This is a genomic window from Gemmatimonadaceae bacterium, from assembly GCA_019637445.1.
In the GTDB taxonomy this organism is placed as follows: Bacteria; Gemmatimonadota; Gemmatimonadetes; order Gemmatimonadales; family Gemmatimonadaceae; genus Pseudogemmatithrix.
The window spans coordinates 1-57,671 of the sequence record JAHBVS010000002.1 but is presented as its reverse complement, the minus strand read 5'-3'; the positions used below and the strand labels follow the sequence as shown (position 1 = coordinate 57,671).

The 57,671-nt window shown below is 68.2% G+C and carries 53 protein-coding genes and 4 tRNA genes (1 of these 57 running past the window's edge); 22 read left to right on the top strand and 35 right to left on the bottom strand.

Annotated features, from left to right (window positions below):
- The 13 genes from KF709_10380 to KF709_10320 all read left to right on the top strand — a co-directional run.
- Positions 1–16 carry the 3' end of a hypothetical protein gene (locus KF709_10380; protein ID MBX3174807.1) on the top strand. It extends 794 nt beyond the left edge of the window, so only the last 16 of its 810 coding nucleotides appear in the window; the start codon falls outside the window, past its left edge; the stop codon is at positions 14–16.
- Positions 13–828 carry an AAA family ATPase gene (locus tag KF709_10375; protein ID MBX3174806.1) on the top strand — a complete coding sequence of 272 codons (816 nt, stop codon included), beginning with the start codon at positions 13–15 and terminating at the stop codon, positions 826–828. Before KF709_10380 ends, KF709_10375 begins: the two co-directional genes overlap by 4 nt.
- A complete protein-coding gene (locus tag KF709_10370) occupies positions 812–1,624 on the top strand; it encodes a FliA/WhiG family RNA polymerase sigma factor (protein ID MBX3174805.1) in 813 nt (270 codons plus the stop codon). The genes KF709_10375 and KF709_10370 overlap by 17 nt, the downstream gene beginning before the upstream one ends.
- Positions 1,624–1,932 (top strand): hypothetical protein, encoded by a 309-nt coding sequence (locus KF709_10365; GenBank protein MBX3174804.1) that lies wholly within the window; start codon positions 1,624–1,626, stop codon positions 1,930–1,932. Before KF709_10370 ends, KF709_10365 begins: the two co-directional genes overlap by 1 nt.
- 131 nt (positions 1,933–2,063) lie before the next feature.
- Positions 2,064–2,777, top strand: a complete 714-nt coding sequence (locus KF709_10360; protein ID MBX3174803.1) for a flagellar hook basal-body protein — start codon at positions 2,064–2,066, stop codon at positions 2,775–2,777.
- Between the two features lie 25 nt (positions 2,778–2,802).
- Positions 2,803–3,591 (top strand): flagellar basal-body rod protein FlgG, encoded by a 789-nt coding sequence (gene flgG / locus KF709_10355; protein ID MBX3174802.1) that lies wholly within the window; start codon positions 2,803–2,805, stop codon positions 3,589–3,591.
- Positions 3,588–4,043, top strand: a complete 456-nt coding sequence (gene flgA / locus KF709_10350) for a flagellar basal body P-ring formation protein FlgA (protein ID MBX3174801.1) — start codon at positions 3,588–3,590, stop codon at positions 4,041–4,043. Before flgG ends, flgA begins: the two co-directional genes overlap by 4 nt.
- Before the next feature lie 6 nt (positions 4,044–4,049).
- Complete coding sequence (locus KF709_10345; GenBank protein ID MBX3174800.1) at positions 4,050–4,646, top strand: flagellar basal body L-ring protein FlgH; 597 nt, start codon at positions 4,050–4,052, stop codon at positions 4,644–4,646.
- A 1-nt stretch (position 4,647) separates the two neighbouring features.
- A complete protein-coding gene (locus KF709_10340; GenBank protein ID MBX3174799.1) occupies positions 4,648–5,697 on the top strand; it encodes a flagellar basal body P-ring protein FlgI in 1,050 nt (349 codons plus the stop codon).
- Positions 5,694–6,020: a rod-binding protein gene (locus KF709_10335; GenBank protein ID MBX3174798.1), complete on the top strand. Its 327-nt coding sequence runs from the start codon at positions 5,694–5,696 to the stop codon at positions 6,018–6,020. Before KF709_10340 ends, KF709_10335 begins: the two co-directional genes overlap by 4 nt.
- Entirely contained in the window at positions 6,017–6,553 is a 537-nt protein-coding gene (locus tag KF709_10330) for a flagellar protein FlgN (protein ID MBX3174797.1), read from the top strand. Before KF709_10335 ends, KF709_10330 begins: the two co-directional genes overlap by 4 nt.
- Complete coding sequence (gene flgK, locus KF709_10325) at positions 6,553–7,965, top strand: flagellar hook-associated protein FlgK (GenBank protein MBX3174796.1); 1,413 nt, start codon at positions 6,553–6,555, stop codon at positions 7,963–7,965. The genes KF709_10330 and flgK overlap by 1 nt, the downstream gene beginning before the upstream one ends.
- A gap of 11 nt (positions 7,966–7,976) precedes the next feature.
- Positions 7,977–8,264 carry a carbon storage regulator gene (locus KF709_10320; protein ID MBX3174795.1) on the top strand — a complete coding sequence of 96 codons (288 nt, stop codon included), beginning with the start codon at positions 7,977–7,979 and terminating at the stop codon, positions 8,262–8,264.
- Here KF709_10320 and KF709_10315 read toward each other — a convergent pair.
- The gene (locus KF709_10315; protein ID MBX3174794.1) at positions 8,212–8,787 is read right to left on the bottom strand and encodes a hypothetical protein; all 576 of its coding nucleotides are present in this window, start codon (positions 8,785–8,787) and stop codon (positions 8,212–8,214) included. The genes KF709_10320 and KF709_10315 overlap by 53 nt on opposite strands.
- A gap of 186 nt (positions 8,788–8,973) precedes the next feature.
- Here KF709_10315 and motA point away from each other — a divergent pair, with 186 nt between their 5' ends.
- Together motA and KF709_10305 are read left to right on the top strand one after the other, a co-directional pair.
- Positions 8,974–9,828 carry a flagellar motor stator protein MotA gene (gene motA, locus KF709_10310; protein MBX3174793.1) on the top strand — a complete coding sequence of 285 codons (855 nt, stop codon included), beginning with the start codon at positions 8,974–8,976 and terminating at the stop codon, positions 9,826–9,828.
- Positions 9,829–9,830: 2 nt separating this feature from the next.
- Complete coding sequence (locus KF709_10305) at positions 9,831–10,652, top strand: OmpA family protein (GenBank protein MBX3174792.1); 822 nt, start codon at positions 9,831–9,833, stop codon at positions 10,650–10,652.
- Here KF709_10305 and KF709_10300 read toward each other — a convergent pair.
- The 11 genes from KF709_10300 to KF709_10250 all read right to left on the bottom strand — a co-directional run bounded on the left by KF709_10300 (position 10,649) and on the right by KF709_10250 (position 24,632).
- Entirely contained in the window at positions 10,649–11,572 is a 924-nt protein-coding gene (locus KF709_10300; protein ID MBX3174791.1) for a class II glutamine amidotransferase, read from the bottom strand. The two genes, KF709_10305 and KF709_10300, sit on opposite strands and share 4 nt — an antisense overlap.
- A gap of 101 nt (positions 11,573–11,673) precedes the next feature.
- Positions 11,674–12,960 carry an HDOD domain-containing protein gene (locus tag KF709_10295; GenBank protein ID MBX3174790.1) on the bottom strand — a complete coding sequence of 429 codons (1,287 nt, stop codon included), beginning with the start codon at positions 12,958–12,960 and terminating at the stop codon, positions 11,674–11,676.
- Between the two features lie 10 nt (positions 12,961–12,970).
- Positions 12,971–13,540, bottom strand: coding sequence for a hypothetical protein (locus KF709_10290; protein MBX3174789.1), 570 nt, complete (start codon positions 13,538–13,540; stop codon positions 12,971–12,973).
- Positions 13,541–13,681: 141 nt separating this feature from the next.
- Positions 13,682–14,536, bottom strand: a complete 855-nt coding sequence (locus tag KF709_10285) for a protein-glutamate O-methyltransferase CheR (protein MBX3174788.1) — start codon at positions 14,534–14,536, stop codon at positions 13,682–13,684.
- Positions 14,533–15,636 (bottom strand): chemotaxis response regulator protein-glutamate methylesterase, encoded by a 1,104-nt coding sequence (locus KF709_10280; GenBank protein MBX3174787.1) that lies wholly within the window; start codon positions 15,634–15,636, stop codon positions 14,533–14,535. The genes KF709_10285 and KF709_10280 overlap by 4 nt, the downstream gene beginning before the upstream one ends.
- Complete coding sequence (locus KF709_10275; protein ID MBX3174786.1) at positions 15,636–16,004, bottom strand: response regulator; 369 nt, start codon at positions 16,002–16,004, stop codon at positions 15,636–15,638. Before KF709_10275 ends, KF709_10280 begins: the two co-directional genes overlap by 1 nt.
- A gap of 7 nt (positions 16,005–16,011) precedes the next feature.
- A complete protein-coding gene (locus tag KF709_10270) occupies positions 16,012–17,673 on the bottom strand; it encodes a methyl-accepting chemotaxis protein (GenBank protein MBX3174785.1) in 1,662 nt (553 codons plus the stop codon).
- An 82-nt stretch (positions 17,674–17,755) separates the two neighbouring features.
- Positions 17,756–18,181, bottom strand: coding sequence for a purine-binding chemotaxis protein CheW (locus KF709_10265; GenBank protein ID MBX3174784.1), 426 nt, complete (start codon positions 18,179–18,181; stop codon positions 17,756–17,758).
- Positions 18,178–20,511 (bottom strand): chemotaxis protein CheW, encoded by a 2,334-nt coding sequence (locus KF709_10260; protein MBX3174783.1) that lies wholly within the window; start codon positions 20,509–20,511, stop codon positions 18,178–18,180. The genes KF709_10265 and KF709_10260 overlap by 4 nt, the downstream gene beginning before the upstream one ends.
- Before the next feature lie 217 nt (positions 20,512–20,728).
- Positions 20,729–22,390: a methyl-accepting chemotaxis protein gene (locus tag KF709_10255; GenBank protein ID MBX3174782.1), complete on the bottom strand. Its 1,662-nt coding sequence runs from the start codon at positions 22,388–22,390 to the stop codon at positions 20,729–20,731.
- 202 nt (positions 22,391–22,592) lie between these two features.
- Positions 22,593–24,632: a response regulator gene (locus KF709_10250; GenBank protein MBX3174781.1), complete on the bottom strand. Its 2,040-nt coding sequence runs from the start codon at positions 24,630–24,632 to the stop codon at positions 22,593–22,595.
- A gap of 69 nt (positions 24,633–24,701) precedes the next feature.
- On the opposite strand from KF709_10250, the gene KF709_10245 reads away from it, so the two are divergent.
- The 3 genes from KF709_10245 to KF709_10235 all read left to right on the top strand — a co-directional run bounded on the left by KF709_10245 (position 24,702) and on the right by KF709_10235 (position 28,039).
- A complete protein-coding gene (locus KF709_10245; GenBank protein ID MBX3174780.1) occupies positions 24,702–26,330 on the top strand; it encodes a response regulator in 1,629 nt (542 codons plus the stop codon).
- Between the two features lie 102 nt (positions 26,331–26,432).
- Positions 26,433–26,819: an energy transducer TonB gene (locus KF709_10240; GenBank protein ID MBX3174779.1), complete on the top strand. Its 387-nt coding sequence runs from the start codon at positions 26,433–26,435 to the stop codon at positions 26,817–26,819.
- 119 nt (positions 26,820–26,938) lie between these two features.
- Positions 26,939–28,039: an SMP-30/gluconolactonase/LRE family protein gene (locus tag KF709_10235; GenBank protein ID MBX3174778.1), complete on the top strand. Its 1,101-nt coding sequence runs from the start codon at positions 26,939–26,941 to the stop codon at positions 28,037–28,039.
- Between the two features lie 48 nt (positions 28,040–28,087).
- Here the strand turns inward: KF709_10235 and KF709_10230 are convergent, their stop codons facing one another.
- A complete protein-coding gene (locus tag KF709_10230) occupies positions 28,088–29,626 on the bottom strand; it encodes an alkaline phosphatase D family protein (GenBank protein ID MBX3174777.1) in 1,539 nt (512 codons plus the stop codon).
- A 95-nt stretch (positions 29,627–29,721) separates the two neighbouring features.
- On the opposite strand from KF709_10230, the gene KF709_10225 reads away from it, so the two are divergent.
- Positions 29,722–30,018 (top strand): antibiotic biosynthesis monooxygenase, encoded by a 297-nt coding sequence (locus KF709_10225; GenBank protein MBX3174776.1) that lies wholly within the window; start codon positions 29,722–29,724, stop codon positions 30,016–30,018.
- A gap of 32 nt (positions 30,019–30,050) precedes the next feature.
- Positions 30,051–30,590, top strand: coding sequence for a DsrE family protein (locus KF709_10220; GenBank protein ID MBX3174775.1), 540 nt, complete (start codon positions 30,051–30,053; stop codon positions 30,588–30,590).
- On the opposite strand, the gene KF709_10215 is transcribed toward KF709_10220, so the two are convergent.
- From KF709_10215 to sdaAB, 21 genes are all read right to left on the bottom strand, one after another.
- On the bottom strand, positions 30,577–31,890 hold the full coding sequence (locus tag KF709_10215) for an MFS transporter (protein ID MBX3174774.1): 1,314 nt from the start codon (positions 31,888–31,890) through the stop codon (positions 30,577–30,579). The genes KF709_10220 and KF709_10215 overlap by 14 nt on opposite strands.
- Before the next feature lie 338 nt (positions 31,891–32,228).
- Positions 32,229–36,548 (bottom strand): DNA-directed RNA polymerase subunit beta', encoded by a 4,320-nt coding sequence (rpoC, locus tag KF709_10210; GenBank protein MBX3174773.1) that lies wholly within the window; start codon positions 36,546–36,548, stop codon positions 32,229–32,231.
- 3 nt (positions 36,549–36,551) lie between these two features.
- Positions 36,552–41,132, bottom strand: a complete 4,581-nt coding sequence (gene rpoB / locus KF709_10205; GenBank protein ID MBX3174772.1) for a DNA-directed RNA polymerase subunit beta — start codon at positions 41,130–41,132, stop codon at positions 36,552–36,554.
- Positions 41,133–41,319: 187 nt separating this feature from the next.
- A complete protein-coding gene (gene rplL, locus KF709_10200; GenBank protein MBX3174771.1) occupies positions 41,320–41,709 on the bottom strand; it encodes a 50S ribosomal protein L7/L12 in 390 nt (129 codons plus the stop codon).
- Between the two features lie 70 nt (positions 41,710–41,779).
- The gene (gene rplJ, locus KF709_10195) at positions 41,780–42,265 is read right to left on the bottom strand and encodes a 50S ribosomal protein L10 (protein ID MBX3174770.1); all 486 of its coding nucleotides are present in this window, start codon (positions 42,263–42,265) and stop codon (positions 41,780–41,782) included.
- Between the two features lie 7 nt (positions 42,266–42,272).
- The gene (gene rplA, locus KF709_10190) at positions 42,273–42,962 is read right to left on the bottom strand and encodes a 50S ribosomal protein L1 (protein MBX3174769.1); all 690 of its coding nucleotides are present in this window, start codon (positions 42,960–42,962) and stop codon (positions 42,273–42,275) included.
- Complete coding sequence (rplK, locus tag KF709_10185; GenBank protein MBX3174768.1) at positions 42,959–43,381, bottom strand: 50S ribosomal protein L11; 423 nt, start codon at positions 43,379–43,381, stop codon at positions 42,959–42,961. Before rplK ends, rplA begins: the two co-directional genes overlap by 4 nt.
- A gap of 250 nt (positions 43,382–43,631) precedes the next feature.
- Complete coding sequence (gene nusG / locus KF709_10180) at positions 43,632–44,177, bottom strand: transcription termination/antitermination factor NusG (protein ID MBX3174767.1); 546 nt, start codon at positions 44,175–44,177, stop codon at positions 43,632–43,634.
- Between the two features lie 3 nt (positions 44,178–44,180).
- Entirely contained in the window at positions 44,181–44,414 is a 234-nt protein-coding gene (gene secE / locus KF709_10175) for a preprotein translocase subunit SecE (protein MBX3174766.1), read from the bottom strand.
- Positions 44,415–44,567, bottom strand: a complete 153-nt coding sequence (gene rpmG, locus KF709_10170) for a 50S ribosomal protein L33 (protein ID MBX3174765.1) — start codon at positions 44,565–44,567, stop codon at positions 44,415–44,417.
- A 309-nt stretch (positions 44,568–44,876) separates the two neighbouring features.
- Positions 44,877–44,949 (bottom strand) — tRNA-Thr (locus KF709_10165).
- Between the two features lie 39 nt (positions 44,950–44,988).
- A tRNA-Gly gene (locus KF709_10160) sits at positions 44,989–45,061 on the bottom strand.
- A gap of 146 nt (positions 45,062–45,207) precedes the next feature.
- Positions 45,208–45,290, bottom strand: a tRNA-Tyr gene (locus tag KF709_10155).
- 38 nt (positions 45,291–45,328) lie between these two features.
- A tRNA-Thr gene (locus KF709_10150) sits at positions 45,329–45,401 on the bottom strand.
- A 154-nt stretch (positions 45,402–45,555) separates the two neighbouring features.
- Positions 45,556–46,965, bottom strand: coding sequence for a cysteine--tRNA ligase (gene cysS, locus KF709_10145; GenBank protein MBX3174764.1), 1,410 nt, complete (start codon positions 46,963–46,965; stop codon positions 45,556–45,558).
- Positions 46,966–46,973: 8 nt separating this feature from the next.
- Complete coding sequence (locus tag KF709_10140) at positions 46,974–47,927, bottom strand: ATP-binding cassette domain-containing protein (protein MBX3174763.1); 954 nt, start codon at positions 47,925–47,927, stop codon at positions 46,974–46,976.
- Between the two features lie 111 nt (positions 47,928–48,038).
- Positions 48,039–48,803 carry a PspA/IM30 family protein gene (locus tag KF709_10135; GenBank protein ID MBX3174762.1) on the bottom strand — a complete coding sequence of 255 codons (765 nt, stop codon included), beginning with the start codon at positions 48,801–48,803 and terminating at the stop codon, positions 48,039–48,041.
- Positions 48,804–48,807: 4 nt separating this feature from the next.
- Positions 48,808–49,212, bottom strand: coding sequence for a hypothetical protein (locus KF709_10130; GenBank protein MBX3174761.1), 405 nt, complete (start codon positions 49,210–49,212; stop codon positions 48,808–48,810).
- 134 nt (positions 49,213–49,346) lie between these two features.
- A complete protein-coding gene (locus KF709_10125) occupies positions 49,347–49,829 on the bottom strand; it encodes a hypothetical protein (protein MBX3174760.1) in 483 nt (160 codons plus the stop codon).
- Between the two features lie 59 nt (positions 49,830–49,888).
- Positions 49,889–50,767 (bottom strand): L-serine ammonia-lyase, iron-sulfur-dependent, subunit alpha, encoded by an 879-nt coding sequence (sdaAA, locus tag KF709_10120; GenBank protein MBX3174759.1) that lies wholly within the window; start codon positions 50,765–50,767, stop codon positions 49,889–49,891.
- Positions 50,767–51,441, bottom strand: coding sequence for an L-serine ammonia-lyase, iron-sulfur-dependent subunit beta (gene sdaAB, locus KF709_10115; protein MBX3174758.1), 675 nt, complete (start codon positions 51,439–51,441; stop codon positions 50,767–50,769). Before sdaAB ends, sdaAA begins: the two co-directional genes overlap by 1 nt.
- Positions 51,442–51,648: 207 nt before the next feature.
- Between sdaAB and KF709_10110 the strand changes: the two genes are divergently transcribed.
- On the top strand, positions 51,649–54,639 hold the full coding sequence (locus KF709_10110; GenBank protein MBX3174757.1) for an amidohydrolase family protein: 2,991 nt from the start codon (positions 51,649–51,651) through the stop codon (positions 54,637–54,639).
- 10 nt (positions 54,640–54,649) lie between these two features.
- Positions 54,650–55,981 carry an amidohydrolase family protein gene (locus KF709_10105; protein ID MBX3174756.1) on the top strand — a complete coding sequence of 444 codons (1,332 nt, stop codon included), beginning with the start codon at positions 54,650–54,652 and terminating at the stop codon, positions 55,979–55,981.
- A 252-nt stretch (positions 55,982–56,233) separates the two neighbouring features.
- On the opposite strand, the gene KF709_10100 is transcribed toward KF709_10105, so the two are convergent.
- Positions 56,234–57,532, bottom strand: a complete 1,299-nt coding sequence (locus tag KF709_10100) for a M20/M25/M40 family metallo-hydrolase (protein MBX3174755.1) — start codon at positions 57,530–57,532, stop codon at positions 56,234–56,236.
- Between the last annotated feature and the right edge of the window lie 139 nt (positions 57,533–57,671).

Below are 57,671 nucleotides of genomic sequence, written 5' to 3'. Positions count from 1 at the left end.
CGCGGAGGCGGCGTGAGCACGCAGGTGGACGGTCTCCGTCGGTTCGTCGGCTCGCGTCCGCGCGATGGCTGGCGTCCCAGCGATGTGCCGGTCGTGGTCGTCGTCGGCACCGCTGGCGGTGTGGGCACCTCCACGGTTGCCGCGCTGCTCGCCGCTGCCACGGCGCAGACGGGCCGCCGCACGTTGCTCGTGGACTGCGACGAGATGGTCGGTGCGCTGCACCGCATCCACAACGTCGGCATCCGCCACGGCATCGCCGCGCTGCTCGATCCCAACGTCGCCGTGAACGATGTGGCCGTGGAGATCTCGTCGGGTTGCACGCTGCTGCCCGGCGGCGAACCGCCCAGCGCGCGCCGCGTGCCCTTCGATCCCACCGCACGTCGTACCGTGCTACGCCGCATCGCGCAGGCCTACCCGGCCTACGACGCTGTGGTCATCGACGCGCGCTCACAGCTCGACGGCATGCTCGCCGCCGCCGAGGCCGGGGTGCGCCGCTTCCTCGTCGTCGGCGGCTGCTCGCCGGCCGGCATCGCCGCGTCGTACGCCGTGCTCAAGACGGCCGAGTCGCGCTGGCCCGGCATCACGGTCGATGTCGTGTTCAACCGCCACAACGCTGACGTCGCCAAGGCTTCCTTCGATCAGATCCACCACGGCGCGCAGCACTTCCTGAATCGCTCGCTGGGATTCGCCGGCACGATCCCGAATGACGCCGAGATCACCGCTGCGCCCGACCAACCGTTCCACCGCTGCGCCTCCACCACCGAACTCGCCATGCAGCAGCTCGCTGCCGCTCTCTTCCCCGAGGTACCCGATGCCGTCCGTGTCTGAACAGCGCACCGAACCCGTGGCCCGGACCACGGCCGCCCCTTCGTTGAGCCTGTGGTCACGTGCCCAGTCCGGCGACGAGCTCGCCCGCAACCAGTTGCTCAACGAGCACCTGGGCCTGGTGCACTACATCGCGCGCCAGCTGGCTCGCGGCCGCAAGGGCGAAATTGAGCTCGACGAGTTGTTGAGCGCGGGTGCCCTCGGCCTGACCGCGGCGGTCGATAGCTTCGACGCCTCGCGCGGCCTGGCCTTCAGCACCTTCGCGGCCCCGCGCATCCGCGGTGCGATTCTCGACGAGCTCCGCCGCCAGGACCACGTGCCGCGCTCGGTGCGTCGCAAGACGCGCGAGATCAAGGCGGCCAGCGAGGCGCTGAACCAGGACGGCGAGGAGATCAGCGACGACGCGATGGCCACGCGCATGGGTGTCGACCTCGACACCTTCCGCCGCTGGCAGCTCGACGTCGAAGGCGTCGTGCACGTCTCGCTCGACAGCGCGCCGCGCAATGGCGACGAAGACGAGGCTGGCCCGACGATGGCCGAGCAGCTTGCCGGCAGCAGCGACGAGGACATCGAGGAAGATGTGAATCGCCGGCAGGAGATCGACGTGCTCGCCGGCGCGCTCACGCACCTGAAGGAGCAGGAGCGTCTGGTGCTCACGCTGTACTTCTACGAAGACCTCAAGCTGCACGAGATCGCCATCGCGCTTGGCGTGTCGGAGTCGCGTGTTTCGCAGATCCGCACGAAGGCACTGGCCAAGCTGCGCACCGAGCTGGCGCCGATGCGCGGGAAGGTCGCGTGATGATCCCCTTCACGGAGTCGCTGGCCATCGTCGGCCTGCTCGTGCTGCTCTTGGTGGCCGGCCGTGCGGGCCGTCCGAACCCGGCGCGTCAGCAGCGCCGCGCCACGCGGGACGCCCGCCGCAACGCCCTTGAGCTCGCCCGGGCCCTCGCCCGCCAGGGCGCGACCACCACAGCCATCGCCCATCAGGCGCGGCTGCCGTATGACGTGGCCACCCTCACCGTGCAGTTGCACCGCGTCCCGATGGTCGGGCAGAAGATGCCGCGAGCGGCAGCCCCTGCCGCCGCTCGGCAAAAGTGGTCGGCCTGAGGCGAATCTAGCACCTAGCTAACTCGTTATACCGCAACGCCTTACGAGAGTCCAGGACTGGCACGGCGCTTGCCTTCTATAGATAGCGACCAGTCACCGAGGATCAGACCGTGGGGACAAGCATCAGGCCAATGGGACTGCCGCACGCGGCAGCCGCCCTCCGAAAGCTCGAGCGCCAGCAGGAGATTGTCGCCAACAACCTGGCGAACGTCTCCACCGCAGGCTTCAAGGCGGAGCGCGCCTTTGCCCACCTGATGGGCAACACGGACTACGTGCAGCTCGGCGCGGCGACCGATCGCCGCCAGGGCTCGATCGCCGTCACCAACAACCCGCTGGACCTGGCGCTTGAGCGCGACGGCTTCTTTGTCGTCCAGACGCCGACCGGCGAGCAGCTCACGCGCGGCGGCAGCTTCCGCCTCGACACCGAGGGCTATCTCGTGGACGCCCGCGGCGCCAAGGTGCTCGGCGAGGATCCGGCCAAGCCCGGCATCAGCGAGCCGGTGAAGTTGCCGGCAAATGCCCAGCGCATCGCGATTGGCCGCGACGGTGCCATCACCGCCGACGGTGTGGGTTTCGGTCGCCTTCGTGTGGAAGGCGTGCCGCCGAATGAATCGCTGCAGCACGCCGGCGACGGCCGCTTCCTCCCCTCCGACAACCGACGGCCGCTGATCAATGCCGAGCGCGCCGTGCGACAGGGCGCGGTGGAAGAGAGCAACGTCTCGCAGATCGAGGCGATGGTCTCGTTGATCGATATCCAGCGTGCGTACACCTCGGCGCAGCGCGCCGTGTCTGCTATCGACGATGCCCGTGCGATTGTCGTCGGCGACCTGGCCCGCCCCCGCTGACGCCTGACCCTTCCAAGGACCGCAGATGAATCCCGCCCTTCGTACCGCCGCCACCGGCATGCTCGCGCAGCAGACGCGCACCGAGGTCATCGCCAACAACCTGGCGAACGTCAACACGACGGCCTTCAAGCGCAGCCGCGCGCACTTCGTGGACCTGCTCTACCAGACGCTGCAGGGCACCACGACGATCGCCGGCACCGACTCCGAGACCCTGCCCGCCGTGCAGGTCGGCCGTGGCACGCGCCTCGCCGGCGTGTTCCGGATGCAGGGCAACGGCCCCATCGAGGCCACGCAGCGCTCGCTGGACATCGCCATCGAAGGCGATGGCTTCCTGCAGGTGCAGATGGAGAACGGGCTCACCGGCTACACGCGCGATGGCGCGCTGCAGATCTCCGACCAGGGCGTGCTCGTTAACTCCCTCGGCCACACGATCGTCCCCGGCATCCGCGTGCCCGACGATGCGAACAACATCTCCATCTCGCGCAACGGCATCGTGACCGTGACGCGGCCGGGCGACGCGCGGCCGCAGGAGATCGGGCGCTTCGAGCTGGCGCGCTTCGCGAACCCCTCCGGCCTCGAGTCGCTGGGCGAGAACCTCTACGTCACCACGCCGGCCTCCGGCGAGCCGATCGTCGGATTCGCGGGTGAGGACGGCATCGGCCGCCTGCTCCAGGGCCATCTCGAGGGCAGCAACGTCGAGATCGTGCAGGAGATGGTGGACATGATCGCCGCGATGCGCGCGTACGAGATCAATGCCAAGGTCATCCGCAACGTCGAGCAGATGTCCGACGTGCAGGCTGGGCTGGGTCGATGAGCGCGCGCACGGCCAACCACGCCGCGGTCGGGCTGGCGTTGCTGGTGGCGGCCGCCGCGCCCAGCGCGGCGGCCCGCGCGCAGGCCTCGCTGCCCGATGTGCCGGCCTTCCGCGCCGCCCGCGTCATTGCCCGCGGCAGCATCCTCACGGCGCAGGACATCGAAGGGGGCTCCACGCTCGAGGCTGGCCGCGCGCCGCTCGGCTGGGTCGCCCGTCGGCTCATTCATCCCGGTGAGTCGTTGCGCACGCCGGCTGTCGCCCCGCGACCGGTCATTCGACGCGGCGACACCGTGCAGGCCGACTTTGTCAGCCCGGGCATCCGCATCACGCAAACTGCCGTCGCGCTCGCCGATGCCGCCATCGGCGACACGCTGATGGTCCGCATCGATCGTCGCCGCAACATTCCCGCCGTCGTTCGCGACAGCGGCACCGTCACCCTTCTTCGTCGCTGAAGTCCTATGCTCTCCATCGACACGCGCCTCTGGATCATTGCGATGCTGCTCTATGTCGCGATCCCGGCATCCGTCACCGCCCAGGCCACCGCGAACGCCGCGCGCCGCTCCTGGACTTCCGACCGCATCCAGCTCGCCGTGGGCGATGTGGTCACCGTCTTCATCGATGAGCAGACGCTGGCCGCCGCCAACCTGCGCGAGGACGCCTCGGACAACCGTGGCCGCGTGATGAGCGCCGGCGCGCAGATGCCCGACGGCAGCGCGATGGGCGCCGGCATGAGCGCCGACAAGGCTGTCGACTCGCGCCGCAGCGGCCAGTCGGTGCGCGGCAACAGCTTTCGCGCGGAGGTCAGCGCGCGCGTCGTGGCCATCTCGCCGACCGGGATGCTGCAGCTTGAAGGACAGAAGGAGCTCTTCGTGGACAAGGCCAAGCAGACCATCATCCTCAGCGGATGGGTGCGGCCCAATGACATCGCCGTGGCCACCAACTCGGTGGACTCCTGGCGCATGGCCGACGCGAAGATCGAGTACAAGCAGAAGGGACGGCTCGGCAAGGCTCGCGGTGGGCTGATCGGCAAGATCTTCGGCGCGATCTGGCCGTAAGATGCGCGCACCTCGACTGGTCACGACGCTCGCGCTCGCCGCGGCCGCACTCGCGACCGCGCCGGCAGCCACCACAGGCGGCGCCGCGCTGCTCGCGCAGGACGTCACCATCCGCGACCTCACGATTCCCGAGGGCGGCGGACCGGTGCGCCTGGTCGGCTATGGACTCGTCACCGGCCTCAGTGGCACGGGTGACCGCGTCACTGGCACCGTCGGCTCGCGCCACACCGTGCAGTCCATTGTGAACCTGCTGCGCAACTTTGAGGTGCAGGTGCCGGCCAACCTGCTCCGCACGCGCAATGTCGCGGCGGTGCTCGTGACGGCCGAAGTCTCGCCGTACCTACGGCCCGGTGGTCGCTTCGATGTGCAGGTGAGCTCCATCGGCGATGCTCAGTCGCTGCGTGGCGGCATCCTGTGGATGACGCCGCTCGTTGGCGACGTCGGCAGCAGCGCGGTTGCCGCCGCCCAGGGCGCCCTGATGATCACCGAGTCCGGCAGCGCCACCCGTGTCAGCCTGCGCGCGGCGACCGCCGGTCGTGTGCCTGACGGTGGCGTGATCGAAGTCGAGCTGCCGCGTCCGCAGCAGCGGCGCACCTCGCGCCTGCTGCTCAAGCAGCCTGACGCCGCGATGGCGTTGCGCATCGCCGCGGCCATCGACTCGGTGACGGGTCGTCGTGGCACGGCCGAGGTCGAGGATCCGGGTTCCATTCTGCTCAAGCCGCAGGGAGGCGCCGACGGCCTGCCCGCGCTTTACGAGCAGATCAACGACCTGCGCATCCGTCGCGGCGCGGCGAACCGCCTGCTCGTGGACGCGCGCAATGGCACGGTCGTCGCCGGCGCCGACATCGTCGTCGGTGACGGCATCGTGAGTGCCGAAGGCATCACGCTGGTGATTGGCGGCGGTGGCCCAGACGCGCTGCCCACTGGCACGACGGTGCAGCACGTGGCCGAGGCGCTTCGCAATGCCAAGGCGACGCCGCAGCAGACCGCCGCAGTCTTCAGCGCCCTGCGCGATGCGGGCGCCCTTCACGCCGAGGTCGTGATCCGATGACCAGCCCGATTGGCGCCAGCACGCCGCTCACGCCCACGCCGGGCGAGAACAAGCGCGAGCAGCTGCACGCGCAGGCCCAGGCGCTCGAAGGCATGTTCGTCCGTCAGCTCTTCGCCGCGATGCGCGAGACCGTTCCCAGTGACGGCATCACGCACGGCGGGGCCGGTGAGGAAATGTTCACCGCCATGCGCGATGAGTTCATCGCCGACCAGCTGCCCGCGCAATGGTCGCGCGGGCTCTCCGCCTCACTCGTTCGCGAACTCGCCGCCGGCCCGGCAGCGGCCCCGGCCGCAATGCCCGCTGCGACGACGGAGTCGAAGTGACCCATCTCACACCGACGTCCACCCTGGCCGCGCCGACGCGCACGGTCGGCGCCCACGCTGCTCCCACCGTCACCGCGCTGGCCAAGGCGCTGCGCGAGGAGAACCAACTGCTGCTGGACCTTGCCTCGATCCTCAAGCGTCAGCGCGAGGCGCTGGCCCGCGACGACCTGCAGGGGCTCGATGACTCGGTCTTCGCCACGCATCGTGTGCTTGTCACATTGGGAGAGGCGCGCCGTCGGCGCATCACGCTCAACCAGCGGCTCGGCGAAGCCGATGATTTGAGTATGCCGGCTCTTCTTGACACCTTCGGTGGCACGCCGCCCGCCGAGGTGCAATCCGCCATTGATGCGCTGACCGACACTGGCGAGCTGCTGCACCAGGAAGTGCAGCTCAACCAGCGTGTCCTGCGCACCGCCGTCGAAGCCGGCGACCAGCTCGTGCGCGCCCTCGCGGGCGCGTTGCAGCCGCCGTCCACCTACGGCCGCGACGGTGGGACGCCGGGCGATCCCGGCCTGCTCGACCGGACGATCTGATGTCCAGCATCGGCAGCATCCTCAGCGTGGCCCGCACCGCCCTGCTCTCGCATCAGGCGGCCATGGAAGTCACGGGCCACAACATCGCCAACGCCGAGACCCCTGGCTACACGCGGCAGACGCTGTCGCTGGAGCAGGGTCCGGTGCGGAAGATGACCTACGGCATCTTCGGCTCGGGCGTGCGTATCGCCACGGTCGGACGTGCGCGCGAGATGCTGCTCGACCAGGACGTGCGTACCCAGCTCGCGCCCGCCGGCTATTCCAGCACGCGTCGCGATGCACTCGTGCGCGTGGAGCAGATCTTCGGCGAGCCGTCGGACAACGGCCTCGCCGCTGCCTTCGACGCGTTCTGGAACAGCTGGAGTGACCTCTCCGCGCAGCCCAACAACGCCGGCGCCCGCGCCGTCGTGCGGCAGCGCGCCGAGGCGCTGATCCAGCGTTTCAATAGCTACGCGAACGAACTGCAGCGAATGGAGACGGACACGCGCACGCAGGCGTCCACCGTGCTCGAGCAGGTCAACCAGCTCACGACGAGCATCGCCGCCATCAACAAGCAGATCGTCCCGATGGAAAGCGGTGGCAACACCGCCAACGACCTGCGCGACGAGCGCGACCGGCTGCTCGACGAACTCGGGACGCTGGTGCCCATCACGGTCATCGACCGCGCCGACGGCGGCAACCAGGTGATGCTGGGCGGTCGCCCGTTGGTGGACGGCGTGTTCACGAACGCGCTTGAACTGACGGTCACGATCCCGCAGGAGATCCGCATCGCGGGCGAGACCAGCCCCGTGCGCACGATGGGCGGCAAGCTCGGTGCGCTGGTGGAGCTGGCCAACGTTGATATTGCCGGGACGCGGGCCGAGCTCGACGCCCTGGCCGCGGCGCTCATCACCGACGTGAACGCGCTGCACACCACGGGTTGGTCGCCCACGGCGGGCGTGAGTGGCAACTGGGACCCCCTGCTCGGGCCCACGGGCTCAGGCATCAGCTTCTTCGACGCGGACCCCACGGCGCTGAGCGCGGGTGGTATCCGACTGTCGGCCGAGGTCGCAGCCGACGCCGGCGCGATCGCCGCGAGCGCAACGTTGCAGGCCACCGGCGACAACGCCGTGGCATTGGCCATCGGCGAACTGCGCGATGGGTCACCAAGTGCGGTGAGCGGCAGCTTCGGCGGCGCATTCCAGCGCATCATCGCGACGATCGCCGGCGCAGGCCGCGCGGCCGGCGATGCGGCGACAGTGTCAAACACGTTGCTGGCCCAGTCCTCGGCGCGCCGCGACAGCGTCACCGGCGTGAGCACAGACGAGGAGCTGATGCGCCTCATGCGGCACCAGCAGGCTTATGCGGCGGCCGCGAAGGTCGTCCAGACCGTGGACGAGATGATGGAGACCCTTATCAGCCTCAAGCGCTAGCCGGGATCGCGATGCTCATTCTCTCTCGCCGCGCCGGCCAGGGGTTCGTCCTGGACGGCGACATCCGCATCGAGGTGTTGGCCTGCGACGGTCGTACCGTGCGCCTTGGCATCGAGGCGCCGTCGTCGGTGCGCATCCTGCGCGGCGAGCTGGTGGACAGTGTGGCGGAAGAGACGCGACGCGCCGTCGAAGCCGCGGCCAGCTTTGCGGCGGCCGGGGCGGCCGCTGGTGCCGTGATCCAGCGGCTCAGTCCTGCTGGCGCTCCGCGCGCCGCGACGCCGCCAGCGACGGAAGCGTAAGCCGCAGCGCGGCACCGGACGCGTCGGCCTCCCGCACGATCTCCACGGGCGGCACCACTGAACGCAGCAGCCAACCAATGGCGTCGCGCGTGGCCTCCGTGCTGTCGACAGCCGCGCCGCCGCTGACGCGCACCGCCACGGCCTCCGGCGTTCCCGTGACCCCGACCGAGGCCGCAAGGTTCGACTCACCACCGACCGGCAGCAACATGAGCGCCAGCGCCTGCGTGAGGGCGCGGAGCGGCGCCAGGATGGCCGGCGGATCGCCGGAGGCCTGCACCTCGCATCCAGGCTCAAAAACGTCCACGTGCAGTGCCCGCAGCGCGATGGCCGTGGGCAGTATGTCGGCCACCCGACAGGGCTGAGGCTCCTCGTCGTCGAGGAAGACCAGGATCCGATTCCGCTCGACAAGACTGGTCAGTGTCTCGAATTCAGACCCCAACTGGTCGCGAATCTCGGCCCCCATGACCTCACCCGGCTCCAGGGACTCCCGCAGGAACTCGAGGGCGTGGAGCCGGTTTCCCATGGCGTGGGAAATGCCGCGAAGAACGCCAGCGGTCCGGGCCATCCAAACGGCTGCGGCACGACCTTCTGCCAACTCGGCGGTTGTGTGATTTGGGGGGGTCACAGGGGTCTATTTTCGGGCCGATGGTCCGATACTCGGATGGGTGAGACAGCCTGCCGTCCTCCTCCCCCGAGTATCGCCACTCCCATGATGATCATTATCGGCCTCGTGGTCGTCTTTGGTAGCGTCATTGGTGGCTACGTGATGCACCACGGGCAGCTCGGCGTGCTGATCCAGGTCAGCGAGTTCATCATCATCGGTGGTGCCGCCCTCGGCGCGCTCATCATCGGGAACCCGAGCAGCACCATCAAGCGGGCCGTCGCCATGACCCTCGGCCTGCTCAAGCCCTCCCCGTTCTCGCACCAGGCCTACGAGGAGTTGCTGCAGGTACTCTACGCCATTTTCCAGAAGGCCCGCAAGGACGGCCTGGTGGGCCTCGAGGCGCACATCGAGGATCCCGAGAAGAGCGACATCTTCAAGAAGTACCCGGCCTTCCTCGGCAACCATCACGCGGTGGCCACGCTCTGCGACACGCTCAAGGTCCTGCTCACGGGCGCGGTGGAGAACCACCATCTCGCCGACGTGCTCGACATGGACCTCGAGCAGCACCACCACGAGCAGATGGCGGCGCCGACGGCGCTGACCAAGGTCGGTGATGCGCTGCCGGGCTTCGGCATCGTGGCCGCGGTGCTCGGCGTGATCATCACGATGGGCGCCATCGGTGGCGATGCGTCGATCGTGGGCCAGAAGGTCGCCGCCGCGTTGGTCGGCACCTTCCTCGGCATCCTGCTCTCCTACGGCGTCGTCGGCCCGATGGCCCAGGCCATCGAGGCGCGCATCCAGGCGGAGCACGCCTACCTGCTGACCATCCGCACGGCGCTGCTGGCCTTCGCGCGTGGCGACTCCCCGATGTCCGCTGTCGAGTTTGCGCGCCGCAGCATCGAGCCGCACGAGCGTCCCTCGTTCTCCAAGCTTGAGGCGCTGGTGCGCGGGAAGGCCTGACGATGGGGCTCGAGCAACGACCGATCGTCATCGTCAAGAAGATCAAGAAGGCGGGGCACGCCCACCACGGCGGATCGTGGAAGGTGGCCTACGCGGACTTCGTGACCGCAATGATGGCCTTCTTCATGGTGATGTGGCTCGTCGGCCTCGACGACAACACGCGTCGCCACATCGAGGAGTATTTCTCGCACCCCACCGGCTATCACGTCGGCCAGTCGTCGGGCGACAGCCCCATCAACGCCGGTCCGTCGCCCAACTCCGACGGCACGGTGCGGTTCAACCTCATCGTGCGGCGCAGCGAGACGATTGCGATGGAGGAGGTTGCCGACAAGATCCAGGCCCGCCTCGATTCCCTGGCCGCCGGGATGCAGTCGCCCAAGGTGGAGATCGTCGTCGGCGAGGACGGCCTGCGCATCGAGCTGCTCGAGTCCGGCGACGGCGAGACCTACTTCCCCCGCGGCTCGGCGCACTTGCAGCAGAGCGCCCGCGTGGCCCTCGAGGTCATCGGCGGCGAACTCGGGGCGCTGCGCAATCCGATCATCCTGGAAGGACACACGGACGCCGTGCCCTACGGACGCAACGCGCAGTACACCAACTGGGAACTATCGGCGGACCGCGCCAACGCGGCGCGACGCGTGCTCGAGCACGCGGGCATCGCGGCGGACCGACTGCGCGAGGTGCGCGCCCTTGGGGCCTCGCGGCTGCGCAACGCCGATCAACCCGCCTCGGCGGAGAATCGGCGCATCTCGATCATCCTGCCCTTCCTGTCGCCGAAGCCGGCGCGCTCGACGCTCGCCGACCTCAACGTCTCGCCGGTCGGTTAGACGCCCACCGCGGCAGGGGCAATCCGCCCCGACGCGTCCATCGGAAGCACGCGCGGCCTGACCCAACGGTCGAGCACCAGCATATGGTTGGCGGGCACAGCCTGCCAGCGCGCATCCGTGGTGAGTCGCTCCGACGCGACGACCGTTGCCTCGCCCTCGTCGGTGGGACGGCGCTGCGGGAAGTCGCGCCCCGCCGGAGGATACAGTTCGCCGTGGAGCAGGTACAGCGTCTCCGGCTGCGCACCATCGCCGGAGGCGAAGCGGCACACGGCCACATGATCCCCGTCGGTGACGGCCACGTTGAGAAAGCTGGGCTCGCCGTTGCCAAAGCGCGCCGACACGGCCAGCGTGCGCTCGATCGCCGATGAGAGCCGCTGCGCGAGGCCCAACGCGGCCTCGCCGTTGCGTCCCCCCTCGCCGGGCGCGTCCACGGGACAGCCGTGGCGCACGATCTCGTCCACGAAGATCGCGAAGAGATGCTCGGTATCGGTGCTCCCGCGGATGATGCCATAGGCCTCGTCCGTCAGGTCCTCGAGCAACCGACGCCGCAGTCGCCGAAACCCGCCGATGTGCCCGTTGTGCATCAACAAGTAGTTGTCGTACGCAAACGGATGGCAGTTCGAGAGATCCACCGTGCTGCCCGGCGTGGCCGCGCGCACGTGGGCCATCACGCAGGCGCTCGCCACGACCTTGGCGATGCTCTTGAGATTGCGGTCACTCCAGGCCGGCGTGATCTGATGGAACGTCGCGGGCTCGCTGTGCAGGCGCGGTGAGTACCAGCCGATGCCGAACCCATCGCCATTCAATGGCTCGGCGCGTTCGGTCGCGTGGCTGCTCTGGTGGATCAGCGAGTGTTCAGGCTCGGTGACCAGCGTGGAGAGCTTGATCGGCGGGCCGAGGTACAGCGTGAAGCGGCACATACCTCAAGTATGCACGCCGCGTGCCCTGGCCGCTGGATGCTGCGGTTGGCGGTCGGCACCGGAACGGTTTGCTGGCGCCGGACGCCCACGCCGCGCTTCGACTACGCCGCCCGCAACACCTCGCGGGCCCAGCCGCCGGCCGCGCCGTAGAGCTCGGGCAGTTCCTCTTCCACGCCAAGCCGGTCCGCCGAGGGCGCCACCCGCTCCCAGTCGCCGGCGGCGTAGGCCGTGGCCACCGCGAGGTAGGCCGTGTGCGGCCCGGGCTCGCCACGCAGCGCAGCAGCGACCTCACCGGAGAGCCCCATCTGCGTGATGAGCTCGTCACGCGAGACGCCGAGGATCTGGTCGAGGTTGGCCAGCAGGCCGGCGAGGAACAGCGGGTCCGCCTGTTCGCGACGCCCGGTGCCCAGCGCCATCAGTTCGCAGAAACGTCCGCGCTCCAGCGACTGCAACACGATCTCCTTCTCGGCGTCGTCCTTGGTCGGCACGGAGCTCACCATCAGGAGGGCGAGCCAGTGGTACAGCGTCCGACGGCCGGCGAGCTGGATGGCGTGGCGCAGCGAGGACACCGAGTGGTAGCCCGTGGCCGCGTTGTTCACGATACGCAGCAGCTTGACGCTGAGGCCGGGGTCCGCGCGCAGTTCGGCCTCGAGCTGCTGGTCCGTCACGCGGGTGTCGTTCACGAGCGACATCAGGCGCGCCACGCGGGCCATGCCCACGGGCAACACCTTTCGCTGCAGCGTCTCCGGCTTGCGGAAGTGGTAGCCCTGGAAGTACTCGAAGCCCAACGACACGCAGTCGAGGAAGCTCGCCTGGTCCTCCACGCGCTCAGCCAGCAGCTTCACGCGATACGGCTTGAGGCGGAAGACGCGCGGCGCGATCTGCTGCTTGGTCTGGTTCATCACGTCGAGCTTCACGATCTGCGCCATCTGCAGCAGCGGCTCCCATTCCGGGCCGCCCTCGAAGTCGTCCAGCGCGATCGTGTAGCCGAGCTCGCGCAGGCGCTGGACCGCGGCCACGACTTCGGCGTCGGGCACCACCGTCTCGAGCACCTCGATGACCACGCGCTTGGCGTCGAGCACCTCGAGCACGCCGCTCACGAGGAACTCGCGTGAGGCGTTGATCCAGGCGGGGACGGGCCCCGTGAGTTGGTCGAGGCCGATGTCCAGCACACCGGTGACCACGGTGCTGCCGGACATCTGTTCGGGGCTGGTGCCGCCGATGGCGCTGGACGCGCCACCGTGCGAGCGGAACAGGAGTTCATAGCCCTTGAGCCGGCGCTCGCGGTCGAAGATCGGCTGGCGCGCCACGCAGCGGGCCTGGGCCTCTGCTGCGTGGACGGATGGGGCGGTCGCCGCACCCGGCGCCGTGACGGGCTGGGCGCTCACGCGGATTCCCTTAGGGCGTGGTGGTGAAGATCTCGTCCGCGAGGGCCTGGCGGCCCTGCGGGTTGGCCATCGTTGCGTTCGGGTCGAACGCGCGCATCGCCGAGGAGACGGCGGCGACCTTCACGCTCGCCGCCTGGTTGTGCGGTTCCAGCGCGTGGGCGAGGCCCTTCATGCGGTCCTCCATCTCGATGAGCATGCTGGCGGCATACGCCAGCTGCTGCGCCGTGATGTCCTGGAACTGCAGCGCGGCCTGCGCCTGGAACAGCTCGTCGCGGAGCGCGTTGCGCGTATCCACCGCCTCGCCATTGCCGCTGGCGTCGAGCGTGTCGAGCTTGTCGACGAGGGCAATCGAGCGATCGAGGCCGTCGAGGATGCCGGTGGCCGCGACTTCGGTCGCGTCCGTCACTTCCTGCAGCTTGGCCGTGGTGTTGCGGAGGTGCGAGACGCTGCTCTTCTGGAGCAGGTCACGGCTGGTGCGCAGGGAGTTCAGGATGGCGCACACTTCGTCGTGCGCCATCATCAGCATGTCGGGCAGCGTTTCCGGATTCTTGGAACGCGCCGACGGTGTGGCGTCGCTCATTCGGGCCTCTCCTGGTTCGCGGGGTCGCGCCCGATTGGCACGACCTTCGTCCATTAGAGCTTCGGCAGGGACAGGCGCCCGCTTGAGCCCGGATCCGCCCGCAGCACTGCGGCGAGGACGCCGGAACCGCCGCCGTCGGGGCTAGGCCGCCGGAGCGGCCCGCCGCTGGGTCAGGTCCGCGCTGCGTTGGTAGACCGCGGTCGGACAGCCCGGCAGGCGCACCAGGGCATCCGTGACGCCCAGCGTGTTCTCGGTGCCGCCAAGCACGATCACGCCGCCCGGCACCAACTGGGCACTCAGGCGCTCCAGCACCTCGCGCTTCGTCGGCACGTCGAAGTAGATCAGCACGTTGCGCACGAAGATGATGTCGAACGACCCGTGGCCCGCCCCCGACGTCAGCAGGTTGTGCTCGCGGAACGCGACGCGCTGCTTGAGCATATCCTTCACCCTGAAGCCGTCGGGCGTCTTGTCGAAGTACTTCACGAGCAGCTGGATGGGCAGGCCGCGCTGGACCTCGAGCTGCGAGAACGTCGCCTGCGCGGCGCGTTGCACGGTCGGAGTCGAATAGTCCGTGGCGAGGAACTCCACGCGGGTACCGGCCAACTGGCGCTGCTGTTCGTCGGCGATCATCGCCAACGAGAAGACCTCCTGGCCCGACGAACAGGCGGCGCTCCAGATGCGCACCGGACGGCCGGTCGGGCGCGCACGCTGGACCGCCTCGGGCAGCAGCGTCTCGCGAAACACCGTGAACGGCGTCTGGTCACGGAAGAACAGCGTCTCGCCGGTGGTCATCGCGTCGGCCACGGCCTTCACCATCGCGCGATTGCCGCCCATGCGCAGGGCGCGCACGAGCCCGGCGACGCCGTCGCAGGCAAAGTTCGCCGCGACGGGTGGCAGCCGGCTCTCCAGCAGGTAGTCCTTGCCGGGGCCGAGGCTCAGGCCGCTCTCCCTCTTCAGGAAGTCGCTGAGGAAGCGGTAGTCGTCCGGGGCAATCATGCGAGGGCCAGCTCAAGGTGGGCGATGCGCTGCGCGATCAACGGCAGGGTGAGCACTTGGTCAGCGAGTCCAGCGGCGACGACGGCGCCGGGCATGCCCCACACCACCGACGATGCCTCGTCCTGCGCGAGCACGCGGGCACCGGCGCGGCGCAGCACGTCGGCGCCACGCTTGCCGTCCTCGCCCATCCCCGTCAACACCACGACCAGCGTCGATCCACCGACGGCATTTGCGATGGAGCGAAACATCACATCGGCCGACGGGCGACAGTGGTTCTCCGGCGGCGCATCGCTGAGGCGGATGCGCAGCGCACCGTTCTCGCGCTCCACGAGCAGGTGCTTGTCGCCGGGCGCGATGTACGTGTGCCCTGGCTGCACGGGCATCCGGTCGCTGGCTTCCACGCAGGTCCGACCGGATTCGCGCGTCAGGCGCTGGGCCAGCATCTGCGTGAACAACGGCGGCATGTGCTGCGTGACGACGATCGGGGTCTTGCACTCGTTCGGCAACGCCTTGAACAGCTGGGCCAGCGCGTTCGGGCCACCGGTGCTCGAGGCAATCGCAATCAACTCCGGCGCGCGGCCGCCAAGCCCGCGACGCAGTGCACCGGTCGTCGGTTCGGGAATCGGCGCACTGTCGGACTCGGGCCCCACGGCGCGCGTGCGCAGCGGTGTCGCGGGCCGCAGGTGCCGGTGCGGCCGCGCCAGGCCGCGGATCTTGCCAAGCAGTTCGGCCGCCATCGGCGCGAGTGCGTCCGGGCCGGCCCGTGCCGTGGGCTTGGTGATGTAGTCGGCCGCGCCGAGCGCCAGCGCGTCCATCGTGACCTGCGCGCCGCGCTGCGTGAGGCTCGAGGCCATGATGACCTTGAGCCCCGGATTGGCGGCCAAGAGGCGCGGCAACGTCTGCATGCCGTCCATCTCGGGCATCTCGATGTCGAGCAGCACGACGTCGGGCCGGTGCGCGGCCACCGCCTCCAGGCCAAGCCGGCCGTTGGACGCGGTCCCCGCAATCACGATGTCACCCGAGGGCTCGATGATGCGGCGCAGCGCGCCGCGGACGACGGCGGAGTCGTCGATCAGGACTACACGGATCGGCGCGTCCATCACCCAATCCCGACAGATGCCAGCTTCTCGGCGATGATCTCGGGGGTGAAGGGCTTCATGATGTACTCGTTCGCCCCGCGTCCGAGCGCATCGCTGATGCGCTCAAAGCTGTTGTGCGTGGTGCACATGATGACCGGCGGCTGCGGCAGGTCGCTGTCTTCACGCAACGCGGAGAGGAAGGTCAGGCCGTCCATCACCGGCATGTCGATGTCGCAGAGGATCGCGTCGAGCCCGTGGTCCTGGCGGACGGTCTCGAGCGCTGCGGCGCCATCCGCCGCCTCGACCACGTCGTGCGTGAGGCCGTTCAGGATCTGGCGGATCGCCTTGCGGATCGTCGAGGAATCGTCAATGACGAGGATGTGCGGCATCGGAGTCTCAGGCGGCCTTGCTGTGGTGGCGCGGGCGACGCGCCGTGATGTCGACCACCGGCGTGTGGTTGCGCCCGCCGGCCTCGAAGGTGAAGCGCGCCACCAAGGTCTGCAGCGCGCTCGCCATCGCCGCCAACTCCTCGGCGGCCTGACGCGTGTTCTGCACGCCCTGCGCGGTGCTCTGCGCCGCCGACGACACACCCGTGATGGTGCTGGCGATGTCCTTGGCGCCCACGGCGGCCTGCTCCACGTTGCGCGCAATCTCGCTCGTGGTCGCGGCCTGCTCCTCCACCGCCGAGGCGATGGTGCCGGAGATGTCGTTCAGCTGGCGGATCACGGCACCGATCTCGCCGATGGCGGACACGGCACCCTGCGAGTCACCCTGGATCGCCTCAATGCGGCGCGCGATGTCCTCCGTCGCCTTCGCCGTCTCCTTGGCCAGCTCCTTCACCTCGTTCGCGACGACTGCGAAGCCCTTGCCCGCCTCTCCGGCGCGGGCTGCCTCGATCGTCGCGTTCAGCGCCAACAGGTTCGTCTGCTCGGCGATGCTCGTGATGACCTTGATGACGGCGCCGATCTCCTGCGACGAGGCGCCGAGCTGGGTGACGGTCTGGTTCGTGCGGTCCGCCGTGGCGACCGCGCCCTGCGCGACCTGGGCTGCCTGCGCGGCGTTCGAAGCGATCTCCTTAATGGACACGCCCATCTCCTCGCTGCCCGAGGCCACCGTCTGCACGTTGCGCGAGACCTCCTCGGCAGCCGCCGAGACCATCCCGGACTGTTGCGAGGTCTGCTGGGCGTTGGCGCCCATCTGGGTCGAGGTCGCCGAGAGTTCCTCGGATGCCGCGGCCAGCGCCTGCGCGTTCTCGGCGATCTGCCGAATGCTGTCCTGCATCGCGGTCGCCGCCGCGTTGATGGCGGCCTTCATCTCGCCGAACTCGTCCTCGGAATCGACGACGGCGCGTGCAGTGAGATCGCCCTGTGCCACGCTCTGCAGGGCCCGTAGCGCCTCCACGAGGGTTGTCGTTGCCAGCCGGGCGATGAAAAGCCCACCGAGGACAGAGGCGATGAAGGCCAGCGCCAGCAACAGCGATGCGACGACCGTGGCGCGCTTGGCGAGCGCCGTGTTGTCGCGGGCCAACTGCTCTCCGCTCGTCGCCAAAGCGGAGGCGAGGGCCGTCAATTGCCGCGCGAGGGCCCCGGCGGTCTCGTCCACGTCCGCCCGCGCCTGCTCAGCCTCGCGCACGCGACCCGCCGACGCAAACTCCAGCAGCCGCTCCCGTGCCGGGACCCAACTGTCGTGCGCCTGCCGCACGGCGGTCACTGCCGCCTGGTCGGCGCTGTCGAGTTGCAGGGCGTCGAGGCGCGCCAAGGCCAACTTGGCCTGCGCCGCCTCGTCGTGCGTGCGATCCACGGCGGCACGGCGACCGCTCGCCGTCGTCTCGAGCAACACGCTGCGCATATGGATCCGTGCCACGTGGACGTGGTCGATCAGCGACATCGCCTCCGCGTACGGCTTGACGACGCTCGTGAACATATACGTGTCCGCGTCGTCGATCTCCCACATACTCCTGATGGCGAAGGTGCCGGCGAAGGCGCCCGCCGCAGCCACGATGGCGAAGCTGCCGATCAGCTTGGGCCGGATGCGGATGTTCTTGAACCACTGCAGCATTGGAGAGGCGTTCCGGAGTAAGGGTGTGGTCCTACAGGATGCTTCGAGGTTGGTCCTGCGACGAGTCGGGTCTCGCGGCCGCTCAGGCGGCCGCGAGTTCAAGCACGCGGTCTACGTCCAGCTGCAACATCAGTTGTCCGGCAAACTTGAACGCGCCGGGGATCAGCTCACGCACCGAGGCCTGCACCGTCGACGGCGCCGGCTCCCAGTCATCCTGGTCCACCGAAAGCACGTCGCCGATCTCGTCGACCAGCAGCGCCACCGGCCCGTCCTCGGTCGTCACCACGACCGTCATCGGCGTGGCCTCGGCCTGGTACGCGCCCAGGTCCAGGCGCACGCGCAGGTCGAGCGCCGTCACGATCTGCCCGCGCAGGTTGATCAGGCCACGCACCACGGCGTCGGCCATCGGCACGGGGGTCATCGGCTGGTGGCGGATCACTTCCTGCACCCGCTGCACGTCCACGCCGAACAGCATCCCCTGCACTTTGAACGTTGCGTACTGTGTCACGCGACGGCCTCCAGGACGACGGGCGTCGGACGGCGGACTTCGCCGACCTGGCTCCCGACGATGTGATCAAGGTCCAGCAGGTCGGTCACGCGGCCCTGCACCGAGGCGGTGCCAACGAGTCCGCGTCCACCGCGCCCGCGCTGCACGTCGAGCTCCTGCTCGACGATGTCGATGATGCGGTCCACGATGAGTCCCACCGTGCGCCCGCCGTGCCGGTGGATGACCACCGGGATCTTCCCACGCGCCGCGACGTCCACGGCCTTGTGGCCGAACCACTCGGACAGCGAGATGAGCGGGATGATCTCGCCGCGGTACTGCGCCACCTGTCCGCCGTTCGAGAACTCGACCTGGTCGGCCGCCAGCTCCTCGAGGCGGCTGACACGGGCCAGCTCGACCGCCGCGCGGTCACGCTCGCCAACCTGCACCACCAGCAGCGTGCGCTGGTCGCCCTTGGCGGCGTTCTCCTCGTCGGCGCGGGTCTGCGCATCGCGCACCGCGCGATCGTCCACCACCCGGGCGTGCCGGGCGAGGCCGGGCACGTCAAGGATCAGCGAGACGCTGCCATCTCCCATGATGGTCGCGCCGGCATACGCGCCGGTGGACTGCAGGTGGCGGCCCAGCGGCTTCACGACGATCTCTTCCGTGTCGCGCAGGCCGTCGACCACGAGGCCGAACGTGCGGCCTTCCGCCTTGAGCACGACGATATTGAGCACGCGCCCCTCGAGCGACTGCTCCACGCCGCTGCCGAGCAGGCCGTCCAGGAACACCAGCGGCAACAGGCGACCGCGCAGGCGGTAGACCGGCGCACCGTGCAGGTGCTCCACCGCGGGCTCGCCCGCGACGCCAGAGACGCGCACGAGCTCCAGCAGGCTCACCTGCGGGATCGCGTAGCGCTGTCCGGCCGCCGTCACGACCAGCGCGGGGATGATCGCCAGCGTGAGCGGAATCTTGGTCCGCACCACGCTGCCCTTCCCGAACTCGCTCTCGATCGACACCGAGCCGCCGATGCGCTCGATGTTCGTGCGCACCACGTCCATGCCGACACCGCGGCCGCTGACGTTCGTGACCTTCTCCGCCGTCGAGAAGCCCGGCTCGAAGATGTAGCGCAGGATCTGCGCCTCGCCCATCGCCGACGCCGCCTCGCGCGTCACCAACCCACGGGAGATGGCCTTCTCGCGGACCTTGTCCACCGACACGCCAGCGCCGTCGTCACGCACTTCGATGATGACGTGGCCGCCCTCGTGGAAGGCGGTCAGGCTGATGGTCCCGTGCGCCGGCTTGCCGGCCGCTACACGGACCTCGGGCGACTCGATGCCGTGGTCGGCCGAGTTGCGGATCATATGCGTCAACGGATCGCCGATGGCCTGCAGGATCTGACGATCCAGCTCGGTCTCGGCGCCGTGCTGCTCAAGCTTCAGCTGCTTGCCGCTCATCTGCGCGAGGTCGCGCACCAGGCGCGGCAACTTGGTCCAGGCGCCGCCGATCGGCTGCATGCGCGTGCGCATCACCGCGTCCTGCAGGTCCGAGGTCACGCGGTTCAGGTGCTGCACGGCGCTCGCGGCGGCCGTGTCCTCGCGCTGGGCGGTCAGCTGCAACAGGCGGTTGCGGTCGAGCACCAGCTCGCCCACCAGCGTCATCAGGCGGTCGAGCAGGTCGACGTTCACGCGCAGGGAACTCTCGGCGAGGCTGCTGCGCACTTCCACGCTCGCGTCGGCACTCTCGGCGACGGGCGCATCGGGCGCGCGCGGCGCAGCAGGCTTCTTCGCGGCGACCTTGGCCGACGGACGCTCCTCGGAGCGAGCCGCCGCGGCCTTGGCGGACGGATGCTCGACGACCTTCGCGGACGGACGCTCGGCGACCTTGGCCGACTTCGCCTTCTTGCCCTTTCGCGTCGGCTCCGGAACGGGCGAACCCTCCGGCAGCGACGACGGCTCAGGGGCGGAGGGCGCGGCGTCACCGGTCAGCCAGGCCTCCAGGCGAGCGATGAGCACGGAGTCGTCTCCGGCCGGCTCCGCCTGCGTCTGCTCGAGCGCGTCCAGGATCGCCTTGATGACGTCGATGGCGGCGAGCACGTCGGTGATCAGCGCGTCGCTGACCCCGAGCTCGTTGGCACGTACGGCGTCGAGCACGCTCTCGGCCGCGTGCGCCACGCGCTCGAGACGGTCAAGCCCGATGAAGCCGCAGGTCCCCTTAATGGTGTGGATCGCGCGGAAGATGCGGTTGATCAGCGTCGGGTCGTCGGAACGCTGCTCCAGCTCGACCAGGTCCTGGTCCAGCTGCTGCAGGTTCTCGGCGCTCTCGGTCAGGAAATCGCGAAGCAGGTCATCCATGGGAATGGGCGGGATGAGGAAAAGGCCCGGTCGTACGGGCTCACCTTCGAAGGTCGGGTCGTGGGGGCCGAATCTTTACCGCTCCGGGCGGCGAACTCCGTCACGGCGTAACGACGGGCACTCAAGTTTTTCGGCGGGCGTCCGATAGGGACGCCCCGGAACGCGGACGGGGTCCCGCGCGCCCTTCGCGCGGGACCCCGTGCCGCACCACCAAGCCTTATGCGGCGCGGGCTACGCCAAACTCCGCCGCAGCACCGGCAGAGGGCAGCTCCACCACATCGGCCGAGCTTCCGCTCAGCCGGAAGTGCGAGACCAGCGTGCGCAGCGCCGCCGACATCGCGGCCAGCTCACGGGCCGCCTGCTGCGAGTCCTGCACGCCGTGCGAGGTGCTCTCCGCAGCCGACGCGACGCCGGAGATGCTCCCGGCGATCTCGTGCGCGCTCCGGGCCGCCTGTTCCACGTTGCGCGAGATCTCGTTCGTGGTCGCGGCCTGCTCCTCCACCGCCGAGGCGATGGTGCCGGAGATGTCGTTCAGCTGACGGATGACGCCGGCAATCTCGCCAATCGCACCCACCGCGCCCTTCGTGTCGCCCTGGATGGCCTCGATGCGGCGGGCGATGTCTTCCGTCGCCTTCGCCGTCTCCTTGGCCAGTTCCTTCACCTCGTTCGCGACCACCGCGAAGCCCTTCCCCGCCTCACCGGCGCGCGCGGCCTCGATCGTCGCGTTCAGCGCCAGCAGGTTCGTCTGCTCGGCGATGCCCGTGATCACCTTCACCACGGCGCCGATTTCCTGCGAAGAGACACCGAGCTGGGTGACCGTCGAGTTCGTGCGGTCGGCGGTCTGCACCGCGCTGAGCGCCACCTGCGCGGCCTGTGCGGCATTGCGGGCGATCTCCTTGATCGACACGCCCATCTCCTCGCTGCCCGAGGCCACGGTCTGCACGTTGCGCGAGACTTCCTCGGCGGCCGAGGACACCACGCCCGCCTGCGACGAGGTCTCATGCGCGTTGTTGCCCATCTGCGAGGCCACGGCGCTGAGCTGGTCCGACGCGGCGGCCAGGGCCTGCGCGTTCTTGTCGATCTGTTCCATAGAGTCGTGCATCGCCGAGGTCGCGCGGTTGAGCGCATCGCTCAGGCGGCCGAGTTCAGCCGAACCCGCGATCTCACTGCGCACCGTGAGGTCGCCCGAGGCCACGGCCTCCAACGCCTCGACGGCCTTCGCAATCGGGACGCCGATCTGCCGGGCAATCACCAAGCCAAGCAGCACACCGAGTAGCACGGCGAGAATGACCACCGCCGCCAGGGCGATGGTCGCGTTGCGCGCCAGCACTGAGTTCTCGCGGGCGATCTCGTCACCGCGACCACTGAGCGCGAACACCAGGTCGCTCTGCGCGGAGACCAGGGCCTCGGCTGCCGCGTCGAGCGACTCGGAGGCAAGGCTGGCGGCGGCGCTGCGCTTGCCGTCGCGCATCAGTCCGGCCAGCTGGTCCTTGACCGGCGCCCAGGCGTCGTGCGCCTGCTGCACGGCCGTCACCGACTGCTGCACGGACGAGTCAAGCTCGGCGCGTGCCAGCAGCGACAGCGACGACGACAGCAGCGATGCGGACTCCTCAAGGCCATCGAGCGCGTCCTGCGTCTCGCTGCCGGGATCCGCCATCAGGGTCATGCGGACGTCACGACGGGTGCGCTGCACGCCCTCGGCGACACCGAGCACGTCGGCGTACGGCGCCACGACGGTCTCGTACATCTTGGTGTCCGCCTGATTGAGCGTCCGGATGGCCCAGCTGCCCACCGCGCCCGACAGCACGGTGAGCGCGGCGACGACGGAGAACCCGATCGTGAGCTTGGTCTTGATCCGAAGGTTGGCAAACCACTGCATGGTCCTGACTCTCCTACACGTGAGGGGGAGGAGGCCCGCGTCGGCGATCTGGGCGCCAGACCGCGGCAACGAGGGCTCATTCCCCAGCTAGAGTCGGAGGGGGCGGGCAATACTTGAGGTGACGCTACGGCGGCGGGAAGGGGCTCAAGTTTCTCCGCGGGCTGCCGATATCCGCGCGCGTGAACAGTTGCGCGGCGGCGCGCTAGTCCCCGCGGTCGAGGGCCTCGCGCAGCGTCCCGACCAAGGTCGCCACCGTAAACGGCTTGCGCAGCCGCAAGGTGTGCTCATCGCGCAGTTCCCGGGGGTCCGACTCCTCCGGCGGGTGCGCCGAGGTCACGACCACGGGTAGGTTGGCGCGGTGGCGCCGCAGCCGGGCGACCAGTTCGCCGCCCGACATATGCGGCATCTGCAGGTCGGTGACCACGGCATCGATCTCATCGCGATGTTGCTCGAACAGCTTGAGCGCCGCAGGACCATCGCTGGCCTCAATGACGCGGAACCCCGCACGGGCGAGCACCCGCTGCGTCGTGGTCCGGACGGTCGCGTCGTCCTCGACCAACAGCACGCATCCGCCCTTGGCCTCGGGCGTGACCGGGCGAGGCGCGCTGACGGCCTTCGGCGCCTCCTGCTGCACGACGGGCAGGTACATCGCGAAGGTCGCGGGGCTGTCCGCCGCCGACTCCAGGAGCAGGTCGCCGCCGTGCTCACGCAGGACGGCCAGCGCGAAGGCGAGGCCGAGGCCGCTGCCGGCCGGCTTCGTGGTGAAGAACGGAGTCCACAGCCGATCCATCAAGGAGGCCGGGATTCCGGGACCCGAGTCGGTGATCGCCACACGCACGGCCTCGCCCTCGCCACGCGTCAGCACGCTGAGCGACACCGTGAGATGCCCGCCAGTCGGCATCGCATCGCGGGCATTGAGCACGAGACCCAAAAGCGCCTGCTCGAACTGCGGTCGGTCCACCGTGACCGCCACGCGATCCGGCGGCAGCTCGAGGTTCCAGTCAATCGTGGAGGGCAGCACGCGACGTGCGACCGCGGTGAAGGCCCGCAACACCTCGCGCAGGTCGAACGTGGCGCGCTCGGAGATGCGCTCCGCCGTGAGGTCCAGCAGTCGCCGCGTGAGGTCGCTGGCGGACAGTGTCACGCGCAGGATCTCGTCCGCGTCGCCACGTCGCGGATCTGCCTCGGGTAGGTCCTCCGAGAGCAGCGACGCCAGCCCGCTGATGGCCGCCAGCGCGTTGTTGAACTCGTGCGCGAGGCCGCCGGCGAGATGGCTGAGCGCCTCGCGACGCTGGGCGAGTCGCAGGGTCTCCTCGCGCTGGCGGAACGCGCGCGCCACCTGGTCACCGGCACTGATGTCCTCGACCAGCTTGAGATACAGGTGCTTGCCCGCGTCGGCGTAGCGCAGCGCGGTCACGACCACGCGCACCCGCGTCTCCGAACCGTCGGCGTGGCGCAGGCGCCGGTTGCCGCTGTAGCCGTGCCGCCGACCCGCACGCAGGTCATCGAGTCCGGCGTCAGACTCCCCCAGTTCCGGCTGCACGAGCGCGCGCGCTGGCAGGCCGACGCAGTCCTGCACGGAACGCTGCGCGAGGGCCGCGAGGGCCGAGTTGACGAATCGGATACGGCCGTCTCCGTCCATTAGGAGGATCGGGAGTGGCAGGCGCTCCAGCTCGCCCTGCAGGCGCTCGAGGTCGCCGCCCTCACGCGTGCCGGCGCCCTGCTGGCCCGCACGTCGTTCGCCGAGCACCGCCTCGTAGGTCATCCACTGGGACAGGGCGCGGGGCTCACGTCGGCCCCACGGCAGCCCCGACGCCCGGCCGATGAGCAAGGCACCAACCGGGACACCGTGGCTGATCAACGGCATGGCCGCCGCACTACGCCATCCCAACGCCTCCACGTCCTCGTAGCCTTCCGTGCTCTGCTGCGCATCGTCGATGAAGACCGGGTCCCCAGCCAGCAGTGCGGTGTCCACGAGTGTCCGGTCAGGATGGATACGCTGCGTTGGTTCCTGACACGCATACGCGCCACACCAAGTGATGCCAGCAGCGTCCCGTAGCGCGACAATGGCCGCATCCGCGCGCAACAGCAGAGCCCCGTGCTCCGCCATCTGCTTGCAGAGCTGCGTGCCGGGGATGCCGTGCACGCGTCGGAATGCCTCCAGGGCGGCCGGGCGCCGGGGATCAGCCAGCAGGGCAGCGCGGCGCAGTGCCGCGGAGGGGGACGAGGACTTGGATGGCATCAAAAGGGTGACACGGACTTAACCATTGGCCTGACGCGCCGACACTGAGGCTATCTCACCCCTGGAACCATGTCACCTGCCGCGCATGCCGCTGCGTCGTCCAACCATAGTAGTATCGGCAGCGCGCCGCCGGGCGACCCATCCGGATCGCCGGTCGCAGCGGGGCGCGGCGACGCGCTCTCGGACGCGACCAACGGCTGGCGGCTGCACGACGAGCTGGCGCCCGTCATCGTCTACGAGCGGGGCCTCGACGGCAGTGGCGCCTACGTCTCCGGCGCGATGGAGCGCATCCTCGGACACTCGCCCGACGAAGCGGCGGCCCGCGGGCTCGCCTGGTGGCTGGAGCAGGTGCACGAAGAGGACCGCGGCGTGGTCCGTTCGCGCATCGGCCCGGCGCTGCCTGGCCGCACACGCGAGTGGTCGCTCGACTATCGCGTCCGTCGGGCCAGCGGCGAGTACGCCGTGGTCCACGACCAGGGCCGCGTCATCGAGGCCACGGCGGGCCACGGCGCCCGCGTTGTCGGCGTGCTCACGGACGTCACGCGACTCCGCGCGATGGAGCAGCGCCTCCAGCACTCGCAGCGCCTCGAGATCGTGGGCCAACTCGCGGCCGGCGTTGCGCACGACTTCAACAACGTCCTCACGGCCATCGGCGGCTTCGCCGACGTGCTGCTCGAGGAACCCGCGCTCGGACTCACCCCGCGCGACGACGTCGAGCAGATTCGGCTGCTCGTGGCGCGCGCAGCCGGACTCTCGCGCAACCTGTTGGGACTCGCGCGACGCCGTGAGGACAACCGGATGCGCCTCGTGGATGTCGGCGCGCACCTGCAGCGCCTCAAGCCCACGTTGCGCGTGCTCGCCGGTGCATCCATCGACCTGCGCGTCGACGCCGAACCCGTCGAGCTCTCCACGGCCATCGACCCCGGGATGCTGGACCAGGTGGTCCTCAACCTCGTGCTCAACGCGCGCGACGCTTCGCGTCCGGGCGGACGCATCGAGGTCGCCGTCGCCGCCGAGCTCGACGGCGATGAGCCCCGTGTCCGTCTCTCCGTGCGGGACAACGGATCGGGCGTTCCCGCCGAGGTCCGCGCCCGCGTCTTCGAACCGTTCTTCACCACCAAGGGCGAGCGCCGTGGCACCGGGCTCGGCCTCTGGTTGGTGCGCGAGATCGTGCAGGGCGTCGGAGGGCGCATCGCCCTCGACAGCCAGCCAGGCGAGGGTACCGTCGTGAGCATCCATTTCCCCGCGATTCCCGAGCCGCCGTCCGGCGACGCCGCCGTCCCCGCGACTCGTGCCCCACACGACGCGCCGGGCCTGCGCGTCCTGCTGGTCGACGACGAACCCGCCGTGCGCTACGTGACCCGACGGCTGCTCGAACGCAATGGCTTCCACGTCGATGACTGTGACTCCGGCCATCGCGCCATCGCGGAGCTCGAGGCGCGTCGCGGCGAGATCGACGTCGTGGTCACCGACTTCCATATGCCCGGCATCTCCGGCACCGACCTGCTGCAGCGCCTTCGCGACCTCGCGCCCGAGGTGGGCTGCGTGGTGTTCTCCGGCGTGGCGGATCGCTATGCCGCGGTCATCACCGAGCCCGGCGTGATGAGCGTGCTGGCCAAGCCCTGCGAGACCTCCGTGTTGGTCGCCGAAGTGAACCGGATGGCCAGCGGCACGGTCGACCGACGGCGAGCCGCCTGAGCCCCGCGTCACGAAATGATAACGCGCCCAGTTCCGCTTCAGCGTTCCTCGCTGTTGCCGACACTGCTCCTCAAGTCCCAGACCACCCCAATCCCTACGACAATGACCTTCCGCACGCTCCGTCTCTTCATCATCGCCCTCGCCGCCGTCCTCACGCCGTCGCTCGCGACCGCCCAGGGCGCCATCGTCGCGCAGTCCGACCTCGACACGCCGCCGCGTCTCGCCTCGCAGGAAATGACCGCCCGCATCCTCGCCCGCTCGTATCCGCCCGCGCTCAAGCGCCAGGGCATCACGGGCAACGTCGAGCTCGAGTTCGTCGTCGACGAGTCCGGTCGCGTCGAAGGCCCGTCGGTCAAGGTTGTCGAGTCCACGAACCCCGAGCTGGCCGACGCCGCCAAGTCGGTGATCGAGGAGATTCGCTTCCGTCCGGCGCAGGCCGGTGGCAAGGCGGTGCGCACCGTCGTCACGCTGCCGATCACGTACAAGTAAGTCGCGTTCCGCGCGGCACCGGCCGGGGCTACCTTTTCGAAGGTGAGCCCCGGCCTTGTGCTTTCCGCCATTGAGCGACGCCGTCCCGCGCGGCGCACAGAACCCTCGCACCGGTCCCCGTGCTGAGACTCCTCGTCCAGGGCACGCTCGTGCTCGCCACGCTCGCGGCCGCCGTCGCCCTCTATCTGCTCGTCTGGCCCGTGCCGGTCTCCCCGGTGGCATGGGAGGCGCCCGATAGCCCCGGCTACGTCGGCGTCTTTGCGACCAACGACGTACTCGCGCGCGCGGATTCGCTGACAACGCTCGGTGAGAGCGGACCCGAGGCCATCATCGCGGACGCATCGGGCCGTCTCTACACCGGGACCTCGGATGGTTGGATCATCCGCTACGACAGCGGTGGTGTGGCACCGCAGCGCTGGGTGCGAACTGGCGGCCGCCCGCTGGGCATGGCCTTCGACAGCACGGGCACACTATGGTGCGCGGACGGCGCGCTCGGCCTGATTGCCATCGCGCCGGACGGCAGCCTGCGCGTCGTGGCCACCGAGGCCGACGGCGTGCCGATCGGGCTTGCCGACTATGTGGACGTGGCGCGCGACGGACGCGTGTACTTCTCGGACGCCACGACCAAGTTCGGCAGCTCGCACGGCCACGCCCTCGAGGCCAGCCTGCTGGAGATCCTCGAGCACCGCGGCAATGGCCGCCTGCTCGAGTATGACCCGAGCACGGATTCCATCCGCGTGCTGCTCGGCGGCCTGGTCTTCGCCAACGGCGTGGCGCTGACGCACGACGACTCGGCCGTGCTCGTCACCGAGACCGGCAGCAACCGCGTCCTGCGCGTCGAGCGGCTTGGTCCGGGCCGCGGGGCGGTCACGACGCTGATCGATGCCCTGCCGGGGTTCCCCGACAACATCACCCGCGGTGAGGACGGCAGGTACTGGATCGCCCTCGTCTCACCGCGTAACGCGCTCGTCGACCGCCTCGCGCCGTATCCGTTCCTGCGTAAGGTCGTGCGGCGACTGCCGGATGCGATCCGCCCTGCGCCGGTGAACTACAGCCACGTCGTGGCGGTGAACGACTCCGGCCGCGTGCTCGCGTCGTTGCAGGATCCCGATGGGCACTTCCCGATGCTCACGCACGCGCTCGAGCACGACGGCTGGCTCTACCTCGGCAGCCTCTCAGCCCCACACGCGGCGCGGCTGCGCTGGCCCGACGGCCGCTAGTCGCGACGCGATCGCCCGCCGGGACGTCAGCGGCGCGGCATGACGTCGCTAGAGCCGCGCAATCCCCGGCTGCCCGTGCGTCAGCCGCCAACGCGTCGCCGTCGTCACCGGCACACCGGGCCGCGACACATACGGCACTTCACGATACGTGGCCTCCCACGAGTCCGCCGCAACGTCGTTGACGAAGTAGCCGCGCCAGGCCGAATGCCACTTCAGATGGGGATTCTCGCCCATCGACTCCGGCACGCCGCGCCACTGCGCCTCGCCGTCCCCGCCTGAGGATATCGACGTGCCGACGAACTCGGCCGCCACGACGTCGCGGCCGGGACGATCAAAGCCCGCGGAGAGTTCGTTCACCCAATTGGAGTGGATGTCGCCGGTCAGCACCACCGTGCGGTTCTTCGCGCGCTCCCCGATCGCGCGCAGCACCCGGTCGCGTTCACGCGGATACCCGCTCCACTGGTCCATGCTCAGGTCCACGTCGGCCCCGACCGCGCGGTCCCAGGGCGCCATCATGATCTGCTGCGCCAGCACCTGCCAGCGTGCACGTGAGCTTCCCAGCCCATCCGTGAGCCAGCGCTCCTGCGCCGCACCCATCAACCGCCGCTCGCCGGAATCCCAGTCGCCGCAGGGCACCACGCGCATCCCGTCGCCACAGGCTTGGTCGTCACGGTACTGCCGTGTGTCCAGCACCCAGAAGCGCGCCAGGTTGCCCCAGTCGAACGCGCGCGTGATGGTCAGGTCGGCCCACGAGCGCGCGCGTGGGACGCGCACGGGCTGATTCTCCCACCAAGCCTGGTAGCCCGCCGCGCGACGCGCCCGCATCTGCTCGACCGACTCCATCCCGTTCTCGCCGGCGTCGCCGGCGTAGTTGTTGTCCACCTCGTGGTCGTCCCAGGTGACGATCCAGGGACAGGCCGCGTGCGCCGCCTGCAGGGCCGGCTCGAGCTTGTACTGCGCATAGCGTGCGCGATACTGCTCCACGCTGCGGACCTCCGTCGTCGCGTGGCGCCGGATGCGGCCTTCGGCGGGTCCATACTCGTAGATGTAGTCGCCGAGATGCGTGACCAGGTCGCAGCGCTCCGCGGCGAGATGGTCGAAGGCGGTGAACAGGCCCTGCTCGTAGTTCTGGCAGGACACGGTACCAAATCGCAGCGGTGTCGCGGCCCCGGCTGTCGGTAGCGTGCGCAGCCGCCCCACCGGACTCAGCACGTCGTTCAGCACGAACCGGTAGAAGTACCAGCGGTCCGGCTCGAGGCCGTCCACGTCGATGTGCAGGCTGTAGCCAAGTTCGGGGGCCGCGGTGGCGCGGCCCTGCCGCACGATCTTGGTGAAGGCCTCGTCGTCGGCCACCTGCCAGCTCACGATCGTGCGCAGGCCACTCATCCCGCTGTCGGGCTCGAACGGCGACGGGGCCAATCGCGTCCACAGCACCGCACCGGCCGATGTCGGGTCCCCGCTCGCCACGCCGAGTGAGAACGGATAGTCCGCGAGCCGCGGTCGCGCCGTGAGACGCCAGTCGTTCGGGAGGCCCGCGCAGAGGATGGCGTAGCGGGAGAGGTCGGCAAGAAAGAGTCGGCGGTCCATGCACAGACGCTCGCGCCAATCGGGCGCGCCGGCAAGTCGGGCAGGTCACGACCTCGCAACGGGCGGGTCGCTGTCGGCGATGGTATGTTTGCCCGATGCACGGTCTCATCGGCCGCATCACGGCCACACCCGGCCAGCGCGACGCGCTCATCCGGATCCTGCTCGATGGCGTCAGCGGCATGCCCGGTTGCCTCAGCTATGTCGTGGCCGAGGACCCATCCAACGCAGATGACATTGTGATCACCGAGGTCTGGGAGAGCGCGGAGGCCCACAAGGCCTCGCTCGGGCTGCCCTCGGTGCAAGCTGCCATCGCCAAGGGCCGACCGTTGATCGCCGCGTTCGCGCCAGGAACCATTACCAAGCCCGTGGGTGGCCACGGGCTGGCTCGCTAGCCACAACCGTTCACCCCCACAAGGATCGTCGTATGCGTCGCTCCATCGCTCGCTTTGCCCTTGCCGCGCTGCTCCTCGCGCCCGCGTCACTCGCCGCCCAGACCGGCGAAGCCCTCATCCGCGAGGTCGGCGGCACGCCCGGCATCACCGACCCAACCTTCCCCGCGCCCAAGGACCTCATCTACAAGATGGCCTGGCACGTGACGGTCGGGCCGGAGAACGCGGGCGATCGCGTCGCCGGCTTCGGCTCGCCGGCCAACTTCTTCCGCCTGATGGACGTCAACGGCGTTGCACGCACGAACGTGAAGCTGGCCATCATCGTGCACGGCACGGCCACGCCATCGCTGCTCAACAACGCGGCCTACAAGGCGCGCACCGGTGCGGACAACGGCAGCATCGCGCTGCTCACGGCGTTGCACGAGGCCGGCGTGCAGATCATCGTCTGCGGCCAGGCCCTGATCAACCGCAACGTGCCGCGCGACCAGCTGCTGCCCTTCGTGAAGGTCGCGACGACGGCGACCAGCGCGCACGGCATCCTCGCCGCGCAGGGCTACACGGTCATTGGGCAGTAGGCGGGGCGGATCCCAGTGCGGCCCAGTCACGCTTCTCATCGGTGACTGGGCTGAGGATCCAGCGCGAGATCAGCACCATCCCGAGCAGCACCAGCACGCCGATGCCCTGCCCCGTCGTGGGCGCCATGCCGAGCTTGCCGATGAACAGCCAGGCCACGAAGGCCCAGATGCCCGGGCCGATGATGGCGCTGAAGCGGCCAACCATCCCGTACAGGCCGTAAAACTCCCCGATGCGATGCGGCGGCGTGAGGCGTAGCATCAGCGGGCGGTCCGCGCTCCAAATGCCGCCCAGCGCCACGCCAGCCATCGACGCCACGAGGAAGAGCAGGTTGGCGCTCAAGCCAAGCAGGCCAATCGCCGCCGCCAGCGCAAAGGTGGCCAGCCAAAGGGTCAGCACGCGGTTCAGCGTCGCCTTGGGCCCGATACGATCCACCATCGCCCCCCACACGAACCCACCGATCACCGCGAAGCTGATGGCGAACAGCATCACGAATCGGGCCTTCGCCTCGCCCGCCGCGGTCTCCAGCCCACCGGCCACCGCGATGTTCACCGTGTACAGCGTCATGATGCTGATAACGGTATTGATGGCGTCGGTATAGAACACGCGCCCAACCAGGAAACGGATCAGCCCCGGGAACTCCCGCCCGCCGCGCAGCGTGCGCAGCGTCTCGCCCGTGGACTCCTTGATCATCGCCCAGCCGAACACGGGTCGCGGATTTGGGTTGCCGCGCTCGTGCACGAACAGGAAGCACGGAATCGACAACGCAAGGAAGGCAATCGCGATGGCCGTGAACAGGAAGGGCTTGTCCGCCGACTGCGGCAGGAAGCCGATGCCCACCGCGAAGTAGGAGCCGAGGTAGCCGATGCCGACGCCGATGCCGGAGATCCTGCCGCGATTCTCCTCGGTGGTCACCTCGGGCAATAGCGCATCATAGAACTGCAGGCCGGCCTGGTACGCGGCGTTCGCGAACACGAAGGCCAGCATGGTCATCCAGTAGCCCGTGCGCGCGAGGGTCGCCGTGAGGAGCACGCAGATGACGGTGCTCACCACAAGAAACGGCATGCGCCGCCGCGCCCTGTCGGTCATGGCCCCCAGCAGCGGGCTGATGACGAAGATGATCCCCATCGACACGGCCGTGATGATCCCATACACGGTGTCTGCCCGCTCGGCGCCCACCTCGTCGCGCACCCAGAGCGAGAAGTACAGCGACACCACGCCCATCGAGAAGATGGTGTTGGCGAGGTCGTAGAGGATCCAGCTCGAGACGGCCCGTTTGGGGATGACCCGGTCGGTTGTCATATGGGGCTGGAATCTCCCGGCCTTTTTGTGGCGCCGCTAGGGTCGGGGCTTGGACGGATCGTGTTGATTGCCACAGAGGCACAGAGGCACAGAGGGGTCGGAACGCACGTTGGCCTCTGTGTCTGATCCAACTGCAACTTCTTTGGGGGCTCGGGGGACGGATCTTTCCGCCAAGCCCCCTTCAGTTCCAAGGAAAGAAGACACAGAGACCTCGGCTCGCACGAATGCCCTCTGAGTCTCTGTGCCTCTGTGGCAAAGCAGTTCCCAGCCTCAAAGCGAAACCCGCCCCCTGACCACGAAGGCCAGGGAGCGGGTTCGAAACAAAGCAGACCGAAGAGCTACTCCTCGTCCGGCAGCGGCGCCAGCAGAGAAGCATCCGCCTCGGCAGGCGCCGAGAGGAACGACTCCGGCAGCGCGCCGAACCCACCGAACTCCGGCGCCGGCATCGGCGGCGGCTCGATGTCCATGTCCACGTCCGAGTACCGGTACATACCGGTGCCGGCCGGGATCAGGTGGCCGATGATGATGTTCTCCTTCAGGCCCAGCAGGTTGTCCTTCGCGCCGCGGATCGCCGCATCCGTGAGGACGCGCGTCGTCTCCTGGAACGAGGCCGCCGAGATGAACGACTGCGTCGTCAACGAGGCCTTCGTGATGCCGAGGAGCAGCGGCTCCGACGAGGCCGGCTTCTGCTTCTTCTTCTTGGCCTTGTCGTTCGCCTCGCGGAACACCGACTTGTCCACGTGCTCGCCCTCGAGGAACTCCGTGCTCCCCGGGTCCATGATGCGGACCTTCTGCAGCATCTGGCGCACGATCACGCCGATGTGCTTGTCGTTGATCTTCACGCCCTGCAGGCGGTACACCTCCTGCACTTCGTTCAGGAGGTACTCCTGCACCGCGCGCGGGCCCTTGATCCGCAGGATGTCGTGCGGGTTCACCGGGCCCTCGGAGAGGCGGTCACCGGCGCGCACGCGGTCGCCCTCGTGCACGCGCAGGTGCTTGCCCGACGGCACCTCGTACAGCTGCGGCTGCTGCCCCTCGTCGATCGAGTTGTTCGCATCCAGCGGCTGGACGAAGATCTCGCGCTTGCCGCGCTTGATGTCGCCGAAGCGGACCACGCCGTCGATCTCGGAGATCGTCGCCGGATCCTTGGGCTTGCGGGCCTCGAACAGCTCGGCCACGCGGGGCAGACCACCCGTGATGTCGCGCGTCTTGTAGGCCTCGCGCGAGATCTTGGCGATCGTCTGGCCCGCCGCCACGTCGGCGCCGTCCTCGATGATGAGCTGCGCGCCCACCGGGATCACGAAGTCGCGGACCTTCTTCTCCTTGCCGCCCTTCGTCTGCCAGATCTCGATGTGCGGGTGCAGCTTCTTCTCGCGGTCCTCGATGACCACGCGCTGGCGGAGACCCGTGAGCTCGTCGAGCTCCTCGGAGATCGTCTCCTCCTCCACGAGGTCCACGAACTTCACCACGCCCGTCACGTCCGCGATGATCGGGTTCGTGTACGGGTCCCAGGTGAAGATCGTGTCTTCCTTCTTCACTTCCACGCCGTCCTCGACCATCAGAATGGCGCCCAGCGGCACCTGCAACCGGGCCATCACCGGCGCGTTCTTGTCCTTCGTCGCGCGGATGAACAGCTCGCCCTCATAAGAGGTGACGATCTGCTGGTTCTCCGGGTTGGTGACTTTCACCAGGCGGTCGCCGTACTCCACCACGCCCGCCACCTTCGACTTGCGCGCCGTCTGCTCCGCGATGCGGGCCGCCGTGCCGCCGATGTGGAAGGTGCGCAGCGTCAGCTGCGTGCCCGGCTCACCGATGGACTGCGCCGAGATGATGCCCACCGCCTCGCCCAGGTCCACCATCTGCATGGTGGCCAGGTTGCGGCCGTAGCACATCCGGCAGAGCCCACGCTTGGCCTCGCAGGTGAGCACGGAACGGATCTTCACCGTCTCGATGCCCGCCTCCTCGATCCCCGCGGCGGTCTCCTCGTTGATCATCTGGCCGGCCTCGACCAGGAGCTGCGGGCGCCCGGCCTCGTCGAGCAGCTGCGGATCGACCACGTCGTCCGCCGCCACCGTGCCGACAATGCGCTCGGCCAACGGCTCGATGATGTCCTCGCCTTCCTTCAGCGCGCCGATGTCCAGGCCCATCACGGTGCCGCAATCCTCCTCGGTCACCACCACGTCCTGGGCCACGTCGCAGAGGCGGCGCGTCAGGTAACCCGCGTCGGCCGTCTTGAGCGCCGTGTCCGCCAGACCCTTACGGGCGCCGTGCGTGGACGAGAAGTACTCGAGCACCGAGAGGCCTTCACGGAAGTTCGACTTGATCGGGTTCTCGATGATCTCGCCGATGCCGCCTGTGAGCTTCTTCTGGGGCTTCGCCATCAGGCCGCGCATGCCGGCCAGCTGACGGATCTGGTCGCGGCTACCACGCGAACCGGAGTCGAACATCATGAACACCGGGTTGAAGCCGCCCTGCGACTCGCGCATGCGCTTCACCATCGCGTCGGCGATGTCGTTGTTGGCGTGCGTCCAGGTGTCGATCACCTTGTTGTAGCGCTCGCCGTTCGTGATGTTGCCCGTCTGGTACGCCTTCTGGAAGCGCGTCACGCGCGCCGTGGCCTCGTCCAACAGCGTCTCCTTCTCCGCCGGGATCTCGAGGTCCTCGATCGCGATCGACACACCACCACGGGTCGCGTTGCGGAAGCCGAACTCCTTCAGGCGATCCAGGAACGCGACCGTCTCGGCCAGCCCCGCCTTGCGGTAGGACTCGAAGACCAGCTCGCCGAGCTTCTTCTTCTTCATGTCGTGGTTCTGGAACGGCAGCGCCGCCGGCACGATGCCGTCGAACAGCACGCGGCCAGCCGTCGTCACCACCCACTGCGCGCCGTCCTCGTGCCGCGCCAGATACTTCACCGGCGACTGCACGTTGATCTGCTGCAGGGCCAGCGCCATCTCCACCTCGGCCGCCGAGCCGAAGGCGCGCAGCTTGGCCTGCGCCTTGGCGTCCTTCTGCAGGGCGTCGAAGCCCGACGGCGCCTTGGTCGCGAAGTAGCAGCCCAGCACGATGTCCTGCGAGGGCTCCGCCACCGGACGGCCGTCCGAGGGCTTCAGGATGTTGTTCGAGGACAGCATGAGCACGCGGGCCTCGAGCTGCGCCTCGTACGAGAGCGGCACGTGCACGGCCATCTGGTCACCGTCGAAGTCGGCGTTGAACGCCGCGCAGACGAGCGGGTGAATACGGATGGCCTTGCCCTCCACCAGCACCGGCTCGAAGGCCTGGATGCCCAGGCGGTGCAGCGTCGGCGCACGGTTGAGCAGCACGGGATGGTCGCGGATGATCTCCTCGAGGATCTCGAAGACTTCCGACGACTCGCGCTCCACGATCTTCTTGGCGCGCTTCACCGTCTCCGCAATGCCCTTCTCCACCAGCTTGTGGATGATGAACGGCTTGAAGAGCTCCAGCGCCATCGCCTTCGGCAGGCCGCACTGGTGCAGCTTGAGCTCCGGGCCCACCACGATCACCGAGCGGCCCGAGTAGTCCACGCGCTTGCCGAGCAGGTTCTGGCGGAACCGGCCCTGCTTGCCCTTCAGCATGTCGGACAGCGACTTGAGCGGACGCTTGCCGCGGCCACGGATGGCCTTGGAGCGACGCCCGTTGTCGAACAGCGCGTCCACCGCCTCCTGCAGCATGCGCTTCTCGTTGCGCAGGATGACTTCCGGCGCGCGGTGCGAGATGAGCTTGGTCAGGCGGTTGTTGCGGTTGATGACGCGGCGGTACAGGTCGTTCAGGTCGGAGGTCGCGAAGCGCCCGCCATCCAGCGGCACCAGCGGCCGCAGGTCGGGCGGAATCACCGGGACCACGTCCATGATCATCCACTCGGGCTTGTTGCGGAGGCCCGACTGGTCGCCGGAGTTCCGGAACGCGTCGACGATCTTGAGGCGCTTGAGCATCGCCTTCTTCTTGTGCTGCGACGTCTCGTCGACCACGGCCGCGCGCAGCTCCTCGGCGACCTTGTCCACGTCCAGGCGACGCAGCAGCTCGCGCACCGCCGGCGCGCCGATGTCGGCCAGGAAGGCGCTGTCGCCCTCTTCCTTGGCCTTCATGCGCAGCTGGAGGTACTGCTCCTCGTCGAGCAGGTCGTTCATCTTGACCTCCTGCTCGCCGGGGTCGATGACGACGTACATGCTGTAGTAGATCACCTTCTCGAGGTCACGCAGGGTGAGGTCGAGGAGGTTGCCCATCGGGCTGGGCAGGGTCTTGAAGAACCAGATGTGCGCCACCGGCACGGCCAACTCGATGTGGCCCATGCGGTCGCGGCGAACCTTGCTCAGCGTCACCTCGACGCCGCAACGGTCGCAGATCACGCCACGGTAGCGGATCCGCTTGTACTTGCCGCAATGGCACTCCCAGTCCTTCACCGGGCCGAAGATCTTCTCGCAGAAGAGGCCATCCTTTTCCGGCTTGAACGACCGGTAGTTGATGGTCTCCGGCTTGGTGACCTCGCCCCAGGACCACCACGAACGCAGGCCGGCCATCTCCAGCCGCTCACGCTCCTTGGAGTCCTTGGGACCGCGGATCTCCTCGGGCGAGGCGATGCGGACCTGGATGTAGTCAAACGCGCTGGCGCTCTTTTCGCGCACGCTGCGGAAATCGATCATCGGTTACTCCTCCGACCCGGCGCCGAGTAGACCACCCTCGGCGTGCGAGTCCATCGTGACGTGGATGCCCAGCGCCTGCAGCTCCTTCACCAGCACGTTGAACGACTCCGGCGTGCCCGGCTCGGGGAGGTTCTGCCCCTTCACGATGGCCTCGTACACACGCGAACGGCCGTTCACGTCGTCCGACTTCACCGTGAGGATCTCCTGCAGGGTGTGTGCGGCACCGTAGGCCTCCAGCGCCCACACCTCCATCTCACCGAAGCGCTGGCCACCGAACTGCGCCTTGCCCGCCAGCGGCTGCTGCGTGACGAGGCTGTAGGGGCCGATGCTCCGGGCGTGGATCTTGTCATCCACCAGGTGGCTGAGCTTGAGCATGTAGACCTGGCCCACCGTCACCGGGTTGGTGAAGGTCTCGCCCGTGCGCCCGTCGCGGAGCCGGATCTTGCCGCCCGGCATCATGCCGCCGGCCGTCATCAGCTCGCGCGCCGCCGCGTCCACGTCGGCCTCGCTCTTCTTGCCCAGCATCGCCGACAGCGCCGGACGGCCCAGCTGCTCCAGCAGCTCAGCGTCGTCCATCGCCGCCTTCTTCTGCAACTCCTTCAGCGCCTTCTTGAGTTCCGACTTCTCGGCTGCCGAGACGCCCTCGGCGTCCTGCGCGGCCTCGTGGTGCGCCACTGCGTGCTCCGTGGCCACCCGCTCGCGCGCGGCCAGCTCCTTCGCCGCCGCCACGAGGTAGTCATAGATGCGCTTGTGCACGTCCTTCGCGGTCGCCGACATGCCGCGGCCGTTCAGGTCGTTCACCGTCGCGTCGGCCAGCAGCTCCACCTTGTTCAGGTGCGCCACTTCCGGCCGCAGGTCCGTGACGATGGCCTTCAGCTCCTCGGGCGTCACGCCCGGGGCCGAGGTCTCCAGCGCCAGCGACCCGCGCACCCACTCCAGACCGGCGATGCGCAGCGCCAAGCCGATCTCACGCTCCGTGGCGCCCTGGAACACCGGCGTCTTGGCGTAGAAGCCGAGGATCTTCGCCGCCCACCCAAGGTGGGTCTCGAGGATCTGGCCCACGTTCATGCGCGAGGGCACGCCCAGCGGGTTGAGCACGATGTCCACCGGGGTGCCGTTCGGCAGGAACGGCATGTCTTCCTCGGGGACGATGCGGGCCACGATACCCTTGTTGCCGTGGCGGCCGGCCATCTTGTCGCCCACCGAGATCTTGCGCTTCTCGGCGAGGTAGACCTTCACCAACTGGATGACGCCCGGGGGCAGCTCGTCCGGCTTGAGGATCTGGTCGATGCGCAGCTCCGCGCGCTCTTCGATCTTGCCCTTCACCTCGTCGGCAGCCTCGATGATGCGGCGGACTTCCTCGTTGACCTTCTTGTTCTCGACGCGGAAGGTCTTGAGGTCCAGCGTGGCCAGGCGCAGGCCGTCGAGCACGTCCTTCGTCAACTCCGTGCCCGCCGGGATGGCCTCCTCGACCGTGCCGCTCTGCAGCGCCAGGGCGACCTTCTGGCCCTCCAGCAGCGCCTTGATCTCCTCGTCGCGCACGTCGTTGACGCGCACCTTCTCCTCACCCTCGAGGCGGCGCACGTCGCCGATCCGCTCGCCGCGGTCCTTCTCGACGACCTGGTCCTCGATGCGCGAGAAGATCTTCACGTCGATGACCACGCCCTCGACGCCCGGCGGCACCTTGAGCGACGAATCCTTCACGTCCTTCGCCTTCTCGCCGAAGATGGCGGTCAGCAGCTTCTCTTCCGGCGAGAGCTCCGTCTCGCCCTTCGGCGTGATCTTGCCGACGAGGATGTCACCCGGGCGCACATGGGCGCCGATGCGCACGATGCCGCGCTCGTCGAGGTCCACGAGGGACTCCTCCGACACGTTCGGGATCTCGCGCGTGATCTCCTCCTGCCCGCGCTTCGTGTCGCGCACGTGCAGCTCGTGCTCCTGGATGTGGATCGACGAGTACACGTCGTCCTTCACCAGGCGCTCGGACAGCACGATGGCGTCCTCGAAGTTGTGGCCGTACCACGGCATGAAGGCCACCGTCACGTTCGAGCCCAGCGCGAGCTGGCCGAACTGCGTGCCGGCACCGTCGGCGAGCACCTCGTTCTGCTTCACCTTCTGGCCGACCTTCACCAGCGGACGCTGGTTCAGCGCCGTGTCCTGGTTGGTGCGGCGATACTTGCGGAGCTTGTAGCGGTCCTGCGCGGCGAGCCGCTTGAGCGGCGCGTCGGCGTCCTTGTTGGCGCCCTTGGTCTGGCCGGCGTCGACGATGATCTCGTCGGCCGTCACGCGCGTGACGACACCGGCGCGCTTGGCGATCACCACCGCGCCCGAGTCCGTGGCCACCTTCTCCTCGAGGCCCGTGCCTACCAGCGGCGTCTGCGGGTTGAGGAGCGGCACGGCCTGGCGCTGCATGTTCGAGCCCATCAGCGCGCGGTTCGCGTCGTCGTGCTCAAGGAACGGAATCAACGCCGCGGCGATGGAGACGAGCTGCTCCGGCGCCACGTCCATATAGTCGATCTTCGACGGCGCCATCAGCGGCACGTCGCCCTGCTGACGGCAGAGCACGAGGTCGTTGATGAAGGTGCCATCCTCGTTGAGCAGCGCGTTGGCCTGCGCGATCACCGCCTCTTCCTCGCGGTTCGCGTCCAGCCAGGCGATCTCATTGGTCACCTTGCCGTTCTTCACCACGCGGTACGGCGTCTCCACGAAGCCGAGGTCGTTGACCCGCGCGAAGCAGGCCAGCGACGTGATGAGGCCGATGTTCGGGCCTTCCGGCGTCTCGATGGGGCACATGCGCCCGTACTGCGAGTAGTGCACGTCGCGGACCTCGAAGCCCGCGCGCTCGCGCGTCAGGCCGCCAGGTCCCAGCGCCGACAGACGGCGCTTGTGGGTGAGCTCGGCCAGCGGGTTCGTCTGGTCCATGAACTGCGAGAGCTGCGACGAGCCGAAGAAGGCCTGGATCACCGCCGAGACGGTGCGGGCGTTCACGAGGTCGTCCAGCGAGATCTTCTCGCTGTCCTGGTTGATGCTCATGCGCTCCTTGACCAGGCGCGCCATGCGCGACAGGCCGACGGAGAACTGGTTGGCGATCAGTTCGCCCACCGAGCGGATGCGGCGGTTGCCCAGGTGGTCGATGTCGTCCACGTGGCCGCGGCCCTGCTGCAGCTCCACCAGGTAGCGGATGATGGCGATGAAGTCCTCGGTGGTGAGGACCGTGTGGCTGGCCGGCGTGTTGAGGTGCAGGCGCTGGTTGATCTTGTAGCGCCCGACGCGGCCGAGGTCATAGCGCTTCGGCGAGAAGAACAGCCGCTCCAGCGCCTGCTTCGCCGTCTCCTTGTTCGGAGCGTCGCCCGGCCGGAGCAGCGAGTAGATCTGCTTGAGCGCCTCGTCCTCCGACTTGGTCGGGTCCTTGGCCAGCGTGTTGCGGATCAGCGTGCTCTCGGCGCGGCCCGAGGCCACGAAGCAGGAGACCTTGGCGACCTCCAGCTTCCGCAGCTTGCGGACCAGCGTGACGTTGAGCGACTGCCCCGGCTCGGCGACCACCTCGCCCGTGGACGGATCCACGACCTCGAGGGCCACCGTGCGCGGCGACGGGCGCTCCTGGCGCTCGAAGGCATCGAGCTCCTCGCGCACGTCCACTTCCTGGTACGAGGCGAAGACCTTGATCTTGTCGATCTTCTGGCGGCGGAGGCGGTTGAACACCTCTTCCGTCAGCTCGTCGCCCTGCTTGACCAGCATGGCCGCCTCGGCGCGCTCGCGCGCCTCGCGGGCCTTCTTGGTCTCCTTCTTGGCCTTCTTGCCCGGCTCCGGCGCCGGCATCTCGACCTTCTCGCCCTCGAGCTCGATGTCCTCGGCGATGATCGCGCCGATGACCTCGCGGTCGCGGCCTTCCTTGCGCTTCGTGATGTCCAGCTCACGGACGCCGAAGAACAGGCGGTAGATGTCCGCGTTGTTACCGTAGCCGAAGGCGCGGAGCAGCGCCGTGGCCGGGAACTTCTTCTTCTTGTCGATGTGGACGAAGATCACGTCGTGGATGTCCACCGTGAACTCCACCCAGCTGCCGCGGAAGGGGATGATCCGCGACGAGATCAGGCGCTGCCCGTTGGGGTGCGTGCTCTCCTCGAAGACCACGCCCGGCGAGCGGTGCAGCTGCGAGACGATCACGCGCTCGGCGCCGTTGATCACGAAGGTGCCGAGGTTCGTGAGCAGGGGCAGCTCGCCGAGGTAGACCTCCTTCTCGATCTGGTTCTTGAGGCGCTTCTTCCCGTCGACCGGGTTCTCCTCATAGACCGTGAGCACCAGCGTCGCCTTGAGCGGCGCCGAGTAGGTCATGTCGCGCTCGATGCACTCCTCGACCGAGTACTTGGGCTCGCCGAGGGTGTAGCGCTTGAAGTCCAGCGAGAAGTTCTCGTGGACGTCGGTGATGGGGAAGAGATCCTTGAAGACGCGCTCGAGTCCGACGTCCTCGCGGTTATGCGCCGCGGCGTCGAGCTGGAGGAGCGACTGGAAGGCCTGCGTCTGGATGTCGAGCAGGTGCGGCATCTGCATGCCGTGCTCGAGCTTTCCGAAGGAGATCTGCGTGATCATATCGACCTGGGCGATGGCCCAAAGACAGGCGAAAACCGCCCCGTCCCCGCCCGGAAGGTCCGGGCGGAGCGGAGCGAAAGGTTCTTCAGATGTGCGTGGACTGCAGTGGGGTCATCTCAAAACCAAGCAAGGGTGAGGGATCGCGGGGGGCGCCGGATGGCGCCCGCCCGTGAGCCATCGGCCCTTACTTGATCTCGACGACCGCGCCCTCGGCCTCGAGCTTGGCCTTGACCGAGGCGGCCTCGTCCTTCGAGACGCCGGCCTTGAGGGTCTGCGGCGCGCCGTCCACCATGTCCTTGGCTTCCTTCAGGCCAAGGCCGGTGAGCTCGCGCACCACCTTGATGACCTGGATCTTCTTGCCGCCGGCTTCCTTGAGGACGACGTCGAACTCCGTCTTCTCCTCGGCGGCAGCGGCGCCACCACCCGCGCCACCCGCCGGGGCGCCAGCGGCCACGGCAGCGATGGTCACGTTGAACTTCGTCTTGAACGCCTCGATCAGGTCCGTGAGCTCGATGACCGACATGTTGCCGATCGCCTCGAGGATCTCGTCCTTGCTCAGGGTCGCGTTAGCCATTGTTCCATTCTCCAAAGGTGTTCCCCCAGGGGTCCTGAGGGGCGTGTGATCAGGCAGACGCCTGGGGAAATCAGTTTGAACCTTCGACCTGCGTCTTCCGCGCATCGAGCGCCAGCGCGAACATCATCAGCACGCTGTTGAACGTGCCGACGAGGATCGAGAGGGCCTCATCGCGCGTCGGAAGCGACGCGAGCTTCTTGACCGTCGCCTCGTCGATGACGGCGCCTTCATAGATGCCGCCCTTGATCGCAGGCTTCGAGTCGTTCTCCTTGGCGAAATCGCTGAGGAGCTTCGCGGCGCCGATGGCATCCTTCGTCACGACGACGCCGGTCGGGCCCTTCAGCTTCGTGCCGGTCAGGCCGGCCTCGTTGACCGCACGCAGGGCGAGCGTGTTCTTGATGACCACGTACTCCACGCCGGCCTTGCGGAAGCGGCGGCGGAGGGTCGTCATCGCCTTCACGTTCAGCCCGGTGAAGTCGGTATAGTAGACCGCGTCGGCGCCATCGAGCTTGGCCTTCAGCTCGGCGACGAGCTGGTCCTTGTCGGATCGCTTCATCGTTGGCTTACCGGTACGGGGTGGTATCGATGCGCAGGCCAGGCCCCATGGTGGAGCTGACCGCGACGGTCTTCACATAGACGCCCTTCGCCGCGGACGGCTTCGAGCGGATGATCTGGTCCATGAAGGCGCCGAAGTTCGTCTCGAGCGCCTCGAGGCCGAACGAGACCTTGCCGATGGCGGCCTGCACGTTGCCGGCCTTGTCGACGCGGAACTCGATCTTGCCGGCCTTCGTCTCCTTCACGGCCTGGCCGACGTTGAACGTCACCGTGCCCGCCTTCGGGTTCGGCATCAGGCCGCGGGGGCCCAGCACGCGACCCAGCTGGCCGACCTGGCCCATCTGGTCGGGGGTGGCGATCATGACGTCGAAGTCGGTCCAGCCATCCTTGATCTTCTGGATGAACTCGGTACCGACGAAATCCGCGCCGGCGTCCTCGGCCTCCTTGGCCTTCTCGCCGACGGCGATGACCAGCACGCGCACGGCCTTACCCGTGCCGGCCGGCAGGACGACGGTGCCGCGCACGACCTGATCGGCGTGGCGGGGGTCGACGCCCAGGCGCACCGCCACTTCGACGGTCTCGTCGAACTTGGCGAACGCGGAACCCTTCACGGCCTCGAGGGCCGCCTTGGGGGTGTGCAGCGCGCCAGCGGTGAGCTTGGCGGCGGCAGCGCGGTACTTCTTGCCGTGCGTCTTCATCCCTTCACCTCCACACCCATCGACCGCGCGGCGCCGGCGACCATCGCCATGGCGCTGTCGAGCGAATCGGTGTTGAGGTCGGGCATCTTCATCTCGGCGATCTTCCGGACCTGCGCCTGGGTAATCGAGCCGACCTTGTTGCGGTTCGGCTGACCCGAGCCCTTCTCGATACCAGCTTCCTTCTTCACGAGGAACGCCGCGGGCGGCGTCTTCAGGATGAAGGTGAAGGACTTGTCGGCATAGATGGTGATCTCGACCGGAAGGATCGCATCCTGGCCCTGCGTCTTGGAGTTGAACTCCTTGCAGAACGCCATGATGTTGATGCCTTGCGGACCGAGAGCCGTACCGACCGGCGGGGCCGGATTCGCCTTGCCTGCAGGAATCTGCAGCTTGACGAAACCGGTGACCTTCTTGGCCATTACTGCCTCGCTAGGAACGTTGAGCGCCCGCGGGCGTGTCCGGCTTTCGGACAGGCTGGCGCAGTGCGCTGACTCCCACGGTGTGTTTTGACGTCGTTGTGGTAGCCGACGGTGCGCTCCTCAAGGCGGATGTCACTCACGCCTCTGCCCCGCGCAAGGGCATCATCGAACTGCAGTGGTGAGTTGTGAGTTGTGAGTGATGAGTCACTACTCACGACTCATAACTCATGACTTACAACTTCCCGTATCCTCAGTGAGCCTTCAGTTGGAGATAATCCAGTTCGACCGACGTAGGCCGTCCGAACAAGCTGACGCTCACCCGCACCTTCCCCTTATCCGCCATCACGTCCTCGACCGTCCCGTTGAAATCCGAGAACGGACCGTCCGTGATCGCCACGGCCTGACCGACGAGGAACGGAATCTCCTCCTTCGGCGCGGCCTCCTCTTCCTTGATCTCGCGACCCAGCAGTCGGTTCACTTCGTCGTCCCGCAACGCCTGCGGCTCGCGATCCTTGTTGCCCACGAACTTGATCACGCCCTGAATGGCGTTGATCGTGTGCAGCGTCTCCTCCGAGAGGGCCATCTCCACGAGCACGTAGCCCGGGTAGACCTTCCGCTCGACGGTGACCTTCTTGCCGTTCTTGATCTCGACCACCTGCTCGGTCGGGACCCGCACCTCACGGATGCGCCGTTCCTCGGCCGCCACCGGATCCGCGTCGATCTTCCGCTGGATCAGGGTGCGCACCTTGTTCTCGTGACCGCTCGTGGTCTGGACTGCGAACCAGCGATGGGGCACGGGTTACGCTCCGAACAGCGACGGGATCCCGCGCACCAGCAGGGCCTGGAAGATCAGGTCCAGCAGCCAGATGACGCCGCCGATGACCAGCGACAGCACGATGACGCCGATGGACAGCTGCTGCACCTGCGGGCGGTCCGGCCAGGTCACCTTGCGCATCTCGGCGACCACGTCGTTCCAGAACCCGACCATGCGCTTCGGCAGGCTCGGCTGCTGGGCTACGACCTCGCCGGCCACTTACTTCGTCTCCTTGTGGAGCATGTGCTTGTTGCAGCGCGGGCAATACTTCTTCCACTCGACGCGCTCCGGGTGCAGGCGCTTGTTCTTGGTGGTGAAGTAGTTGCGATTCTTGCACTCACTGCACGCGAGGATGATCTTGTCGCGCGGCATGGCTCACTCTCGGGTCTGGCGTTTTGCAGCCACGTCCGGACGCGGACGCGGCGGGCCACCCTGCCCCCAACTGGGCGCAAGGCGGCGAGCCTTGAAAGGTAGGGGGGCAAGCGGGCGCTTGCAAGTCCCTGCGCTAGCGCCATTTCGGTCGCTGGGCGCCCCTTCCCGGGCCGCTCGTCCGGGCGCGTTCTCATCGTTGAGAACGGCAACTGCTTGCCACAGAGGCACCGAGACACAGAGGACCAAATAAAGGAAAGGGCGGGCCGCAGGGCCCGCCCTCCTTCGTCCTCCATCCTTCTACCTAGAGAAAGCACGCAACCGGGATCGAACCGGTGACCTCATCCTTACCAAGGATGTGCTCTACCGACTGAGCTATGCGTGCACTTTCGTCCTTCGTCCGTCCACCTTCGTCCTACGACAGAGCGGGAGACGGGGCTCGAACCCGCGACATCAAGCTTGGAAGGCTTGCGCTCTACCAGCTGAGCTACTCCCGCACTACTTCGTCCCGCATCCCAAGGTACGGCCCACTCCGACCGCATCCTGCCGAAACCGACGAAGGTTGGAGGACGGAAGTGGCGAGGCCGTACGGCCTCGCCTCCTACAACCTCCGTCCTTCGTCTTCGCTGTCCTTCGTCCAAAATGGTGGGGGAAGGATTCGAACCTTCGAAGGCATAAGCCGGCAGATTTACAGTCTGCTCCCGTTGGCCACTTGGGTACCCCACCCAATCGCGTCGACCATCGTGCCCAGACCTTCCGGCAAGAGCTGACGGCGAGGATCGAACTCGCGACCGCCCGATTACAAATCGGGTGCTCTACCAGCTGAGCTACGTCAGCGAAACTCTCCCTACGCGAAAGGGCAAGTTAAGTGGGCCTCGACCGGTTTTCAATCGAGGGCCGACGAAGGACGGAGGACGAAAGTGGCGAGGCCGTACGGCCTCACCTCCTGCTGCCTTCGTCCTTCGTCAGCCGTTGAGGCGCCTTCGGCGCCTCAACGCTTCTTCCACCGCGTCCCCTGCGGCGTGTCCTCGATGACGATCCCCTTCTCGTCGAGCGCCACGCGGATCGCGTCCGCCGCGGCGAAGTCCCGCCGTCCCCGCGCTTCCTTGCGCGCCTGAAGCTGTTGCTCCACCCAGCCCGAGAGCTCGGCGTCCGCCTCGACCTTGTCCGGCACGAGGTCCAGCACCCCGTCCACCATCGCAAAGACGTCGCGCGCGCGGCGCAGCGCAGCCTGATCCGTGCCGCCGGCGTCAAGTTCCTTGTTGGCCGCCCTGATAAACTCGAACAGCGCCGCCATCGCCTCAGGAGCGTTGAGGTCGTCGAACAACGCCGTGCGCACCGCCGTCTCCAGCCGGTCCGCCGCGTCCTCAAGCCCGCGCGTGCCGCCCTTGGCGCCCGCCAACCGCTCCGCGAAGTCCGCGATGCGACGCACCGCCTCCATCGAGCCCTCAAGCGCATCGCCCGAGAGGTTCAGCTGCTTGCGATAGTGCGTGCTGAACACGAACTGCCGCACGGCCGGCCCGCTGATGCCCGCCTCTCGCAGCCCCTCGACGTTCTGCACGTTGCCCACGCGCTTGGCCATCTTCGCGCCCTCGGTGAGCAGGAACTCCCCGTGGCACCAGCAGCGCGCGAACTCCTTGCCCGTCGCCGCCTCGCTCTGCGCGATCTCGTCCTCGTGGTGCGGGAAGATCAAGTCGATGCCGCCGCAGTGCAGGTCCAGCGTCTCACCAAGGATGCTCATCGCCATCGCCGAGCACTCGAGATGCCAGCCCGGACGTCCGCGGCCCCAGGGCGAATCCCAGGCGGCACCGCAGGCCTCGTCCTCAGGCTTCGCCGCCTTCCAGAGCGCGAAGTCCTGCGCGTTCTCCTTCGAGTAGTCGTCCTGCGCCACGCGCGCGCCGACCTGCACGTCGATCGTGTCCAGCCGCGCCAGCTTCCCGTAGCCCTGGAACTTCGTGATGGCGAAGTACACGCTCTTGTCTTCCGCCACGTAGGCCACGCCGTTGGCAATCAGACGCTCCACCAGCGCGATCATCTGCGGGATGTAGGCTGTCGCCCGCGGATAATGCTCGGCATCCTCGATGCGCAGGTATTTCCGGTCCGCGTGGAAGACCTCGACCACCGGATCCGTCACCTCGTGGATCGTCTTCCCCTGCTGCGAGGCGCGCACGATGATCTTGTCGTCCACGTCCGTCAGGTTCATCACCTGCTCCACCTTCCAGCCGCGCAGGCGCAGCACGCGCCGCAGCAGGTCCTCGAAGAGGAAGGTGCGGAAGTTTCCCAGATGCGCCGGGTTATAGACCGTCGGCCCGCACGTATAGAGACGCACCGTGTCGCCGTCGGCGGGCGCAAAGTCCTCGACGCGGCGCGACATCGTGTTGTAGAGACGAAACTCCGGCATCCCCAAAGCTAGGGACTCGGCGGGAGGGGCGGCAACGGCGTGGGGCCTTCCCCCGCGTCCTCACTGCGAGGTGGCAACGGCTCCTCAGCGACGCGTGAGGCGCGGACTTCCACCCCTTCCGAGCGGCAGACCGCGAGCACCGCCTCTGGTGAAAGCTCCTCGAGCGTCACCCGCAGCCGCCGTCCGCGCTTCCGCACGCTCGGCAGGCGCGCGCTGAGCCGCCGCAGCGCCTCCTCCGCGCTGGGCACCTTGAGGTCCAGCACGATCTGCGATGGCCGAGCTGGCTCGGCGTTGAGCATCATGCCGTCGCGCAACATCACCACGCGGTCGGCCGTGCCCTGGCCGCCACAGGTCTCCACGGTGCGGCCGGTCACCAGGATTGCGAGCCCGGAGCCGACCAGCCGATGCAGCAGCGCCACGCCCTCGCGACGCTCGGCGGGTCCGCAGAACACGAACGGCTCCTCGATGCAGATGAGACGCGGCTTGGCCAGCAGCGCCTGCGCGATGGTGATGCGCAGTTGGTCCAACGGGCCCAGGGCGCCAAGTCGCACGCGCGAGAGTCCGCGCAGCCCGACCTCGCGCATCAGCGGCACGAAGCGCGTGGGTGCGGCGAGCGCGTCGTCGTGCAGCGCGAGCACATCGGCGTGGAAGGCCAGCGCCTGCCGCACGGTGAGGAAGGAGTATTCCCAGGGGCGAGGTCCGATGAGCTGCGGCCTCGCCGCTGCAGGGTCGGGGCCACCGCACCAGCGGGCGATCCCCGAGCTCGGTGCGACCTTGCCCGCCGCCAGCAGTGCGAGGGTGCTCTTGCCAGAGCCTGCCGCGCCGACGACGGCCATCAGCTCGCCGCTCTTCAGTTCCAATGACAGCGGCGCGAGCGCGAGGCGCTCGTCACTGCCACCCAGGGGAGAGGGGCGCCAGCGACGCGTGACCGCGTGCATCTCGAGGATTGGGGTGGTCGGCACAGGCGACAGGGTACGACCTGCGCGCGGCACTTCATCATCGGCGCGATGCCAGCCACAGCGTTAATGCAGCGGAAACGCAGAGGGCGCCGGATCACTCCGGCGCCCTCTCGCTTACTTCTTGTCCTCTTCGATCTCCGCGTCCACCGTTTCCTCGCCGGCATTGAGCTGTCGAGGCTTGCCCGGTGACCCACTGGGCAGCAGGCCCATCTTCTGCTTGAGCGCCAGCAGCTGCTGGTCGGCGTTGGCCGAGCCGGCGACCTTCTCCAGCCGCTTGAAATCGCCCGCGAGCCGATCGCCGCTGAACTCCTCGTCGATCTCGTTGCTCGCCTTCAGCATGCGCTCGTTCTGCCCGATCTTCTCCTCCATCCGGGCGAAGGCCTCGAAGGCCGACTTCTCGGACATCGACGACATCGTCTCGGAGATCTTCTGCTGCGCCTGCGCGCGGCGCTGGCGCGCGAGCAGGAGGTTCTTCTTGCGTTTCGCTTCCTGGATCTTGTCGTTCAGGTCGCGCAGCGAGTTCTTGAGCTTCTCGGTCTCCAAGACGTGCGACTGCCAGGTCGCCTCGAGCGTCTGCGCATGCTCCATATGCTCCGCCTGCCGCAGCAGCGCCTGCTTGGCCAGGTCGTCGCGTCCTTCCTTCACGGCGAGCATCGCCTTGTTCTCCCAGTCCTGCGACTGCTTGTACTCGGCCTCGAACTGGTCCTTCAGGCGCTTCTCGTCGGCAATGGCGGCGGCCACCTGCTGCTTGGCCCGCGCCAGTTGGTTCTGCATATCGACCACGATCTGATCCAGCATCTTCTCCGGATTCTCGGCGCGCGAGATCAGGTCGTTGATGTTGGACTTCAGCAGCGTGGCAAGTCGGTCGAAGATGCCCATGGGATCAGCGGGCCTCGCGGAAAGTGGCGAGCTCGCGGAGATGGCCGGCGAGCGAGAGCGTAAGGCTTTCGTACGAGGCCAGGAACTCCTCGTAGTCGAGGTGGGAGAGCTCGAGCGCCTCGGTGAGCACGACCTCGTTCCCCTGGATCCCGTAGGAGCCGTGGAGCAGGTCGGTGGCATTCAGTTCCAGCAGGCGACGGCAGAGCTTGGAGGTACCATTCGCGTTGGCTGGCAGGTCCATCACCTTCACGCGCAGCACGACGACCGGCGGCGAGTGATGCACCACCACGGTGAGGTCCAGCTCGCCGCCGGGCTGCACCTTCCAGAGCCCGGGCTCGAGCTCTTCATAGGATGCGCCTTCGCTGGCAAGCCGGCCAAGGAAGCCGTCGATTTGTTCGGGCGTGACCATATGGCTCCACTCAAGAAGTCATCTGTCCGGACGGTGCTGCGTGCTACGAAGTTTCAGTGGTCGCGGGGGTTCTGTCTAGGGATGAAGGGTGGAGGATGAAGGGGGCGAGGCCGTGCGGCCTCGCCTGTGTACGGTCAGGACGGGGCGCCGAGGAGGAGCACGAGAGTCGCCATCGCGATAAGTGTGAGGCCGACTCTCGTGGCCAGGACTCGAAGGCGATTCCTTGCCGGTGCCGGGCCTCCGTCCTTTCCGCGGCGGCGCGCGGCGGCGATCGCGCGGAATGAAGAGACGGCGGTGATCGGCAGACCGACGAGTAGGACCAGACTCGCCGCGCCCGAGCTCCGGAAGTGCTCCCAGGCCACCGTGGCGCTGACTGCACCATCCGTCATTGTCACCGTGCAACCACTCAGCCCTAGGTTCATCGGGCTGGCTGCGCGCAGCTCACGCGTCGTCCCCTCTACGGTGGCTTCGACGCGAAGCAGTGTCGCCGTCCCGAACATCCGTTGGACCTCCGACTCCGGCGTGCTGACCGTCGCCAGCCCGCAGAGCACGCGCGCCTCCTTCTCCGCCTCGACCCAGTAGACCGTCGCCACGAGCAACGGGAGAACGAGCGCCACAGTGACGAGGATCCGCACAGGCGAGGCCGCACGGCCTCGCCCCGTCCACCGTTCACCGTTCACCGTTTCTTCAGTTCCACCAACCGTTCCTTGGCGAGCCTGCGCCCGGTCGGCGTCGCCGCCAACCCGCCGCCCGCCGTCTCCCGGTAGCGCACGTCCATCTCACGGCCGATCTCGCCCATGGTGTCGATCACTTCGTCGGCTGGAATCGCGAAGGTGATGCCCGCCAGCGCCATCTCGATGCCGGCCAGCGCGATCGCTGCGCCGGTGGCATTGCGGAAGACGCAGGGCAACTCGACCAAGCCACCGAGCGGATCGCACACGAGCCCGAGCGTACCCTGCTGCGCGAGCGCGACCGCCGTGCCTACCTGCGCGGGCGTCCCGCCGAGCATCTCGGTGGCGGCGCCGGCCGCCATGCCCGCCGCGGCACCGGTCTCGGCCTGACAGCCGCCTTCCGCACCCGAAAGCGACGCGCGCTGCGCGACGACCGCGCCAATCAGTCCTGCTGTCGCCAACGCATCCACCAACTGCGCATCGGCCAGGTCGTGCTTCGCCGCGAGCCCGAGCAGCACACCGGGCAACACCCCCGCGCCACCTGCCGTCGGCGCCGCGACGATCACGCCCATCGCCGCATTCACCTCCTGCACGGCCAGTGCGCGCATCAGCACGTCGCGGAACACGGTGCCGTGCAACGGACCCGCCGGTCCACTGCGCAGCTTGGCCGCATCGCCGCCGACGAGCCCCGACGTGGACCGCAGATCACCAGTGAGCCCCTGCTCCACGGCGTGCCGCATGACCGCCAGCGCGCGACCCAGCGCCTCGCGGATGTCCTCGACCGTGCGCCCCTGGTCGCGCGCTTCCATCTCGAGCGCGCAGACGGCCAGCGTCTTGCCCTGGCGTTCCGCGTCGGCAATCGCCTCGGCGAGTGAGTGGTACATCAGCCGCCCACCTTGTCGATGCGATGCGTCCAGCGCACCCAGGGCAGCGCCTTGAGCGCGGCACCGACCTCATCAGGTGGCCGCTCGTCCACCTCGATCACCATGAACGCATCGCCACCGCGGTGTTTCCGCGAGAGCCGCAGCGTCGCGATGTTCACGCCGCCATCACTGAGCAACGTCGCGATGCGTGCGATGCTGCCCTTCACGTCCTCGGCCACCATCACGATGGTGTGGTGCGAGCCATCGACCTCGACGGGATAGCCGTCGATCTGCGAGACCTTGATGCGACCGGCGCCGAGTGAGGCACCGAGCATCACGTGGTGCCGGTGCTCGCGCGTGACGGTGATACGCACGGAGTTGGGATGCACCTCGGGCTCGTCGCCGAGGCTGGTCTTCTCGAAACGCCAATCGAGGCCTTCGCGCTCCAGGATGTTCAGCGCGTCGCGCAGTCGCTCGTCGTCGGGACGGAAGCCGAGCAGGCCGCCGACGATGGCCTTGTCCGTGCCGTGGCCCTCACCGGTGCGGGCAAAGCTGCCGTGCAGTTCGATCAGCGCCTTGTCGGGGGTGCCGGCCACCAAGTCGCGGGCCACGAGTCCGAGCCGGCAGGCCCCCGCCGTATGGCTGGAGCTGGGGCCCACCATCACGGGGCCGATGATGTCGAGGATGGAGACCATGTCCTACCAACTTACCACTATATGAAAGATGCCACGCGGCGGCGCCCGACCACCCCGGTCAACATCCACGGTGCCCAAGGACGTATAGATTCAGCGGCCTCCCCCTTCGGGGCGGCACGACTGCTGGACCTGGACCTCACGGTCCCCCTTCCTTCTCCCCGCGACCCGCCGCAGCGGCGGCGGTCACCACCGGAGTACGACGTGAGAGTGATTCGCTCCCTTCTGGGCCTCGCCCTGCTGCTCGCCAGCGGACTCGATGCCCAGCAATCGTCCCGCACTGAACCCATCACGGGGCTTCGCGACAACGGCTCGGGCTTCCACGCCCTCGTCGGTGCGCGCGTGGTCACGGCGCCGGGTCAGGTGGTCGAGAACGCCACCATCGTCATTCGCAACGGCCTGATCGTCTCGGTCGGTCGCGGGCAGGCGCCGGCTGGCGCCCGCGTGTGGGACCTGTCCGGCCAGACGGTCTATCCCGGCTTCATCGATGCGCACGCCGACCTCGGCATGGACGCCGTGCCCGAGGGTGGTGACGTCGGCCCGACGCACTGGAATCCGCAGGTGCGCGCCTGGTACAGCACCACCTCGAGCTTCAAGGACGACAGCACCCGCCGGATGAGCCTGCGCTCGCTGGGCTTCGGCACCGCGCTCGCCGTCCCGAAGCAGGGCATCTTCCGCGGCAAGGCCTCGGTCGTGAACCTCAGCGATGCCGGTGTCCGTGAGCGCGTGCTGCGCCCGGACCTCGTGCAGGCCATCGGGTTCAACCGCTCGTTCCAGCTCGGGGGCATGTACCCGAACTCGGCGATGGGCACGACGGCCCTGATGAAGCAGACCTTTATGGATGCGGAGTGGTACATCCGCGCCTGGGCCGCCTACGAGAAGAGCGGCCGCTCGATCCTGCCGCCCGAGACCAGCGAGGCCTTGGCCGCGCTCGGCGACGCCGTGCAGGGCCGCCAGGCGGTGCTGTTCCAGACGTCGAGCGAGGAGGAGTACCTCCGCGCCTACAAGATCGCGGCGGACTACAAGCTCACGCCCTGGTTCCGCGGCAGCGGCGAGGAATACAAGCTGATCGACGTGCTGAAGGGTCGCACGCAGCCGCTGATCATCCCGCTCACCTTCCCGGACGCACCCGAGGTCGCGACGCCTGAGGCCGCGATCAACGTGACGCTGGGGCAGCTGCGCCACTGGTACCTGGCGCCGACAAACGCCGCCAAGCTGGCCGAGGCCAACGTGCCCTTCGCCATCACGACGGACGGGCTGTCGTCGCTGAACCAGTTCCTGCCGAACCTGCGCATCGCGGTGTCGCGTGGACTCGCGCCGGACAAGGCACTGGCCGCGCTCACCACGGTGCCCGCCGGTTGGCTGGGCATCGAGCGCACGCACGGCACCATCGCCGCCGGCAAGGTGGCAAACCTCGTCGTCGCCGACGGCGACCTCTTCACGACCGAAGCCAGCGTGCGCGATGTGTGGGTGCAGGGCATGCGCTACGGCGTGACCCGTCCGCCGCAGATCGACCCGCGCGGCACCTGGACGATCGCCACCGATGACGCCGCTGGATTCCCGGCGACGCTGCGCCTCGAGGGTCCGATCAACCGCGTGCGCGGCACGGTCGAGGTGCCGAACCGCCGCCCCATCAACCTGGCCTCGGCGCGCGTGATCTCCGAGACGGGTCGCCTCGAGGCCACCTTCAATGGTGAGCAGCTGGGTTATCAGGGCACCATCCTCCTCACGGGCAACGTGCGCGGTGAGGAGTTCTTCGGCTGGATGTCGCTGCCCAACGGCTCGGACCCGGCGTATCGCGGCACGCGCACCGAGAAGGTGGACGATGCCGCGCGCGGTACGGTGGCGGCCAAGGTGCCGAACATCGAGCTGCCGTGGCTCCGTCCGTCGATGGAGTTCGGCCGCGCCACGCCGCCCGAGCAGCCCGCCGTGCTGGTGGTGCGCAACGCCACCATCTGGACGCAGGGCCCGCAGGGCAAGATGGAGAACGCCGACCTGCTGGTACGTGCCGGCAAGGTGGTGCAGGTCGGGCAGCGCCTGACCGCGCCGCGCGGCGCGGTGGAGATCGACGCCACCGGCAAGCACGTCACGCCGGGGTTGATCGATCCGCACACGCACACCGGCGTCAGCTCGGTGAACGAGAGCGGCTTCGCCATCGTCCCCGAAGTGCAGATGGGCGACGTGCTCACGATCGAGAACATCTGGATGTACCGCCAGCTGGCCGGCGGGCTTACGTCGCAGATGGTGAAGCACGGTTCGGCCAACCCCATCGGTGGCGAGAACGTGTTCGTGAAGAACCGCTGGGGCGCACTGCCCGACGCACTCAAGTTCGAGAACCCGCCACGCACCGTGAAGTTCGCGCTGGGCGAGAACCCCAAGCGCAGCCCGAACCGCTATCCCAACACCCGTATGGGTGTGCAGGAAATCATCCGCGACCACTTCATGGCCGCGCGTGACTACGAGGCGGAGTGGAAGCGTTGGGAGGCCGACCGCACGAAGGCTGGCATCCCGCCGCGCCGCGACCTCCGCATGGAGGCGTTGGTCGACATCCTGAACCAGCGCCTGCTGGTCGCCTCGCACGGATACCGCGCGGACGAGTTCCTCGCGCTGGTGCGCCTGGCCGAGGAGTTCGGCTTCCGCATCCAGACGCTGCAGCACGGCGTCGAGGCATACAAGATCGCCACCGAGCTCAAGAACTCCGGCGTCGCCGCCATCGTGTGGTCGGACTGGGGCGCTTTCAAGCTCGAGTCCTACGATGCGACGAATTACAACGCGCGCCTGCTGATGGAAGCCGGCGTCGTGACGGCGCTGCACTCGGACGACGCCGAGATCTCCACGCGCATGAACTGGGAGGCCGGCAAGCTCCTGCGTTCGGGCGTCGAGGAGGAGGCGGCGATGTCCACCATCACGCTGCAGGCCGCGAAGGCGGTGGCCATCGACAACCGCGTGGGCTCGCTCGAGCCCGGCAAGGACGCCGACTTCGTTATTTGGAACGGCCACCCGCTGTCGCAGTTCACCAAGGCCGAGCAGACCTGGGTGGACGGCCGTCGCTACTTCTCGCTCGAGGAGGACGCGCTGCTGCGCGTCGAGGTCGAGCGCCAGCGCAAGCAGTTGATCCAGGCGGTGCTGGCCGCCGGCGGGACCGAGGGCAATGCACCCACCAATCGTCCGGCCCGTGGGCCTGGGCAGGGGGACCACTAAGATGAATCCGATGCAGCGAAGCTTCCTCGGCGCCGCCGCCCTGCTGTTTGCAGGTGCGGCCGGCGCCGGCGCGCAGGTACGCATGACCGTGCCGCCGCAGTCGGAGCCGGTGGTGTTGCGTGGCGCGACGATCCACACCGTCACCAACGGCACCATCGAGAACGGCACCATCGTGCTCGATGGCGGCAAGATCGTGGCCGTCGGCCGCAACGTGGAGATCCCGCGCGGCGCCAAGGTCGTCGACGTGACGGGCAAGCACATCTATCCGGGCCTCATCGATGCCTACAGCACCGTGGGCATTACCGAGATCGGCGCGGTGGATGTGTCGAACGACATCAACGAGATCGGCGACTTCAACCCGAACGTGCGCGCCGAGATTGCGGTGAACGCGGAGAGCCGGCACATCGGCACGACGCGTTCGGCCGGTGTGCTCGTGGCGTTCACCACGCCGGGTGGCGGTGTCATCTCGGGCCTCTCCTCGGCGATGTCGCTCGAGGGCTGGACCTGGGAGGAGATGTCGATGAAGGGCGCCGCGGCGCTGAACGTGAACTGGCCGGATCCGATCGCCCGGCCGCGCCGCTTCTTCGGTGGCCCCGGAGGTCGCGGCGGCCCGCAGCAGGCGCCGAAGACCTACGCCGAGCAGGTGCAGGAGCTGAAGGACTACTTCGCCGAGGCGCGGGCCTACCGTGACGCGGTGAAGGCAGGCCAGCAGGTGCGCAGCGACGTGCGCCTGGCGGCGATGATTCCCGCGCTCAACGGCGACATCCCGGTGATCGTGGCGGCCGAGGGCGTGGCGCAGATCAACGACGCCCTGACTTGGGGCAAGGAAGAGGGACTGCGCATCGTCATCCGCGGTGGTCGCGACGCGATCTACGTGGCCGACCGCCTGAAGGCGGAGAACGTGCCGGTGATCCTCACGAGCACGATGGCCGCGCCGGACCGTCAGCACGAGGCCTATGATGGCGCGTACCACATGCCGGCCCGCCTGCACGAGGCAGGCGTGCGCTTCGCCATCTCGGGCGGCGCGGGTGGCCTCTACAGCAACCGTCTCCCCTGGGAGGCCGGTGTTGCGGTGGCCTTTGGCCTGCCGGAAGAGGAGGCGCTGAAGGCGGTGACGATCAACGCGGCCGAGTTGATGGGCATCGCGGACAAGGTCGGCTCGCTGGAGGTGGGCAAGCAGGCGACGCTGCTCATCACGACGGGGACGCCGCTGGACATGATGTCGAACATCGACCAGGCGTACATCCAGGGTCGTGAGATCAACATGAACGACATCCAGAAGCACTTCTTCCAGAAGTACCTGGAGAAGATCCGGCAGCAGCAAGGGAAGATTGCGATGTAACTGCGGTGCGGATGGATCTGTGTGGCGAGGTTTTGCCACAGAGGCACAGAGACACAGAGGGTTGAGCGTGCGCGTTGGCCTCTGTGTCTGATCTCAACTGAACTTTGAAGGGGGCTTCGTGGACAGATTATGTCCGCCGAGCCCCCTTCGAAGTTGCGGTTGGCCTGGGCACAGAGGGCTGGTTGCGTCGCGACACCTCTGTGTCTCTGTGCCTCTGTGGCAAAGCAGTTCCTGGCCGAGTCCCGTAGCCTGCTAAGGCGTCGGCATCGCCGCGCGCGGCTGGATCCCGTCGCCGAAGGTCGCGGCCAACAAGAGCGCAAGCTTGGCGCCGAGCAGCGCACTCGGCCGGTCCGCCCACTCTGTGAGCGTGTGTTGGTTCCCACCGTACGCGCGCCCGATCGAGATGCTGGGGATCCCCATCACCACGCCGATGTTCGCGTCCGTGCTGCCCGTGGCGATTGCCTCGGGCGCGCCCGGCATCCCAACGCGAACGCCCAACTGCCGCTGGATGTCCACCGCCGTCTGCACCAACGGATGCCGTCGCGCACCGGCGAGCATCGCCTCGGTGCCGCCGGCGCCGTTCTTCACCTCGCGTTCAATCGCCAAGGCCACGCCTGCCTGCCGCGCGGACTCCTCGGCGATCCGCGTGATGCTGCGGTCCAGCGCGTCGAGCAGCGCCGGGTCCGGCGAGCGTAGGTCCACCGTGAAGTAGAGATCCTGTGGAATCCCGTTGAAGATCACGCCGCCGTGCACCTGACCGACGTTGACCACCGCGCCGTTCGGCATTGGCGGGAACTGCAGCGCATAGATGCCTTCGATCGCCGCGGCGAGCGCTCGCACGGGAGTCGGCCGCCCACGCGAATAGAGCGTGTGCGAGCCGTCCGCGGTATAGCGATAGCGCGTCCAGTAGATGCCGAGCGCGCCGTAGTTGATGGGCCCGAGCCCACCGTCCATTGCGATGAGCAGGTCTGGCCGCGGGTTGTGCTGGAGCCAGTAGTCCATCCCACGCAGGCCGATCTCCTCCTGCACCGTGGCGACGAAGATGAGATCACCCTTGGTGACGACGCGCGCGGCGTTCAGCGCGCGGATCATCGCGAGCATGTTGGCGACGCTCGCCGAGTTGTCGAAGATGCCGGGCGCGTGGAGGGAGTCACCCGTGACGCGCACGGTGGTGTTGGTGCCTACCGGATGCGCGATGTCGGTGTGCGCGGCGAACACGGTGGTCGGCCCACCGCCCGTGCCGCGGCGGATGCCGGTCACGTTGCCTACGGAGTCCACCGACACCACAAGCCCCGCGCGCAGCATCTGCTCGCGCACATATTCCCCGCGCACCTGCTCGTGCCGCGACGCACCTTCCATCTGCGCGATGCGGATCCACTCCTCGACCTGCTGCGGGAAGTTGGTCTCGAGGTGTCCGAGCGCGGCCCGCACATCCGGGCGGCGCAACAGGGCGGGATCCCACGAACTCGGATAGTGCTCCTGAGCGAGAAGCGGCGTGGCAATCAGCGCGAGCAGCAGCGCGAGAGGGCGAAAGCGGGTTTCGAGGCGCATCCGATGAATCTGCGGTCTCAGCCGCACGGCCGCCATCTGAGTGGCGAGTTCTTGCCACAGAGGCACAGAGACACAGAGGACTACTACGTGAATGGGGGCGCGCCGATGTCGATCAGCGCACCCCCCAAGCACCTGCCGT

Coding starts and splice junctions, on each gene's coding strand:
- KF709_10370 (MBX3174805.1), top strand. CDS start 812: ATGCCGTCCGTGTCTGAACAGCGCACCGAACCCGTGGCCCGGACCACG.
- KF709_10365 (MBX3174804.1), top strand. CDS start 1,624: ATGATCCCCTTCACGGAGTCGCTGGCCATCGTCGGCCTGCTCGTGCTG.
- KF709_10360 (MBX3174803.1), top strand. CDS start 2,064: ATGGGACTGCCGCACGCGGCAGCCGCCCTCCGAAAGCTCGAGCGCCAG.
- flgG (MBX3174802.1), top strand. CDS start 2,803: ATGAATCCCGCCCTTCGTACCGCCGCCACCGGCATGCTCGCGCAGCAG.
- flgA (MBX3174801.1), top strand. CDS start 3,588: ATGAGCGCGCGCACGGCCAACCACGCCGCGGTCGGGCTGGCGTTGCTG.
- KF709_10345 (MBX3174800.1), top strand. CDS start 4,050: ATGCTCTCCATCGACACGCGCCTCTGGATCATTGCGATGCTGCTCTAT.
- KF709_10340 (MBX3174799.1), top strand. CDS start 4,648: ATGCGCGCACCTCGACTGGTCACGACGCTCGCGCTCGCCGCGGCCGCA.
- KF709_10335 (MBX3174798.1), top strand. CDS start 5,694: ATGACCAGCCCGATTGGCGCCAGCACGCCGCTCACGCCCACGCCGGGC.
- flgK (MBX3174796.1), top strand. CDS start 6,553: ATGTCCAGCATCGGCAGCATCCTCAGCGTGGCCCGCACCGCCCTGCTC.
- KF709_10320 (MBX3174795.1), top strand. CDS start 7,977: ATGCTCATTCTCTCTCGCCGCGCCGGCCAGGGGTTCGTCCTGGACGGC.
- KF709_10315 (MBX3174794.1), bottom strand. CDS start 8,787: ATGGGAAACCGGCTCCACGCCCTCGAGTTCCTGCGGGAGTCCCTGGAG.
- motA (MBX3174793.1), top strand. CDS start 8,974: ATGATGATCATTATCGGCCTCGTGGTCGTCTTTGGTAGCGTCATTGGT.
- KF709_10305 (MBX3174792.1), top strand. CDS start 9,831: ATGGGGCTCGAGCAACGACCGATCGTCATCGTCAAGAAGATCAAGAAG.
- KF709_10300 (MBX3174791.1), bottom strand. CDS start 11,572: ATGTGCCGCTTCACGCTGTACCTCGGCCCGCCGATCAAGCTCTCCACG.
- KF709_10290 (MBX3174789.1), bottom strand. CDS start 13,540: ATGAGCGACGCCACACCGTCGGCGCGTTCCAAGAATCCGGAAACGCTG.
- KF709_10285 (MBX3174788.1), bottom strand. CDS start 14,536: ATGATTGCCCCGGACGACTACCGCTTCCTCAGCGACTTCCTGAAGAGG.
- KF709_10280 (MBX3174787.1), bottom strand. CDS start 15,636: ATGGACGCGCCGATCCGTGTAGTCCTGATCGACGACTCCGCCGTCGTC.
- KF709_10275 (MBX3174786.1), bottom strand. CDS start 16,004: ATGCCGCACATCCTCGTCATTGACGATTCCTCGACGATCCGCAAGGCG.
- KF709_10270 (MBX3174785.1), bottom strand. CDS start 17,673: ATGCTGCAGTGGTTCAAGAACATCCGCATCCGGCCCAAGCTGATCGGC.
- KF709_10260 (MBX3174783.1), bottom strand. CDS start 20,511: ATGGATGACCTGCTTCGCGATTTCCTGACCGAGAGCGCCGAGAACCTG.
- KF709_10255 (MBX3174782.1), bottom strand. CDS start 22,390: ATGCAGTGGTTTGCCAACCTTCGGATCAAGACCAAGCTCACGATCGGG.
- KF709_10250 (MBX3174781.1), bottom strand. CDS start 24,632: ATGCCATCCAAGTCCTCGTCCCCCTCCGCGGCACTGCGCCGCGCTGCC.
- KF709_10245 (MBX3174780.1), top strand. CDS start 24,702: ATGTCACCTGCCGCGCATGCCGCTGCGTCGTCCAACCATAGTAGTATC.
- KF709_10240 (MBX3174779.1), top strand. CDS start 26,433: ATGACCTTCCGCACGCTCCGTCTCTTCATCATCGCCCTCGCCGCCGTC.
- KF709_10230 (MBX3174777.1), bottom strand. CDS start 29,626: ATGGACCGCCGACTCTTTCTTGCCGACCTCTCCCGCTACGCCATCCTC.
- KF709_10225 (MBX3174776.1), top strand. CDS start 29,722: ATGCACGGTCTCATCGGCCGCATCACGGCCACACCCGGCCAGCGCGAC.
- KF709_10220 (MBX3174775.1), top strand. CDS start 30,051: ATGCGTCGCTCCATCGCTCGCTTTGCCCTTGCCGCGCTGCTCCTCGCG.
- KF709_10215 (MBX3174774.1), bottom strand. CDS start 31,890: ATGACAACCGACCGGGTCATCCCCAAACGGGCCGTCTCGAGCTGGATC.
- rpoC (MBX3174773.1), bottom strand. CDS start 36,548: ATGATCGATTTCCGCAGCGTGCGCGAAAAGAGCGCCAGCGCGTTTGAC.
- rplL (MBX3174771.1), bottom strand. CDS start 41,709: ATGGCTAACGCGACCCTGAGCAAGGACGAGATCCTCGAGGCGATCGGC.
- rplJ (MBX3174770.1), bottom strand. CDS start 42,265: ATGAAGCGATCCGACAAGGACCAGCTCGTCGCCGAGCTGAAGGCCAAG.
- rplA (MBX3174769.1), bottom strand. CDS start 42,962: ATGAAGACGCACGGCAAGAAGTACCGCGCTGCCGCCGCCAAGCTCACC.
- rplK (MBX3174768.1), bottom strand. CDS start 43,381: ATGGCCAAGAAGGTCACCGGTTTCGTCAAGCTGCAGATTCCTGCAGGC.
- rpmG (MBX3174765.1), bottom strand. CDS start 44,567: ATGCCGCGCGACAAGATCATCCTCGCGTGCAGTGAGTGCAAGAATCGC.
- cysS (MBX3174764.1), bottom strand. CDS start 46,965: ATGCCGGAGTTTCGTCTCTACAACACGATGTCGCGCCGCGTCGAGGAC.
- KF709_10135 (MBX3174762.1), bottom strand. CDS start 48,803: ATGGGCATCTTCGACCGACTTGCCACGCTGCTGAAGTCCAACATCAAC.
- KF709_10130 (MBX3174761.1), bottom strand. CDS start 49,212: ATGGTCACGCCCGAACAAATCGACGGCTTCCTTGGCCGGCTTGCCAGC.
- sdaAA (MBX3174759.1), bottom strand. CDS start 50,767: ATGTACCACTCACTCGCCGAGGCGATTGCCGACGCGGAACGCCAGGGC.
- sdaAB (MBX3174758.1), bottom strand. CDS start 51,441: ATGGTCTCCATCCTCGACATCATCGGCCCCGTGATGGTGGGCCCCAGC.
- KF709_10105 (MBX3174756.1), top strand. CDS start 54,650: ATGCAGCGAAGCTTCCTCGGCGCCGCCGCCCTGCTGTTTGCAGGTGCG.
- KF709_10100 (MBX3174755.1), bottom strand. CDS start 57,532: ATGCGCCTCGAAACCCGCTTTCGCCCTCTCGCGCTGCTGCTCGCGCTG.